At 63.5% G+C, this 57,671-nt stretch carries 46 protein-coding genes (2 of these 46 only partly in view); 27 read left to right on the top strand and 19 right to left on the bottom strand.

Translation table 11 applies throughout. The features are described from left to right. Positions 1–57: the 5' end (the start) of an SDR family NAD(P)-dependent oxidoreductase gene (locus tag C6V82_RS13700; RefSeq protein ID WP_102587439.1), read on the bottom strand. 747 nt of this gene lie to the left of the window's left edge; 57 of the gene's 804 nt are visible here — the first part of the coding sequence; it begins with the start codon at positions 55–57; its stop codon lies beyond the left edge, outside the window. Between the two features lie 691 nt (positions 58–748). On the opposite strand from C6V82_RS13700, the gene C6V82_RS13695 reads away from it, so the two are divergent. Continuing rightward, complete coding sequence (locus tag C6V82_RS13695; protein WP_146157042.1) at positions 749–11,587, top strand: immunoglobulin-like domain-containing protein; 10,839 nt, start codon at positions 749–751, stop codon at positions 11,585–11,587. A 126-nt stretch (positions 11,588–11,713) separates the two neighbouring features. On the opposite strand, the gene C6V82_RS13690 is transcribed toward C6V82_RS13695, so the two are convergent. The 4 genes from C6V82_RS13690 to C6V82_RS13675 form a co-directional block, all read right to left on the bottom strand. Then, positions 11,714–12,376 carry an HAD family hydrolase gene (locus C6V82_RS13690; RefSeq protein WP_229843211.1) on the bottom strand — a complete coding sequence of 221 codons (663 nt, stop codon included), beginning with the start codon at positions 12,374–12,376 and terminating at the stop codon, positions 11,714–11,716. 77 nt (positions 12,377–12,453) lie between these two features. After that, positions 12,454–13,956, bottom strand: a complete 1,503-nt coding sequence (locus tag C6V82_RS13685; RefSeq protein WP_102587869.1) for a tripartite tricarboxylate transporter permease — start codon at positions 13,954–13,956, stop codon at positions 12,454–12,456. A 15-nt stretch (positions 13,957–13,971) separates the two neighbouring features. After that, on the bottom strand, positions 13,972–14,448 hold the full coding sequence (locus C6V82_RS13680; protein WP_102587870.1) for a tripartite tricarboxylate transporter TctB family protein: 477 nt from the start codon (positions 14,446–14,448) through the stop codon (positions 13,972–13,974). Between the two features lie 52 nt (positions 14,449–14,500). After that, positions 14,501–15,508, bottom strand: coding sequence for a tripartite tricarboxylate transporter substrate binding protein (locus tag C6V82_RS13675; RefSeq protein WP_102587871.1), 1,008 nt, complete (start codon positions 15,506–15,508; stop codon positions 14,501–14,503). A gap of 620 nt (positions 15,509–16,128) precedes the next feature. On the opposite strand from C6V82_RS13675, the gene C6V82_RS13670 reads away from it, so the two are divergent. The 9 genes from C6V82_RS13670 (at position 16,129) to C6V82_RS13630 (ending at position 24,394) form a co-directional block, all read left to right on the top strand. Beyond that, positions 16,129–17,973, top strand: coding sequence for a bifunctional sugar phosphate isomerase/epimerase/4-hydroxyphenylpyruvate dioxygenase family protein (locus tag C6V82_RS13670; RefSeq protein WP_102587872.1), 1,845 nt, complete (start codon positions 16,129–16,131; stop codon positions 17,971–17,973). Positions 17,974–18,073: 100 nt separating this feature from the next. Next, positions 18,074–18,937 carry a shikimate dehydrogenase family protein gene (locus C6V82_RS13665; protein WP_102587873.1) on the top strand — a complete coding sequence of 288 codons (864 nt, stop codon included), beginning with the start codon at positions 18,074–18,076 and terminating at the stop codon, positions 18,935–18,937. Further along, positions 18,937–19,383, top strand: a complete 447-nt coding sequence (aroQ, locus tag C6V82_RS13660) for a type II 3-dehydroquinate dehydratase (protein WP_102587874.1) — start codon at positions 18,937–18,939, stop codon at positions 19,381–19,383. Before C6V82_RS13665 ends, aroQ begins: the two co-directional genes overlap by 1 nt. 195 nt (positions 19,384–19,578) lie before the next feature. Continuing rightward, positions 19,579–19,752 carry a periplasmic nitrate reductase, NapE protein gene (locus C6V82_RS13655; protein ID WP_102587875.1) on the top strand — a complete coding sequence of 58 codons (174 nt, stop codon included), beginning with the start codon at positions 19,579–19,581 and terminating at the stop codon, positions 19,750–19,752. 13 nt (positions 19,753–19,765) lie between these two features. Further along, positions 19,766–20,284, top strand: a complete 519-nt coding sequence (gene napF, locus C6V82_RS13650) for a ferredoxin-type protein NapF (RefSeq protein ID WP_102587876.1) — start codon at positions 19,766–19,768, stop codon at positions 20,282–20,284. Further along, positions 20,274–20,567, top strand: a complete 294-nt coding sequence (locus C6V82_RS13645; RefSeq protein ID WP_102587877.1) for a chaperone NapD — start codon at positions 20,274–20,276, stop codon at positions 20,565–20,567. Before napF ends, C6V82_RS13645 begins: the two co-directional genes overlap by 11 nt. Then, positions 20,564–23,068: a nitrate reductase catalytic subunit NapA gene (gene napA / locus C6V82_RS13640; RefSeq protein WP_102587878.1), complete on the top strand. Its 2,505-nt coding sequence runs from the start codon at positions 20,564–20,566 to the stop codon at positions 23,066–23,068. The genes C6V82_RS13645 and napA overlap by 4 nt, the downstream gene beginning before the upstream one ends. Before the next feature lie 184 nt (positions 23,069–23,252). Next, positions 23,253–23,738 (top strand): nitrate reductase cytochrome c-type subunit, encoded by a 486-nt coding sequence (locus tag C6V82_RS13635; protein WP_102587879.1) that lies wholly within the window; start codon positions 23,253–23,255, stop codon positions 23,736–23,738. After that, positions 23,735–24,394 carry a NapC/NirT family cytochrome c gene (locus C6V82_RS13630; protein ID WP_102587880.1) on the top strand — a complete coding sequence of 220 codons (660 nt, stop codon included), beginning with the start codon at positions 23,735–23,737 and terminating at the stop codon, positions 24,392–24,394. Before C6V82_RS13635 ends, C6V82_RS13630 begins: the two co-directional genes overlap by 4 nt. Positions 24,395–24,410: 16 nt before the next feature. Here C6V82_RS13630 and C6V82_RS13625 read toward each other — a convergent pair whose 3' ends face one another. The 3 genes from C6V82_RS13625 to C6V82_RS13615 all read right to left on the bottom strand — a co-directional run bounded on the left by C6V82_RS13625 (position 24,411) and on the right by C6V82_RS13615 (position 27,371). Beyond that, complete coding sequence (locus tag C6V82_RS13625; RefSeq protein ID WP_102587881.1) at positions 24,411–25,310, bottom strand: DMT family transporter; 900 nt, start codon at positions 25,308–25,310, stop codon at positions 24,411–24,413. A gap of 239 nt (positions 25,311–25,549) precedes the next feature. Further along, complete coding sequence (locus tag C6V82_RS13620; protein WP_102587882.1) at positions 25,550–26,566, bottom strand: Bug family tripartite tricarboxylate transporter substrate binding protein; 1,017 nt, start codon at positions 26,564–26,566, stop codon at positions 25,550–25,552. A 1-nt stretch (position 26,567) separates the two neighbouring features. Beyond that, entirely contained in the window at positions 26,568–27,371 is an 804-nt protein-coding gene (locus C6V82_RS13615) for a shikimate dehydrogenase family protein (protein ID WP_102587883.1), read from the bottom strand. Positions 27,372–27,544: 173 nt separating this feature from the next. On the opposite strand from C6V82_RS13615, the gene C6V82_RS13610 reads away from it, so the two are divergent. From C6V82_RS13610 to C6V82_RS13595, 4 genes are read left to right on the top strand one after another with little or no spacing between them, the layout of a single operon-like run. Next, positions 27,545–28,348: an IclR family transcriptional regulator gene (locus C6V82_RS13610; protein WP_102587884.1), complete on the top strand. Its 804-nt coding sequence runs from the start codon at positions 27,545–27,547 to the stop codon at positions 28,346–28,348. 28 nt (positions 28,349–28,376) lie between these two features. After that, complete coding sequence (locus C6V82_RS13605; RefSeq protein WP_102587885.1) at positions 28,377–30,152, top strand: FAD-dependent oxidoreductase; 1,776 nt, start codon at positions 28,377–28,379, stop codon at positions 30,150–30,152. Between the two features lie 15 nt (positions 30,153–30,167). Further along, positions 30,168–30,983 (top strand): sugar phosphate isomerase/epimerase family protein, encoded by an 816-nt coding sequence (locus C6V82_RS13600; protein ID WP_102587886.1) that lies wholly within the window; start codon positions 30,168–30,170, stop codon positions 30,981–30,983. A gap of 25 nt (positions 30,984–31,008) precedes the next feature. Further along, positions 31,009–31,797 (top strand): SDR family NAD(P)-dependent oxidoreductase, encoded by a 789-nt coding sequence (locus tag C6V82_RS13595; protein ID WP_102587887.1) that lies wholly within the window; start codon positions 31,009–31,011, stop codon positions 31,795–31,797. A gap of 105 nt (positions 31,798–31,902) precedes the next feature. On the opposite strand, the gene C6V82_RS13590 is transcribed toward C6V82_RS13595, so the two are convergent. From C6V82_RS13590 to C6V82_RS13580, 3 genes are all read right to left on the bottom strand, one after another. After that, a complete protein-coding gene (locus tag C6V82_RS13590; RefSeq protein ID WP_102587888.1) occupies positions 31,903–33,642 on the bottom strand; it encodes an FAD-dependent oxidoreductase in 1,740 nt (579 codons plus the stop codon). Between the two features lie 128 nt (positions 33,643–33,770). Continuing rightward, entirely contained in the window at positions 33,771–34,811 is a 1,041-nt protein-coding gene (locus C6V82_RS13585) for a Gfo/Idh/MocA family protein (RefSeq protein ID WP_102587889.1), read from the bottom strand. Positions 34,812–34,840: 29 nt separating this feature from the next. Then, entirely contained in the window at positions 34,841–35,695 is an 855-nt protein-coding gene (locus C6V82_RS13580) for a sugar phosphate isomerase/epimerase family protein (RefSeq protein ID WP_102587890.1), read from the bottom strand. Positions 35,696–35,912: 217 nt separating this feature from the next. Here C6V82_RS13580 and C6V82_RS13575 point away from each other — a divergent pair, with 217 nt between their 5' ends. After that, the gene (locus tag C6V82_RS13575; RefSeq protein WP_102587891.1) at positions 35,913–36,920 is read left to right on the top strand and encodes a tripartite tricarboxylate transporter substrate binding protein; all 1,008 of its coding nucleotides are present in this window, start codon (positions 35,913–35,915) and stop codon (positions 36,918–36,920) included. A 71-nt stretch (positions 36,921–36,991) separates the two neighbouring features. On the opposite strand, the gene C6V82_RS13570 is transcribed toward C6V82_RS13575, so the two are convergent. Next, a complete protein-coding gene (locus C6V82_RS13570; RefSeq protein ID WP_102587892.1) occupies positions 36,992–37,876 on the bottom strand; it encodes a helix-turn-helix domain-containing protein in 885 nt (294 codons plus the stop codon). Between the two features lie 186 nt (positions 37,877–38,062). On the opposite strand from C6V82_RS13570, the gene C6V82_RS13565 reads away from it, so the two are divergent. From C6V82_RS13565 to C6V82_RS13545, 5 genes are all read left to right on the top strand, one after another. Further along, the gene (locus C6V82_RS13565) at positions 38,063–38,884 is read left to right on the top strand and encodes an SDR family NAD(P)-dependent oxidoreductase (protein ID WP_102587893.1); all 822 of its coding nucleotides are present in this window, start codon (positions 38,063–38,065) and stop codon (positions 38,882–38,884) included. 36 nt (positions 38,885–38,920) lie between these two features. Then, positions 38,921–40,705, top strand: coding sequence for an FAD-dependent oxidoreductase (locus C6V82_RS13560; protein WP_102587894.1), 1,785 nt, complete (start codon positions 38,921–38,923; stop codon positions 40,703–40,705). After that, positions 40,683–41,018, top strand: a complete 336-nt coding sequence (locus C6V82_RS13555) for an NIPSNAP family protein (protein WP_102587895.1) — start codon at positions 40,683–40,685, stop codon at positions 41,016–41,018. Before C6V82_RS13560 ends, C6V82_RS13555 begins: the two co-directional genes overlap by 23 nt. Continuing rightward, positions 41,015–41,779 (top strand): SDR family NAD(P)-dependent oxidoreductase, encoded by a 765-nt coding sequence (locus tag C6V82_RS13550; protein ID WP_102587896.1) that lies wholly within the window; start codon positions 41,015–41,017, stop codon positions 41,777–41,779. The genes C6V82_RS13555 and C6V82_RS13550 overlap by 4 nt, the downstream gene beginning before the upstream one ends. A gap of 125 nt (positions 41,780–41,904) precedes the next feature. Continuing rightward, on the top strand, positions 41,905–42,906 hold the full coding sequence (locus C6V82_RS13545) for a tripartite tricarboxylate transporter substrate binding protein (protein WP_102587897.1): 1,002 nt from the start codon (positions 41,905–41,907) through the stop codon (positions 42,904–42,906). Positions 42,907–42,963: 57 nt separating this feature from the next. Here C6V82_RS13545 and C6V82_RS13540 read toward each other — a convergent pair whose 3' ends face one another. The 7 genes from C6V82_RS13540 to C6V82_RS13510 all read right to left on the bottom strand — a co-directional run bounded on the left by C6V82_RS13540 (position 42,964) and on the right by C6V82_RS13510 (position 50,154). Further along, positions 42,964–43,848 carry a DMT family transporter gene (locus tag C6V82_RS13540; RefSeq protein WP_102587898.1) on the bottom strand — a complete coding sequence of 295 codons (885 nt, stop codon included), beginning with the start codon at positions 43,846–43,848 and terminating at the stop codon, positions 42,964–42,966. 140 nt (positions 43,849–43,988) lie between these two features. After that, positions 43,989–44,813, bottom strand: coding sequence for a sugar phosphate isomerase/epimerase family protein (locus C6V82_RS13535; RefSeq protein ID WP_102587899.1), 825 nt, complete (start codon positions 44,811–44,813; stop codon positions 43,989–43,991). A 10-nt stretch (positions 44,814–44,823) separates the two neighbouring features. Further along, complete coding sequence (locus C6V82_RS13530) at positions 44,824–45,447, bottom strand: NIPSNAP family protein (RefSeq protein WP_102587900.1); 624 nt, start codon at positions 45,445–45,447, stop codon at positions 44,824–44,826. Then, entirely contained in the window at positions 45,444–47,219 is a 1,776-nt protein-coding gene (locus tag C6V82_RS13525; RefSeq protein ID WP_102587901.1) for an FAD-dependent oxidoreductase, read from the bottom strand. The genes C6V82_RS13530 and C6V82_RS13525 overlap by 4 nt, the downstream gene beginning before the upstream one ends. Positions 47,220–47,403: 184 nt before the next feature. Beyond that, positions 47,404–48,357 carry an AEC family transporter gene (locus C6V82_RS13520; RefSeq protein ID WP_102587902.1) on the bottom strand — a complete coding sequence of 318 codons (954 nt, stop codon included), beginning with the start codon at positions 48,355–48,357 and terminating at the stop codon, positions 47,404–47,406. A gap of 24 nt (positions 48,358–48,381) precedes the next feature. After that, on the bottom strand, positions 48,382–49,161 hold the full coding sequence (locus C6V82_RS13515) for an IclR family transcriptional regulator (protein WP_102587903.1): 780 nt from the start codon (positions 49,159–49,161) through the stop codon (positions 48,382–48,384). A 207-nt stretch (positions 49,162–49,368) separates the two neighbouring features. After that, positions 49,369–50,154 (bottom strand): IclR family transcriptional regulator domain-containing protein, encoded by a 786-nt coding sequence (locus C6V82_RS13510; RefSeq protein ID WP_102587904.1) that lies wholly within the window; start codon positions 50,152–50,154, stop codon positions 49,369–49,371. Between the two features lie 291 nt (positions 50,155–50,445). Here C6V82_RS13510 and C6V82_RS13505 point away from each other — a divergent pair, with 291 nt between their 5' ends. The 7 genes from C6V82_RS13505 to pcaQ all read left to right on the top strand — a co-directional run. Then, a complete protein-coding gene (locus C6V82_RS13505) occupies positions 50,446–51,789 on the top strand; it encodes a class-II fumarase/aspartase family protein (protein WP_102587905.1) in 1,344 nt (447 codons plus the stop codon). Positions 51,790–52,000: 211 nt separating this feature from the next. Next, positions 52,001–52,852, top strand: coding sequence for a CoA transferase subunit A (locus C6V82_RS13500; RefSeq protein ID WP_102587906.1), 852 nt, complete (start codon positions 52,001–52,003; stop codon positions 52,850–52,852). Further along, complete coding sequence (locus C6V82_RS13495) at positions 52,852–53,625, top strand: CoA-transferase subunit beta (RefSeq protein WP_102587907.1); 774 nt, start codon at positions 52,852–52,854, stop codon at positions 53,623–53,625. Before C6V82_RS13500 ends, C6V82_RS13495 begins: the two co-directional genes overlap by 1 nt. 75 nt (positions 53,626–53,700) lie before the next feature. After that, positions 53,701–54,903 carry a 3-oxoadipyl-CoA thiolase gene (pcaF, locus tag C6V82_RS13490; RefSeq protein WP_102587954.1) on the top strand — a complete coding sequence of 401 codons (1,203 nt, stop codon included), beginning with the start codon at positions 53,701–53,703 and terminating at the stop codon, positions 54,901–54,903. 36 nt (positions 54,904–54,939) lie between these two features. Further along, positions 54,940–56,124: a bifunctional 3-oxoadipate enol-lactonase/4-carboxymuconolactone decarboxylase PcaDC gene (pcaDC, locus tag C6V82_RS13485; protein ID WP_102587908.1), complete on the top strand. Its 1,185-nt coding sequence runs from the start codon at positions 54,940–54,942 to the stop codon at positions 56,122–56,124. A 152-nt stretch (positions 56,125–56,276) separates the two neighbouring features. After that, complete coding sequence (locus C6V82_RS13480) at positions 56,277–57,482, top strand: MFS transporter (protein WP_102587909.1); 1,206 nt, start codon at positions 56,277–56,279, stop codon at positions 57,480–57,482. Continuing rightward, positions 57,483–57,671, top strand: partial view of a pca operon transcription factor PcaQ gene (gene pcaQ / locus C6V82_RS13475; protein ID WP_102587910.1) — the 5' end (the start) only. The gene runs 741 nt beyond the window's last position; the window shows 189 of its 930 coding nt (coding positions 1–189); it begins with the start codon at positions 57,483–57,485; its stop codon lies off the right edge, out of view. It begins immediately after the preceding gene.

The raw sequence follows: 57,671 nt of genomic DNA, 5'->3' as shown, positions 1-57,671 counted from the left end.
GCCGCGTGCTGCACCGGTGATCAGGCAGTTTTTACCCTGGAGACGCGTGTTATCCATCTTTTCACCTCGTGAACTGGTTCGTTGATGTTGTTGTGGCGAGACGGGAGCTGTCGGCAGTGGGCTTGACGCGCTGCTTCACTCACCGTTGCTGAGGATCATTGTCGGCAGGTGGCACGTCGACTGACAGCGAGCCAAGGTGGCATTTTGACCAGATTGGATGTTTTCGAATCGCGCGGTGCCGCCGGGTGTCAGCCGCAGCAGCACATCTGTCAGCGCCATAGCAGCAAGTGCCACAGCGGAGGGAACCGTACGGAGAAACACTCACCGGTAGGAGCAGAGTTTTGTAAGAAATATCATGCATTGATGTAGTTTTTTTGACCGGATATATATAGCTATTTTCTTACAATTAGGCGGGGCACCTAGGGGGCTAAAACTTTGAGCTTGGCTGTGATTCAGCACAGTACGTATAAAGCCTAAAAGTAAACCAATGTGAACTTTTGCTTTGGGTAAAGTTAAATCACTGTTTATTATGTTTTTTTCATAGGGCTTTAGCAGACTGTGCAGGGTTGAAGTGTCATGGATTTGCATGCAAAGTAAATTAAAAGTTAATTCTCAGGGGCGTTCATTTTTTAGCGTAGGGATCTTTAGCGTAGGGATCGTGTCGTTTCGATTCCCGTAACGGTGTTCCTGAACCCAGGCTCCTCGGAATCAATCAGTGAGAGGGCAGGGCATTTTTATGAGGTGAAACATGAATGGATCGATGACGGTAGTGGCACTTTCCGGGCAGGCGTGGGTTCGCGACCAGAATGGTAACCTGCGTGCCCTTCAGGAGGGTGATGTCATCGAGCCGGGCGAGACGATTGTGACTGCCGATAATGCCGGCCTGATCCTCTTGGATACTGCTGGCGCGCGTCTGGAGGTACCGGCTGGCACCCAACTGACCCTACCCGATACGGAAACCGAGCCCACCGAGGACGCCCAGGAAGAATCTTCCGACAGCGATGACGAGGATCAGAACACTGCCGAACCCGCCCGCCCCGAAGCGAATGATGCACCGCCAGTTGATAGCCAGAGCGGCCCCCAATCTTCTGGTTTCGACGTACCCACGCATGACGGTAGTACCTTTGTAAGACTTGAGCGTGTCGAGCTGCCGCTGAAACCGCTGGCCTTCGACTATGGCTATGAGCGCAACGATGAAATCGACTGGCGAAGAGGCGGTGGGCGCGAGCGAGAATCAGGCGATTCCACTGATATCCAGTCCCCATCCGCCACCGTCGAGCTGATCGGCGCCGGCGACGACGGCACCTACAACCAGGACGAGATCGGTGAAGACGGCACCGTCACCGCCGTCATCACCCTGGAAGACGGTACCGAGGTCGGTGACACCCTCACGGTCACCGACAAGGACGGCAACATCCTCGACGAGCGCGAGCTCACTCAGTCAGACCTGGATAGCGGCGTCAGCGTCGAGGTGCCGGTGTCGCCGGGTGATACCGATGTCAGTGTGACCGCCACGGTCACCGATCCGGCGGGCAATACCGGCAGTGCCGAGGACCAGAAGCCGGTGGATAGCGTGTCGCCGGCGGTCTCCGTCGAGCTGATCGGCGCCGGCGACGACGGCACCTACAACCAGGAAGAGATTGGCGAGGATGGCACCGTCACCGCCGCCATCACCCTGGAAGACGGCACCGAGGTGGGTGACACCCTCACGGTCACCGACAAGGACGGCAATGAGCTGCTGAACCGCCCCGTCACCCAGTCTGATCTGGACAACGGCGTCAGCGTCGAGGTGCCGGTCGAGCCGGGCGATCCCGATGTCAGTGTGACCGCCACGGTCACCGACCCGGCGGGCAACAGTGACGAATCCAGCGATAGCCAAGCGATCGAGTTGGGTATCCAACTGGATGTCGAAGGGCCGGTTACCGAAGGCGAGCCCATCACGCTCACCGCCACCATGGACAATGTCTCGGATCAGGATGTCACGATCACGGTCAATGGGGATATCGACATCACCATTCCCGCGGGCCTGACCAGCGCCAGCGAGGAGCTGCCCAGCCGCCCCGATGATGACGTCGTGCAAGATGACGACACACGAAGCTACGCGATCACCTCGGTCTCCGACACCGGCTATGACAGTGTCGATACCGGCGAGCCTGTCGACGTGGTTATCGTGGATGACAATGACACCACCACGGTCTCACTCACCGCCACCGAGAATGTCGACGAAGGCGGCAGCATCACCTATACGGTGGCGCTTGCTGACGCCGACGGCAATGCCGTCACCACCAACAACCCCATCGAGGTGGCGCTGGCCAATGGCGAAATCCTTACCATTGGCGCCGGCAACAGCCAGGCAAGCCTCACCATCGATGCCCCTGATGACGACATCTATGTCGATGCTGAGGCCATAGCGAACCGCATTGTCAGTGCCAGCGAGGATGTCGCCGCCGGCACGCCGGGCAGCCTCGAAGACCTGGCCTTCGATGCCACCGAGGTCACCACCCAGGTGGCGGACACCCTCGACCCCGTGACGGTCTCGCTCACGGCCACCGAGAATGCCGTCGAAGGTGGCAGCATCACCTATACCGCCACGCTGACCGACGCCGACGGCAATCCGGTAACCGCCAATAATGATATCCGCGTCAGTCTGGACAATGGCGCCACGATCACCGTCGCGGCGAGCGGCAACGCCGGCCAGGTCACCCTGACCGATGCTGACATCGACGCATTGAGTGACGACCTCTTCGTCGAAGACGCCTCGGCCAGCGCCATCATCACGACGGCCCAGGAAGTCGATGGCAGCGGCGCCCTGGTGGCCGCCGGCACGCCGGGAAGCCTGGAAGACCTGCTGGTCGATGCCACGCCAGCGGTGACCGATATCACCGACACCCTAGACACGGCTACCGTCAAGCTCACGGCCAGTGCCAGCGTGGCGGAAGGTAGCGAGATTCTCTACACCGTCAGCCTGGTGGGTGCCGATGGCAACCCGGCGGCGACCAACAATGCCATCGCGGTGACGCTGGATAGCGGCGAGGTCATCACCATCGGCGCGGGCCAGGACAGTGGCACGCTTCCAGCGCCCGACGATGATGTCTACCTGGATGCCAGCCAGGTCACGCGCGCGATTGAAAGCGCCCAGGAGGTCGATGCCAATGGTGACCCCGTGGCCGCCGGCACACTGGGCAGCCTCGAGGATCTGCAGGTCGACGATACTCCCGTGACCACGGATATCACCGACACCATCGACACCACCACGGTGTCGCTCACGGCCACCGAGAATGCCGTAGAAGGTGGCAGCATCACCTATACGGTGGCGCTTGCTGACGCCGACGGCAATGCCGTCACCACCAACAACCCAATCGAGGTGGCGCTGGCCAATGGTGAAACCCTCACCATTGGTGCCGGCAACAGCCAGGCAAGCCTCACCATCGATGCCCCTGATGACGACATCTATGTCGATGCTGAGGCCATAGCGAACCGCATTGTCAGTGCCAGCGAGGATGTCGCCGCCGGCACGCCGGGCAGCCTCGAAGACCTGGCCTTCGATGCCACCGAGGTCACCACCCAGGTGGCGGACACCCTCGACCCCGTGACGGTCTCGCTCACGGCTACCGAGAATGCCGTCGAAGGTGGCAGCATCACCTATACCGCCACGCTGACGGATGCCGACGGCAATCCAGTGACCGCCAATAACGCGATCGAGGTGACGCTGGCCAATGGCGAAATCATCACCATTGGTGCCGGCAGCAGTGAAGAAAGCATCACGATCGATGCCCCCGGCGACGATATCTTCATCGATGCCGGTGACGTCACCAACAGCATCGTCGGTGCCAGCGAGGGCGTCACCATCGGTACGCCGGGCAGCCTCGAAGACCTAGCCTTTGATAACACCGAGGTCACCACCCAGGTGGCCGACACGATTGATACCGTGACGGTGTGGCTCACGGCCACCGAGAGTGTCGACGAAGGTGGCAGTATTACCTATACCGCCTCGCTGACGGACGCCGATGGCACCCCGGTGACGGCCAACAACGCCATTGCCGTCACCCTGGATACGGGTGAAACCATCACAATTTTGGCGGGTAGCAGTGACGGCACCCTGGATATCGCCGCACCCGAGGATAACGTCTATCTCGATGCCGGCGAGGTCGAGCGCAGTATCGACAGCGTCCAGGAGATCGATACCGATGGCGACCCTGTTTCTGCGGGGGCTGCCGGAAGCCTCGAAGATCTGCAATTCGATGCGACACCGGTGACCACGGATATCACCGATACCATCGATACCGTCACAGTCAACCTTAGCGCACCGACTGAGGCCGACGAGGGTGGCATTGCCACCGTCACGCTGAGTGTCAGCGATGCGCCCCAGGGCGGACCGCTGACCATCGAACTCAGCGATGGCACAAGCGTGGAGATTCCCGAGGACCAAACCTCTATCGAGGTCGACCTGGCGGTGCCCAACCAGAACCAGGACCTGGGGGCGGGTGAAGCGGGCGAGTCCACCTCCGGGTGGACCATCGGCATCGACAGCGTGTCGGGAGGCAACTATGAAAACGTCGTGCCAGGCGACGATGCCACCGTCACGGTCAACGAAGACGTGCCGGGGCTCCAGGTGCCGGACGCCAACGGAGCCGATAACGGCGATGTCAGTGTCTTCGAAGCGGGGCTGGATGACGGTTCCAATCCCGGTGACAGCAAGAGCGTCGATGGCACTTTCACTATTTCGGCAGGCAACGTCGATGAGCTGGAGAGCCTGACGATCGGCAGTGACTCCTTCTCGCTGGCCGATCTGCAAGGCGCAAGCGATGCCTCGCCGCTGACGGTGGGCATGACCTATGGTGGCCTTGACATCACCGGCTATGACGCGGGAACCGGTGAGGTCAGCTACACCTACACGCTGACCGCTAATGCTGATCACGCCTCAGGCGATGTGCTCGACAGTGTCGATATCACCGTCACCGACACGTCGGGGGACCGACGCGCCGATTCGCTTGACGTCAATATCGTCGACGACGTCCCCTCGGCCTCAGACGATACCCCTGTAACGGTGACCGAGGGCGACAGCGCCACCACCGGCAATGTCCTGGAGAACGACACTCAGGGTGCCGATGGTGCCTATGTCAGCCAGATCACCTATAGCGACCGTAATGGCGATGAAGCGCAGGCCGATATCACCGAGGGTGGCAGTGTCAGCGTGGAGACCCTGCACGGTGAACTGACGGTCGAAAGCGATGGCGACTGGTCCTACACACCTCTGGATAGTGCCGATCACTCCGCCAGTGGCGATGATGTGTCGGCAAGCGACAACTTCTCCTACGTGCTGACCGATGGCGACGGGGATGAATCCGAACCGGCTACCCAGCCCATCGAGGTGGAGGATACCGAGCCCGAGGTAGGCACGCCCCCCGATGCCAGCGTCAACGAGCGTAACCTTGCCAATGGTACCGACCCGGACCCGACGGCGCTGACCCAGACCGGCACATTGGCTGTGACCGCCGGTCAGGACAGCCTCGACACCACCCTCGATGAAGCCAATGTGGCAGCCCTGGAAAGCCTGGGGCTGACCTCCGGCGAACAAGAGCTGGATTTCACACTAAGTGCGGATGGCTATACCCTGACGGCGACGGCCGACAGCGAGACGGTCTTTACCCTTGTCATCACCGACCCGGGAAGCGACAACCCCGGGTATTCGTTCACCCTCGAATCCGCGCTGGACCATGTCACCGGGGTCACCAATGCGGCAGGCGATATCATCACGCTGCCGTTCGATTTCACGGTGACCGATAGCGATAACGACACGGCCAGCGGCAGCTTCAACGTTGATGTGGTCGATAACACACCGGTGGAAGCCTCGATCAACGCCACGGTCGACGAAGACACCAGCCTTGAGGTGCCCACGCCGGCCAATGCCACGCCGGACACCATCATCATCGATCCAGAGCCAGAGTACGGTTCGGTCACGATTGCACCGGATGGCACGCTGACCTTCACGCCCAACGAGAATTACAGCGGTCAAGACACCTTCACCTACTCCTACACGGAAGGCGGTGAAACCCGCAGCGTGACGGTCAACCTGACCATCAACCCCGTCGCCGATGCGCCGCAGCTACCTGAAAGCGCTGATGTGGAAACCCTGGAAGACGAGGCCGTGGCGCTGGGCCTGAACGCACCGAGTGTCACCGATAATGAGGATCAGAACGGTGCCGAACCCGGTGATAATCCCGAACTGCTGGGGGCGATCAGCCTGAGCGGGATTCCCGATGGGGCCGAACTGCTTGATGATAACGGTGACACTCTACTGGCCAGCGATGGCAGCCCGATCACCATCGCATTGAGTGATGGTTCGCACATCGCCGATGCCGAAGCGGATGCGGATCTGGTGATGACCACGGCGCAGTATCAGGCGCTGCAGATCCTGCCGGCACAACACGACGCCGACAACTTCACCATCGACGTCAGTGTCACCAGCTTTGAAGTCGACGACAGCGGCAATCCGCTGGATGGCGTGACGGGCGCCACCGCCAGCACCTCTGTGAATGTCGGCGTGCAGGCGGTGACCGATGATGTCGAGTTGCTGTTCGATACCGGTCAGACAAGCATCGATGGGGTGACGAGTGTTTCCTACGACAGTGGTACTCAGGCTTCGCTTACCATCGCCGAGGATTCCCGCTTCGATCTTCGAGATCTGCTGAGCGCGCAGTTCGAGGACCTGGATGGCTCCGAGGTGCGCTCGATTACCATCGAGAATCCTACCGGCAACGATGCGCTGGTGATCAACGACAGCCTGACCTTGGCCGGAGGAGGCAGCCTCACCATTGACGCTCTCGACGGCCAGGATGGCCAGACCGGGGGAATCGACAGCTTCCCCGAGATACGCTTCGGCGCGGCGCTGAACTTCAGTGGCGACCTGACCGGCATCACGATCACCCTCAATGCGCAGGATGTCGACGCGGATGGCTTTGGGGGTAACGACGGCCCACTGGATGGGGTTCCCGAGGCCGATACCAGCAATAACAGTGTGCAATTCGATCTCTTTGTCACGCCTGTCGCGGGTGATATTGGTTTCTCGGCCATTCCGCCAACCGAGGAAGACACGGCCGTCGACTTCCTGTCCGGGCTCAGTGTGATCGATACGCGTGCCAGCTCGGAAGTGATCGACTCCGTGGCCTTCGAGATACCGACGGGGTGGGACGTCAATCAAGCCACAGTGAATACCGCCGGCTGGAGCGTCTCGGGGGATGGCAGTGCCGGCGACCCCTACACCATCACCTTCGATGGTTCGCTGACTCAAACCGAGCGCGAAGAGGTGTTGAGTGACTTCACCATCACGCCGGCGCCACACAGCAGTGAAAACCAGGACATCGAACTGACCATCACCACCACGGATACCAATACGGTGGACGGTACTCAGCTCAGTGATACGCAACAAACGACCAGTACCTTGCCCGTGCGGGTCACGCCGGTCGCCGAAGTGGTTGGCGGCGACAGCGACGGCGATGGCAGCCCCGATCTCACCATCAATGGCGACCATACCTATGGCACCGAGGTGGACGGCGTCGAGGATCAATGGTTTGCGCTGAATGCCGACGGGTTCGATTTCAAGGGCCCCTGGAACAACCAGGATGGCATCGAGAATGGGGGCACCGAGCAGACCTTCGCGCTGTTGACACCGCAACTGGTCGATAGCCTAAGCGATGTCCTCAACAACAATGCCAATGGCGCCTCGTTCCGCTACTCCACGAATGGTGATACGAGCGAAGCTGGCGGTGATTGGGTCGTGAAGACGTTCAACGGCTCGCCGGTGGAAGTTCCCATTGAGTTTCTGGATACCGTGCAGTTCAGGGCCGCGCCGAATCAGAAGGGCCAGTTCGAGATCACGGTGCAGGCCAAGACGGTGGATACCGACCCCGATACGGCGGAAGAGGTATCGGCTATCTCGGGAAGTGCGACCCTCGACGGCATCTTTATCGACCAGCCGGTGGCTGACCTCGCCTCATTAAGCGTAACCACCCCCGCCGAGGGTAATGAGGACGAGGAAATCACCCTGGGCATTCGCCCCCAGAGCGAAGACCCCAACGAGAGCTTCCAGGTGACCATCGGCAATGTACCCGTCGGGGCGGTACTCCGCTATGACGGCAGCGAGGTGGTCGCCAATGGCGATGGTGACTATGTGATCGACGACTTCGACAGCAGTCGTGACTTGACGATCCAGCCGCCCCTAGACAGCAACGAGGATTTCACGCTGACGGCCAGCGTGGTGACCGTGGATGAGTACGATGGGGAGACCGATACGCTGGCCACCCCCATCGAGAAGAACATCAATGTGTTGGTTGATGGGGTCGCCGACGCACCCGATATCGTCATTGCCACGCCTGTATACAGTGAGGCGGACCTTGATGATGGCACCGATAGCGTGATGCTCAGCGATATTCTCACCACGGCGGAAAGCACCGATATCGATGGCTCGGAAACCCTGACTTATCGCATCACCGGCCTGGATGAGCAGTTCGATATCGAGGACGCGACGCTGATTCGCGGCGAAGGTGCAGAGCGTGAATGGGTGGCCAACAACCTGGCAACGACCCAGGTCACCGCGCCGGAGAACTTCAGTGGGCGTGTCGAGTTTGACGTGACCACGGTGGTCACCGAGAACGACGGTGATAGTCAGGAAACCACCAATTCGGTGGCCTTCGAGGTGACACCCTCGCCGGAGGCGGCGTTCAGCATCCAGTCGGATATCATCGAAGATACGCTGGGTCAGGTGGACCTGGCGCTGGATTTCCAGAACGGCGATACCGATGAAACGCTGGATACCGTCTGGATCTCGCCGCCCAGCCTGGCGGATGGCGACGAGTTCACGCTATTTTTCGGCAGCGACGGCGCCACCACACTGGCCGAGGCGGCGGCGGATGCCGGTAATGGCGATGTGACCCTGGTGGGTGACCAATATCAGTTGACCAACGGCGCCTGGGAGAATATCTACGCCAAGGGGTCGGCCAATTTCTCCGGAAATGCCGGGCAGCTCGAGGTGGGGTACACGGTCACGGATACCCCCAACGCGGGGTATGAGGGTGAAGGCGCCGATACGGTGGCTGATGTCACCTCGGAGAGACAGGACGCGACACACACCATCTTCATCGATGCGGTGACCGATGCGCCTTCGGTGACCATTACCGGCATTACCAGTGGGGATGGAAGTGCCGTGATTGCCGGGAACGACGTCACCGCCGATGGCGGGGATAGCCTCGAGGTGACCGTCGAGGTGACCCAGCAGAACGACACCGATGCCAACGGTGAAGCCGATACCGACGGTAGCGAGCAGTTGAAGTACTTTGTGATCGACAACGTGCCCGCCGGGGTGAGCGTCGCGGGTGGCGAGTTCGTCGGCCAGGTGGCGGGAGGTACGGGCAGCCAGTGGCGGGTGGAGATCGACCCCGACCGCGCGTTCGATACGCAAACCCTGACGGAAACCTTCACCTTCGTATTGTCCACCGATGCCCAGGTGAATGACATTCAGGCTCAGCAGATCACCATCACCGGCGTCACACAGGATGACAACGTCATCGGAGGCGTCAACGCCGGCGAGGAAGAGCGTGACAGCGATAGCTGGACACTCACTGGTACCGGTGGCGAAGGCGATGGTGGTGAACTGCCCGCGGAGATCAACACCTGGGAATACTCCGGCGCCGCCATGGACGAGGATGTCGGTCTGTCTCTGGCTGAGCTGGTCAACGCCGATATCGGCGAACCCGCGGCGGGTGGCGGGCGCAGTGCGGTGACCATTTCCAATCTGCCGGATGGCGCCGTGGTCAATGGCATGAGCCAGACCACCATCGATGGCGAAACCGTATGGTATGCCAGCATCGAGGACCCGAGCAGTGCGGCCCTGCAGACGCTGCTGGAAGGGATCGAGGTGATACCGCCGCCGGACACGAATGACAACACAGGCAGTTTCTCCTTCGACACTACCTTGACGACTCAGGCTCCCAACGGGCGGCAGAATGTCGAGCAGATCACCCTCACACCAACGGTCACCCCCGTCACCGATACACCGACAGTGACGGTCACGGCAGATGATGTGGCGAGCGGCGACGATGTCGATTTCAGCATCGACATCTCAAGCCCGGCGGATGCGCCCAATGTCACGCTGGAAAACGATCAGGTCGTGCTCACCCTGGACGAGAGCGACATGATCGCCGGCGATGGCGCCACAGTCGGCGGCATCTTGCTGGACAGCGAAGGCAACGCGATCACCCCGCAAGGCGATGGGACCTACCTGCTCGAGGGGGTGGCCATTGGAGATTCACTCAATGTGACCTATCGCCCGGCGGAGAATACCTGGGGCGATGTCTCGCTGAACGCCGAGGCGACCACCCAGGAAGCCGGCGCGGCCAACAGCGCAACCGGCAGTGGTTCCGCCACCCCCGAGATTGCGCCGCCGCTGCCGGAGGTCTCGCTGAGCAACTCCAGCGGGAATGAAGACGAGTTGATCGAGTTGCAAGGCCTGGAGGTCTCGCTGCCGGATAGCTCGCTCACCCTGAATGCCGTACTCATCGACAACGTGCCGGATGGCTGGCTGGTCAGGACCGGAACCGATGCGGATAACACGAGCCTGGCCGAGAATATCGGCGGTAATAGCTGGTCGATTCCTGTCGATAGCAACGGTGACATACCCGACTTCGTCGGCCTGCAGCCGCCCCGCAACTGGAGTGGCACCCTGGAGGGCGAAGATGGCATTCGCATCACGGCGCAGACCACCCGTGCCGGAGAGCGTAGCACCACTTCCGAGCCCGTCGATATCACGGTGGCCCCGGTGGCCGATGGCATCACTCTGGACCCGGAGCTGAGCTTCGGCAGGGAAGGCGAAAAGGTTCCGCTCAACCTGAGTGCGGCGATGACGGACCTGGACGGTTCGGAAACCGCGACCATCTCGTTGACTGGTATTGGCGCCAATGCCAGTTTCTTCACCGACGGCGGCGATACTCTGCTTCAGGAGGCCAGCGAGAGTTATGACCCTGACAACGACACCTACACCCTGGAGGGGCTGACGCCGACCCAGGTCAATGATCTCTATCTGGTACAGGCCGCCACCGATGGCGCGCAAACCGTTTCCTACGAGGCGTTTACCACGGATGTCGCCGGAGCGCTCAGCGACGAGCAGGCACCGCCCGATACTGGCAGTTTCAGCATCGACATCGAGGCCGTGGAGCCGACCACCGGCGACGATACCTTGCTGTATACCGGCGAGCCATTGGATGGGCTTGCGGGTGTCGACGTCGTGGAGCTGCGTTTCAACGAAGACCCGAATCCTGATGATCTCAGCAATATCGAAATCCTCGACCTGATGCCGGAAGGCGAGGACCACAGCGTCGCCCTTACTGCCGAAGACGTTCTGGACATGACCGATGATGACAATGTGCTCAGTATCCTCGGCGACGCCGGGGATAGCGTCGACCTTTCCGGGAGCTCCTGGACGGCGGGTGGCACGGAAAATGATGGCGGCGTCACCTATCAGCTCTACAACGCGACTGTGGGTGGCGAAGAGGCCACCCTCAGAGTCCAGCAGGATGTACCAGTGGATATCTAGCCTACGGTGAATGTCCATTGCCCATGACAAGCCGGCCCTTCGGGGCCGGTTTTTTGCTTCAGGGCGAGCGTGCATGGTGTGGCCACCGGGCCTGCGTGACTATCGCCTCTTAGGGTGATGCTCTAGTCACAGCCGACTCAGCGCATCTTCCAGGCCATGCAGATCGACGGTGGTGATCGTGTCGTCGGGGAAGGGTGAGGCGGTGGGGTCGGCGGTAATGCCGATGAAGCGCGTACCATTGGAGCTAGCGGCGCGAAAGTCGTTGTAGGAGTCGCCGATCATCACCGTATCTCGCGGTGAATGGGCATGTCGGGTCAGCAGGTTGCGAAGGCCGCTGGCCTTGTCGGGCGGTGAGCCGATCACCTCCAGGAAATAGCGCGAGAGGTCACGGCGCTCGGCGATGGCCTTGAGCTCATGTTCAGGGGTGGCGGAGAGCAGATACAGCGGGGCCCTTCCGGCCCAGCGGGCGAGGAACTCCAGCGCTCCGGGAATGGCCGGCGCTTGCAGCAGGCGTCTCTCCACGCTGGCCTTGAAGCGTTCGCAGAGCTCGCGGATGCGTGCCTCGCTGGCATCGCGGCCGAGGATGTGCCCCTCGATATGACGGAACTTGACGTCCCGGGGCTGTCCGCCGCGCCGGCTCAGGTAGGCGACTACCGCCCGATGACGTGCTTCCGGCTCGTCGATATAGAGGTCGGCGAAGGCTTGGCGCTTGAGCGTTGCCGAATCCAGCACCACGCCGTCGAAGTCGAAGACCAGCGCGTATTGCGTTGTCTGGGTGCGATCGTTCACGGGCCTGCTCATCTCCCTACCTGCCAATGACAACGCGGCCCGGGCGGGCCGCGTTGTGTTCAGCGCGAATCCTCGTTTCAGTCTCGCCTGAACCTTGCCAGTATCCAACCCTTGAGCGGTGTATTGCCAAGCAATACCAGGATGATCACCGAGCTAAGTACCAGCGACAGTGGGTTGGCGAACAGCCCACCCAGGAACGCCATGCTGTTATCCCCCACCGACGACATGGCCTGGCGATAGGATTCGTCGAGCAGCGGCCCGAGAATCACGCCGAGAATGATCGGGCCCATCTGGAAGCCGAATACCTTGAGCCAGTAGCCGAGGATGCCGAAACCGAGCATCCAGTAGACTTCCGTCATGTTGCTGTTCAGCGAGTAGGTGCCAACCACGCAGAGCACCAGAATCAGCGGAATCATGATGGCCTTGGGGACTTCGACGATCTTGGAGAAAATCTTGATGCCGGTGAGGCCGAAGATCAGTAGGAAGATATTGGCCAGCACCAGGTTACCCACCGTGAACCAGAAGATATGCGGGGTCTCGATCATCAGCATCGGCCCCGGGTTCAGGCCATGGATGACCAGCGCGCCGATGATCACGGCGGTCACCGCATCCCCCGGCATGCCAAGGGTCAGCATCGGTACATAGGCACCGCCGACCGCGGCATTGTTGGCTGTCTCGGGCGCGACCAGACCTTCGTAGGCGCCTTCGCCAAAGGGCACCTCGGGGTTCTTGACGGTACGCTTGGCATGGTCGTAGGCGAACAGCGAGGCGATGTCGCCACCGGTGCCCGGCAGCGCGCCGACAACCACCCCGATCACCGACGTACGAATCGATAGCGGAAGGAACTTCAATACCATGCTGAGCGGCGGCACGATCTTGTCGACCTTCTGCTTCACCGGCACCTTGGCCATGTTATGCAACTGGTAGAAGGCCTCGGCAACCCCAAACAGACCGATCATCACCACCACGTAGTGAATCCCGCCGAGCAGTTCCATGCTGCCCATGGTGAGGCGCGGCTGGGCGGTGACCATGTCCATGCCGACCAGGCCGATGGCGGCCCCCAGTGCCACGGAAAAGATGCCGCGTGCCAGCGATTTGCCGGACAGCGTGCTGACCAGCAGCAGGCCCATGATGGCGATCAGGAAGTAGTCGCGCGGGGCGAACTGCAGGGCCAGGTCGGCGAGGTGCGGCGCGGTACCGGCCAGCACGGCGACACCGATCATGCCACCGATCACCGACATCACGGTGCTCAGGCCGATGGCCCGGCCGGCCTCGCCTTTCTGGGCCAACGGGTAGCCGTCGAAGGCGGTGGTGACCGCCGAAGGAGCCCCGGGAATATTGAGCAGGATGGCGGTACGTGAGCCGCCGTAGACGCCACCGACGTAGATGCCGACCATCAGTGCCAGGGCGTTGTTGATATCCCACGAGAAGGTAAAGGAGATCAGGATCGACACGGCCATGGTGACGGAAAGGCCAGGTATGGCGCCGATGTAGATGCCGGCCAGCACGCCGAGGGCGGTCAGGCCGAACAGGCCAGGGTCTAGCCAGGCCATGAGCAGGTAGGAAATGGTATCACTCATCGGGTGCCTCGGGGATCAGGGGAGGTAGACACGAAAGACCATGGTGAACAGCACATAGATCACCGCGATGGCAGCCGCCGTGATGATCAGCGAACTGACGACCTTGCCTTGCCGGAAATAGATGAACATCGCCGCCAGGAAGACCGCAGTACTGATATAGAAGCTCGCCCAGTTGATGGCGGCCAGGTAGAGCACCGCAACCACCGTGAACACCACGATATGGATCTTGAAGTGTTCGCTGAGAAACACCTGGAACTCATGAAACGCACTACGAATACGCGGATCGCGCCGTTTGTAGCGGTGGCTTGCCAGTATCGCCGCCGATGCCGCGAGCATCACCAACGCCAGGCCCATCGGGAAAGACCCGGCGGAATTGGCAAGCAAACCACCATCGATGCGGTAGGCCTCGAACAGCAAGCCGATGCTGAACAGCAGCAGCAGCCAGTCGAAGACTTTTTCACCCGCCTGAACACGTTCGATTTTCTTGCTCATAGACAGACTCCAAGGGGGGCGTTATGCCCCCCTTAGCAGCAGTGGGTAGGAATCACGGGCGGGGGATGCCGAGCTCCTCTGGAGACACCTTGACCGTTTCCGCCTCGGCATCGTGCATGGCCCAGGCGGTTACCGACTGCCAGTTGTCCAGGTATTGCTGGGCTTCTTCGCCACTCAGGTTCAGTGGTGCACCACCGAAGTTGTCCAGGAATTCCCTGAACTCATCGCTATCCACGGCCTCGCTGTAGGCTGCTTCCAGGGTCGCCTTGATATCGTCGGGCGTATCCTCGTGGACGAAGACACCCCAGAACGGCCCCCACGGCAGGAAGGATTCGATATCCGGCAGCGCCTCGGTGATCGGTGGCACATCGGGCAGTGACTCGAGCTCCTCGGACGTGATGACCGCGAGCCCCTTGAGGCGTCCGCCGCGGATCTGCTCGGCAACGGCCGAGAGGCTCAGCGGCATGAAGTCGATGTGCTCACCCAGCAGGGCGGTCACACCCGGGCCGTCGCCACCGAAAGTGACGGTACGCACGTCCAGCTCACCCACGGCGTTGATCATGGCGTGAATGGTGCTTGGCAGGCCGCCGGCCCCGGTTCCGCCCATGCGCAGCTCGCCAGGGTTTTCGTTGGCGTGCTCGAGCAGCTCGGAGAAGTTGTCGAAGGGGCTGTCCGGGTGCGCCGCGATCACCACCAGGCCCTGGCCGATGATATTGACCGGATGCATGTCGTCATAGGTGAAATCGGCCAGGCCCATCAGCGGATAGAGCTGCGGGTTCTCGGCGCCGTACAGCAGGTTGTAACCGTCGGCACGCTGACGCATCACGTGGTTCATGCCGATCACGCCGGTGCCCCCCGCGCGGTTGGTCAGCACGATGGTGGTATCCAGTACCTCTTCGACATGGGGTGTCAGGCTGCGCGCGACGTTGTCCGTAGCGCCACCGGCGCCCCATTGGATGGTGCCCTGAATGTTGCGCTCTGGGTACTCGGCCATGGCACTGCCGGCCATGGCCAGGGTGCCGATAGCGATGGCAACACCGCTGAGAAGTGGTTTGAACATGCTGTTTCCTCCGGGTGGTTATTGTGTTGTCTGCCAGGTTCGGGCAGTGCCCCAGGGTGGTGGCGTGGCCACGGGTTTGGGGCGTTTATGGTAAATGTTCGCTTGTCGAACTTAAGTGCTGGTAGCGAACACTAGAACTCCCTTCCAATACTGTCAATGGTGAAGGTGAAAACTACGACGAAGGTTTAATATATGGCGAGCCGAAAGCGCTGCCTTCTCCAACACGTTCGACTTCCAGCTGCTTCAGGCGTTGTCTCCCTAGGTTCCTCCACATCCTTCACGTGTTGCTTCTATAGTACGTGTTGCCTCTATAGTAGTTGGTACTGGCTGGGGTGTCGGCAGTGCACAGTTTCATTCTGCTCTGCATGGGCGTGATGCCGCTGGATCAACGCGGTGACTGGAACCATGCTTGTCATCGCTCACTGCTGTTTTATGTAGGGTGGCAGTGAATGGACTTGAGTATGGATTCGTGTACTGTTTCGTGCATAATGCGAACTAAAGAACGCTATGCGAACAAATTTCTCGACATGGCGACAATCGAATCATGTCGGGTGTGGCGCCTTGCCTGTACCTAGCCGCCGGAATGGCGAGAGGGGTGGCTGCACCCGCTGGAGGACACGATGCGCGCGATTGCCACGGTCTGCCTGAGTGGCGACCTGAGAACCAAGCTGGAAGCCATAGCCCGTGCGGGTTACGACGGCGTGGAAATCTTCGAGAACGACCTGCTCTCCTTCGATGGGTCGCCCGAGGAAGTGCGCAAGCTTTGCGAACGCCTCGGCCTGACCATCGTGGCGTTCCAGCCGTTTCGTGACTTCGAGGCCATGCCGGAGCCCCAGCGCAGCCGCAATTTGCAGCGTGCCGAGCGCAAGTTCGACCTGATGGAGCAGCTGGGAACCGATTTCCTGCTGGTGTGCAGCAACGTCTCGCCCCAGACCGTGGATGATATGGAGCGGGTCGTCACCGACCTTCGCGAACTGGCAGAGCGCGCCGCCAGGCGGAATATTCGCGTTGGCTTCGAGGCCTTGGCCTGGGGGCGAAACATCTCCGATTACCGCGATGCCTGGGAGGCAGTGCGACGTGCCGACCATCCGAACCTCGGGGTGGTGCTCGACAGTTTCCATATCCTTTCCCGCAAGCATGATCTCTCTGCCATCGGCAAGATTCCCCGCGAGAAGATCTTCTTTGTGCAGGTGGCCGATGCGCCGCTACTGGACATGGACATCCTGCAGTGGAGCCGTCACTTCCGTTGCTTCCCGGGGCAGGGCCGACTGCCACTCAAGGCGTTCATGATCGAACTCGCCAAGACGGGGTATGACGGGCCGCTGTCGCTCGAGATCTTCAGCGACGCCTTCCGTGCCGCCCCCACCGAGATCACCGCACTCGATGGACTGCGGTCGCTGATTCTGCTCGAGAACCTGCTCGAGGATGGCCCCTGGGCCAGCCATATCCCCCCGGCACCGCAATATAACGGCATTCATTTTATCGAATTCACCCTCGATGAGGAGAGTGCGGCCCCCCTTGGGGAATTCATCGACGCACTGGGTTTTCGTCATGTCGGCCGGCATCGCTCCAAGAACGTCGAATTATGGAAGCAGGGCGACATTCATCTGGTGCTCAACTTCGAGACCGACAGCTTCGCGCATACCTTTCGCCTGCTGCATGGCACCTCGGTGTGCGCGGTGGGCTTTCGGGTGGATGATGTCGAGCGAGCACTGGACAGGGCGCGGGCCTTCAAGGCCCAGACCTTTCGCAGCCAGGTCGGCGAGGGCGAAATGGAGATACCGGCGCTGCGTGGCATCGAAGGCAGCCTGGTCTACCTGGTGGACGATCAGGCCGCCGACGATCTGCAGTGGCGTACCGATTTCGAACTGTTCGACCAGGCCAGCCGCAACGAAGCAGGACTGACTCGCGTGGACCACCTCTCCTACGTGTTGCCAGCCACGCAACTGCTCGGCTGGCAGCTGTTCCATCGCACCGTGTTCGGCTTCGAGGCGGCGGCCGAGCATGAAATGGTTGATCCGCGCGGGTTGATGATCAGCCAGGCGGTGATCAGCGAGGATCGCACTATCCGCATCCCGCTGACCGTTTCCCAGGCCCAGGAGACACAGCCTGGGCGCTTTCTCAGCGAATTTCGCGGCGGTGTGCAGCAGATCGCTTTCGCCAGCCAGGATATTTTCGCCACCGTCGACGAGCTGCTGGCACGAGGCCTGCCGCTGCTGAAGATTCCTCGCAACTACTACGACGACCTGGAAGCCCGTCATGGCCTGGATGAGTCGCTGCTCGAGGCGATGCGCGCGCGTAACATCCTGTTCGACCGCAACGACGAGGGTGACTTCTTCCACGCCTACACCGAGACCTTCTCGGGGCGCTTCTTCTTCGAGATCGTCGAGCGTCGCGGTGGTTACCAGCAATTCGGTGAAGCCAATGCGGGCATTCGCCTCGCCGCCCAGTCCGCCCAGCGCTGAGGCGCTTTCTTGAACGATCATTACACGGGCGGTCGCAAGGGCAACCACCAAGGACAACTTCATCGGGGCGGTTGAACCGTTCCCGGAAAGGGGAATCAGCATGAAACTTGGTCTGATCGGCAAGGCGATCATGAATTCGAGCTCTCCGGACCTGCACGTCAGGCTTGGCCAGCTGACCGGCATTCCTGCCACCTACGACCTGTTCGATGCCAACGTGCAAGCCATCGAATCACTCGAAAGCCAGGTCCAGAAGGTGATTGCCGAGGGCTACCGTGGGGTCAATGTCACCTACCCATGGAAGGAGCAGGCGGTGGCGCTGGCCACGCGGCCATCGGAAGGGGCTCGCATGGTCGGAGCCGCCAACACCTTGGTGTTCGAAAATGGCGAGATCATCGCCGAAAATACCGATTTCACCGGGTTCATGAGCGGCTTTCGCGCCACCCTGGGGGAGCGGAAGCCGGGGCGCGTACTGTTGATCGGCACCGGAGGAGTGGGCAAGGCGGTGGCCTTCGGCCTGGCCAAGCTTGGTGCCAGCGAGGTCATCCTGATGGACCTGGACGAGAGCAAGTCACGAAAGCTCGCCAGCGAACTCGAGGCCCAGGGATTTCCGGCCTCAAGCATCACCCAGGCCCAGCTCGCCGAGACAGTGCCGAGCTGTGATGGCCTGGTCAACTGCACGCCGATCGGCCACGAAAAGAGCCCCGGCTGCCCGCTGCCTGCCGAGCTGGTGGCCGCTCATCACTGGATTTTCGATGCCGTCTACGTGCCGGCGGTCACCGAGTTCATCAGTGCGGCTAAGGCCGCGGGCGCGGCGGTCGTCAGCGGGGTCAGCCTGTTCGTGTTCCAGGGCGTCGACGCCTTCAAGCTGTTCTGCGAGGATGCCGAGAAGCGCGCGGCCGCCGATGAGCAGGCCGCCACCCTTTTCGCCCACTATCGCCGCGAACTGATGAAGGAGACCGATTGATGAGCCAGGGCAAGGTGCTGGTACTGCATGGCCCCAATATCAACCTGCTGGGCACTCGCCAGCCGGAGATCTACGGGTACGAGACGCTGGATGACGTCAACAATGCCCTGCGCGAGAAGGCCGTGCTGGCCGGCTGGGAGCTCGATTGCCTGCAGAGCAACCACGAGGGCGTGCTGATCGAAGCCATCCATGCCGCACGTCTCGATGGCACCGTGGCCATCATCATCAACCCGGCGGCCTACACGCATACCTCGGTGGCGATCCTCGATGCCCTGAATGCCTTCGAGGGCACGGTGTACGAAGTGCACATCTCCAACGTGCACAAGCGTGAAAGCTTCCGCCACCACTCCTATGTGTCGCTGCGCGCCGATGGCGTGGTCGCAGGTCTCGGCACCCAGGGCTACCAGGCCGCACTCGAGGCGGTGATGAAAGCCGCCAGAACCTGATGCGGATCAGTCCCTTGCACGGCTGAAACCGCTTCACTTGATCCATGTCATGTAGCAGGCCTCCTTGCGGTGACAAGCTCTCCGTATCGTCTACCATGAGACACACTATGTGACGTTTTGCCGCACCAGGGGCCGTAAGAGCCGCCGGTGCAGACGGGCGAAATGCCAATCAGGGTGACGGTAAGGGGGCTTGCCATGGACGATCCGGATACCACCCCGCTGGATGTCCGCCGCACTCAGGAACTCAAGTTGTTCCTGTTCATCGTGGTGCTGTTGTTTCCGATCCTGGCATTTGCCGTGGTTGGCGGTTACGGCTTTGCGGTGTGGATGTTCCAGATATTTACCGGTCCCCCTGGTCCACCCGCATGACGCAGGGGGCCACATGCGCGATGACCGTGATACCTCGACCTCGCGTCGCCAGTTCTTCCGTTCGCTAGGTGGGCAGGGCGCGCTTCGCCGTCCGCCATGGAGCGTGGGCGACTTCACCGACCACTGCACGCGCTGCAACGCTTGTATAGAGCGTTGCCCCGAAGGCGTGCTGTTCAAGGGTGGCGGCGGCTTTCCGGAAATCCGCTTCGACGATGCTGGCTGTTCGCTATGCGGTGAGTGCGTCGAGGCCTGCGAGTCCCATGCCTTCGAGGTCAATGGCGACCCCTTCCCCTGGCGCGCCGAGGTGCAGCCTGGTTGTCTGGCGTTCGAGCGTATTCACTGCCAGGCCTGCCAGGATGCCTGTGAATGGCATGCCATCCGCTTCCCCCCGGAGCGGGGCCGACCGCCACGGCCACGGATCGATAGTGCTGCCTGCACCGGCTGTGGTGCCTGTCAGGCCATCTGCCCGAGTGATGCCATCGCGATGGTGGCTCGTGTCCCCCTTCCCGCGGAGGTGCGCCATGCGCGGTGAAACCCTCTCCACCAGCCTGCATATCACCAGCCTGCTGATCCATGTGAATCCGGGAGACTGCCGGGCCGTCGCGCTATGGCTGTCGCGTCAGCCTGGCTGCGAGGTCAGTGCCGAAGACCCCGCCGGCAAGCTGGTGCTGGTCATGGAATGCCTCGATGAGCGCCGCATCCTGGCCATGATCGACAGTATCCAACGCCGCCCTGGAGTGCTCGGGGCGGCGTTGGTCTACCACGAGCAGCTTGCCCCGGAGTCCGCCGATGACCCCCAGGAGACCTTGACATGAAACTGACGCGTCGTGAGTTCGCCAAGGCCAACGCGGTGGCGGTGGCCGCGGCCACCGCCGGCATGAGTATCCCCGCAAGTGCCAGTAACCTGATCACCAATTCCGAATTGACGAAGATTTCATGGAACAAGGCGCCTTGCCGCTTTTGCGGCGTGGGCTGCAGCGTGATGGTCGGCACCTACGATGACCGGATCGTTGCTACCCACGGCGACAACCAGTCGGAGGTCAACCGCGGCCTGAACTGCGTGAAGGGCTACTTCCTGTCGAAGATCCTGTACGGCGAGGACCGCCTCACCCAGCCGCTGCTGCGCAAGCGCAATGGGGTCTACGACAAGCAGGGCGATTTCGAGCCTGTCTCGTGGGACGAGGCGCTCGACCTGATGGCCGACAAGTTCAAGAGCGCGATTCGTGAGCACGGCCCCGAGAGCGTGGCGATGTTCGGTTCCGGCCAGTGGACGATCTGGGAAGGCTACGCGGCCAGCAAGCTGTTCAAGGCGGGTTTTCGTTCCAACAACATCGACCCCAACGCCCGCCACTGCATGGCCTCGGCGGTCTATGCCTTCATGCGCGCCTTCGGTTCCGACGAGCCGATGGGGGTCTACGACGACATCGAGCACGCCAACGCCTTCGTGCTGTGGGGCTCGAACATGGCGGAGATGCATCCGGTGCTGTGGACCCGGGTCACCGACCGGCGGCTTTCGCATCCCGACACGCGGGTCGCGGTGCTCTCGACCTACGAGCATCGCAGCTTCGACCTGGCCGACATACCGATGGTGATGACCCCCAACGCCGATGTGGTGATCCTCAACTACATCGCCAATCACATCATCCAGTCCGGTCGGGTCAACCAGGAGTTCGTCGACAGCCACGTGGGCTTCGCCCGCGCCGCCGACAATATCGGCTACGGATTGCGTGACGAGGACCCGCGCCAGCAGGCGGCCTCCAATGCCGGTGATGCCAACAGCTGGTCGCCGATGAGCTATGACGAATTCGCCGAGCATGTGGCCGAGTTCACTCTCGAGCGAGCCGCCCGCGAATCCGGTGTTTCGGAGACCCGCCTGGAGCAGGTCGCCGAGCTCTATGCCGACCCGGATATCAAGGTGATGACCTTCTGGACCATGGGGGTCAACCAGCATACGCGTGGCGTGTGGGTAAACAATTTGATCTACAACCTGCACCTGCTGACCGGCAAGATCGCCGAGCCGGGCAACAGCCCGTTCTCGCTCACCGGGCAGCCCTCGGCCTGTGGCACGGCGCGCGAGGTCGGCACCTTCGCCCACCGGCTGCCGGCGGATCGGGTCGTCACCAACCCCGAGCACCGCCAGTTCGCCGAGCAGGTGTGGAAGCTGCCGGAGGGCACCATCCCGGAGAAGGTCGGCTTCCACGCCGTGGAGCAGAGCCGCAAGCTCAAGGATGGCGACATCAAGGTCTACTGGACCCAGGTCACCAACAACATTCAGGCCGGCCCCAATACCATGCAGGAGACCCTGCCCGGCTGGCGCAATCCCGAGGCCTTCGTGATCGTCTCGGATATCTACCCCACTGTCTCCGCGCAATCGGCGGACCTGATCCTGCCCGCGGCGGGCTGGGTCGAGAAGGAGGGCGCCTTCGGCAACTCCGAGCGCCGCACGCAGTTCTTCCATCAGCTGGTCCCGGCGCCTGGAGAGTCGCGTTCGGACCTTTGGCAGACGGTGGCGCTGTCGCAGCGCATTCGCGTCGACGAGGTCTGGCCCCGGGAGCTGCTCGACAAGGCCCCCGAGTATCGCGACAAGACGCTGTTCGAGCTGCTCTACGCCAATGGCCAGGTCGATCAGTATCCGGTATCGGACATGGAGGAAGGCTTCGCCAATCACGAAGCCGAGGACTTCGGCTTCTACCTCCAGAAGGGCCTGTTCGAGGAGTACGCCCGCTTCGGACGTGGCAAGGGCAAGGATCTCGACGATTTCGACGTCTATCACCAGGTGCGCGGCAAGCGCTGGCCGGTGGTGGATGGCAAGGAGACCCTGTGGCGTTACCGCGAGGGGAGCGACCCCTATGTACAGCCCGGCACCGGGGTGCAGTTCTACGCCAAGCCCGACAACCGTGCGCTGATTTTTGCGGTGCCTGATGAACCCGCCCCCGAACGGCCGGACGACGAGTACCCGCTGTGGCTGTGTACCGGACGAGTGCTCGAACACTGGCATACCGGGTCGATGACCAGGCGCGTGCCGGAGTTGCACCGTGCGGTGCCCGAGGCGTTGCTCTACCTGCACCCCGAGGATGCCAGGGAACAGGGTATCCGGCGTGGCAGCGAGGTGAAGGTGGTCAGTCGGCGAGGCGAGCTGCATCTGCGTGCCGAGACGCGTGGGCGGGTGCGGCCGCCACGCGGCCTGGTGTTCGTGCCGTTCTTCGACGCCAACCGGCTGATCAACAAGGTCGTGCTGGATGCCACCGACCCCATCTCCAAGCAGACGGACTTCAAGAAATGCGCGGTGCGTCTGGAACTGATCAATCTTGCCTGAGAGGGTGTTTACAAATGTAACGAGCGATGGCCAGACAAGGCGAAATCAGCTGAAAAACGGACCGGGCTCGCGTGCGAGTTTACGAGCTTGTAAATGAGCATTTTGAAGGTGGTTTCAACACAGTATGGGCGAGCGCAGTAATTTGTAGACACCCTCTGAGGGCGTGCGGCAAGGAGAAACATTAATGAAATGGCTCGCAATCGTAAGCACGGTGGCCGCGATGGCCCTGCTCGGCATGGTGGTGGCGGACGAGGTTCAAGATGCCTCGGCGCCGGATGGCCTGCGCGATGGAGGAACGGTCAGCCAGACCCTGCCCGCACCGCCGATGGCCGAGCAGTCACGGGAATCGGGGCGTGCGGTGCTCAACTACCCCGAACAGCCGCCGGTGATACCGCATAACATTCGCGATTACCAGGTGGATATCCGCAGCAACCGCTGCCTGACCTGCCACAGCCGCGAGAACGCCGTGGATGCCGGGGCGCCGATGGTCAGCATCACCCACTTCATGGATCGCGACAAGCAAGTGCTGGCTGCCGTGTCCCCCGACCGCTACTTCTGCATCCAGTGCCATGTGCCACAGACCGATGCCGAGCCACTCGTCGACAGCACCTTCCGTACCGTGGACGAGGTGCTGACCGAGATGCTCGAGCGCGAGGGAGGTGAGCCATGAGGCGCTTTCTGGCCCGCTACTGGCGGATTCTCACGCGCCCCAGCGTGCACTTCAGCCTGGGTTTCCTGACGCTTGGGGGCTTCATCGCCGGGATCATCTTCTGGGGGGGCTTCAACACCGCCCTAGAGGTCACCAATACCCAGCAGTTCTGTGTCTCGTGCCACGAGATGGAGCGCAACCCTCTGCGCGAGATGCAGGACACCATCCACTACACCAACCGCTCTGGGGTCAGGGCGCAGTGCGCCGACTGCCACGTGCCCCATGACTGGACCCACAAGATGGCGCGCAAGATGGAAGCCTCCAAGGAAGTGTGGGGCTGGGTGTTCGGCTCGATTCGCACCGAGGAGAAGTTCGAGGCCAAGCGCCGCGAACTGGCCGAACGCGAGTGGGCGCGGCTCAAGGCCAACGACTCGCTGGAGTGCCGCAACTGTCACGAATTCGAACACATGGACTTCACCCAGCAGAGCTCGCGTGCTGCCCGCGCGCACTCCACCAACCTCGCCTCGGGCGAGGCGACCTGCATCGACTGTCACAAGGGCATCGCCCACGAACTGCCCGACATGAGCCCAAGCGAGCTCGAGACCAGTGGGCTTGGCCTGCCGGGCTTCGACTCCTGGGTGGCGCATCTTGAAAGGCAGGACGGATCACCCCACTGAGGCTCGCCGGTCGGCGCTAGTGCCGGCGTGTTGCCAGGAATATCCCCGCACCGATGATCAGTATGGCCCCCAGGTAGGTCTCCAGCAGCGGCACATCGCCGAACACCAGGTAGCCCGAGATCGTGGCCCAGACGATCTGCAGGTAGAGGAAGGGCGACATCAGCGAAGCTGGCGCACAGCGCATGGCCATGATCAGCCCCAGTTGGCTTGCCGCCCCCAGCGTGCCGATGGCAAGGAACAGCGGAATATCGCCCATGGCGATGGGCGTCCAGAAGAACGGCACGACCAGCGAACAGACCAGTGCGCCGGCAAGGCCGGTATAGAACAGCGATGCCAGCGGATGGGCATTGCGGCCGAAACGTCGGGTTGCCAGTTGGTATAGGGCGAAGCAGAAGGCCATGCCGAAGGGCAGCAGGGCCGCCGGCTGGGCGCGCCAGTCCACCGGGCCGATGGCGATCAGCACACCGATGAAACCGGTGACTACCGCCAGGCCCATCGCCAGGGTGACCCGCTCCTTGAGCAGGGGAATGGCCAGCAGGGTGACCAGCAGCGGGGCGCTGAAATTGATCACGTAGACCTGCAACAACGGCAGCTCCCGAAAGGCCAGGAAGGCGAAGCCGCTGGCCGCCAGCAGCAACAGGCCACGCAGGAACTGGCCGGACAATGACTCCACCGAGGCCATGATCGCCCGGCAGCGAGGCCACCCGATCATCAACAGGTAGACACCCAGCACCAGCATGTGGCCGGCATAACGCGCCCACAGCACCTGAATGGGTGGGTAGCTCTGGGTCAGCCACTTCACGCTGGTATCGAGCACGGTGAACAGCAACCCAGCACCGACCATGAACGCGATACCCAGCAACGGGCGGTCAGCCGGCACGGACAGTGGCAAGGCACGAATAGGCGGAGTGGCCATGTATCTCCTGAAGATCGAGAGTCGCGATATGATACTAGCAGGCTAATTGTTTTGTGCCAGTTTGTCCTGTGGTCAGCAAGCCGCGACGAGATCGCGGGCTTTCCGCAAGGTCGATATCATCGACCAGTGGCTTGCGTCCGTCCGGCTTCGTCCCCTGGTGGGCGCATCATGAGCGCGAGTGAAATGACAGGGGCATCTGGCGTGAGCATACCCCTGGGGTGCTGCGGCTTTCGGCTGTTTTAGGGCTGCGGGATGCCTAGTGTTTCCGGCGAGACCTTGGCCGAGCCGGCGTCTTCCATGGCCCAGGTGGTCACCGACTGCCAGCGGCTCAGGAAATCTCCCGCCTCTTCACCCTGCAGGTTGAGCGAGGTGGCCCCGTTGCGGGCCAAGAAGGCCTGGAACTCATCCTGAGCGATCGCCTCGGAATAGGCGTTCTCCAGAGTGGCCTTGATGTCGTCTGGAGTATCCTTGTGGACATAGGCACCCCAGAACGGCCCCCAGGGCAGGAAACTATCCATCTCCGGCAGGAAATCAGTGATTGGCGGCACCTCGGGCAGTTGTTCCACGGGCTCGGAGCTCAACACCGCCAGTGCCTTGAGGTTGCCAGCACGGATCTGTTCCTGGGCTGAGGCCAAGGCCATGGGCATGAAGTCGATATGGTTGCCAAGCAGGGCGGTGATGGCTGGGCCATCGCCGCCAAAGGTCACCGAACGCACGTCCAGCTCGTCCACGGCATTGAGCATCGCAAGCACGGTGCTTGGCAGGCCGCCGGGGCCGGCGTCACCCATCCGCAGTTCGCCCGGCTTGGCCTGGGCCTCGGCTAGCAGATCACTGAAGTCGTTCCACTTCTTGGAGGGCGGCGCGACAATCAGCACGATGCCCTGGCCGATCAGGCCAACCGGGTGCAGGTCGCCATAGTCGAAGTCCGCGAGCGCAAGTACTGGATAGAGTTGGGCGTTCTCGGCACCGTAGAGCAGGGAGTAGCCGTTGGCCGGGCGTGTGCGCACGACATTTGTGCCGATCACACCGGTGCCGCCGGGACGGTTGGTGATCACGATGTCGGTATCGAGGATCTCCTCCACGTGGGGGGTGAGGCTCCTGGCCATGTTGTCGGTGGAGCCGCCCGCGCCCCAGGGCACCACGGCATCGATGCGGCGTTCGGGATAGTCGGCGAGAACCTGGGGGGTAGCCGCCAGGGGAGCAGCCGTGACCAGCAGGGTAGTGGCAAGGCGCGACAGTCGCTTGTGTTTGTGCATTTCAGGTCTCCTTGTCTTCCAGTAGAAAATCGACCATCAGGTCGCGCACGGCGGCGAACATTTCGACACCGCGCAGTGTGTGGCAGCCACGCTCGCTGGCGGCCGCCAGCCAAGGGGTGATTTCGGGGGCGGTTATCACATCGCCAGCCAGGGTCTTGGGAGAGAGCCCCGCCAGCTCGAAGGGCAGTGGGTCGTCCTGTGCCATGCCGCATGGAGTGGCGTTGATCACCAGGTCGAAGCCGGTGGGGTTGCGACTACCGATGGTGACCTCGCCGAGTTCCAGGCCGGCGAGGCGCGTAATCAGGGCGTCGCGGCGCGCGGTATCCTCGTCATGGATGGACAGCCGGGCGACGCCAGCTTGGACCAGTGCCTCGGCGATGGCGGATCCTGCTCCGCCGGCCCCCGCCATCAGGGCACTGCATCCACGGGGCTCAAAGCCCTTCTTCATCAGGGCCGCCACATAGGCGAGCCCATCCACCTGATCTCCATACCAGCACCCGTTGGCGTCCCGGCGCATCACGTTAACGGCTCCCAGGAAATTGGCCCGTTCGGTTGCTGCGGCACAGTGGCCGTGGGCGGCAAACTTGTGAGGGACGGTGACAATCAAGCCGTCCAGGTTGCGCGCCAGGGAAGCACCGCTGATGAAGGCATCAAGGGCATCGGAGGCGATATGCAGCGGCGCCAGTAAGGCGTTGCGACCTTCTTTTTGCATCGACTGGGTCACCCCCAGGGGAGATTTCACCTGGGCGATGGGGTCTCCGAGGACCAGGTAGAGGCGCGTGGCGCCGTCGAGTTGTTCGATCATGGCAAGACTCTTGCGATGTATGTATGCGGAACATAGTAGAACATATTTAAAAAATGGAATAGCATTCAATTAATGCATATTGTTCTGTAGTGGTCACTCTTCGCTATGATCATCACAGGGCGGCCCAAACATGGCACTCTATGGGCCTCGACTGCTTTCGAAAGGAAACGCCCATGGCTGGTGTGATGGAAAGAACGCTGGGAATACTGGAGCTGTTGGGGCGTGAGGCCGAGGGATTGCCTCTGGCCGAGATCGCCGAACGGCTCGGCATGCCGCGCAGCGCGGCACATCGTCTGCTGACCGACCTGGTCCGCTACGGTTATGTGCGCCAGGTACGCGACCAGGGGGACTACATGCTGACCACCAAGCTGGTCTCCTTGGGGCTCGGCTTCCTCGGCGAGATGGGTATCCTCGACGCTGCCCAGCCGCTGCTCGACCGCCTGGCGGAGCGCAGCGGTGAACTGGTGCGACTGGCGGTGGTCGACGGCCGCCGTCTGACCTGGGTGGCCAAGGCTCAGGGCGCCACCCGTGGTCTGCGCTACGACCCGGACATGGGCGCCGTGGCCAAACTTTCCTGCAGCTCTTCGGGACTCGCCTGGCTTTCAACCCTGAGCGACGAGACGGCTCTGGAGCTTGTTGCGGAGCAGGGGTTTGGCAATGTCGAGGAGTACGGTCCTAATGCGCCGACTACTGTCGCCGCCTTGCTCGAGTCACTGCGTGAGACGCGTATGCGAGGCTTTAGTCTCACCATGGAAACTTTCGCTCCTGGTATGAACGCCATTGCCGTGCCGGTGCGGCGCGGCGACCAGCCCGCCATTGGGACTCTCAGCATCGCCGGGCCCAGTATCCGTTTCACCGAGGAGCGCATGCTGGTGATGGGCGAGGCGCTTCTCAACGTAGCCGATGAACTGGCCGCTTCCACCTCGGCTTCCAGCTTGCTCCGTGCAGGCCGCCCCTCCACCGCCTCGCAGCTGTAGCTTGGCCCGATGACCCAGGAGTGATCCCATGCCCCCCGAGTCCCTTCCCTGCTCCGCCACCGACCTGGCGTGCGACCTGCTGGTGATCGGCTCCGGAGCCGGGGGGCTTGCCACGGCGGTCACCGCGGCCCACCTGGGGCTCAAGGTGATTGTCGTTGAGAAGGCCCCCGTACTGGGTGGCACCACCGCATGGTCGGGTGGCTGGATGTGGATCCCCCGCAACCCCCTGGCGCGGGAGGCGGGTATCGATGAGCCTCCGGAGGCGCCGCGGGCTTATCTGCGCGAGGAGTTGGGGGAAGGCTTTGCGCCGGAACGGCTCGAAATGTTCCTGTCCCAGGGGCCGGCCATGGTCGACTTCTTTCGTCGCCACACGGCGCTGGACTTCGTTGATGGCAACCGGGTGGCCGACTTCCACGGCCACCAACCCCATGCGTCCACGGGCGGCCGTTCGTTGTGCGCGGCGCCCTTTGACGGGCGCCAGCTTGGCCGAGCGATTCGTCTGCTGCGCCCGCCGCTGGACTTGCACTCCCTGTGGGGCATGGGCATCGCCGCTGGGGCCGACCTGGGCCACTTCCTCAAGGCGACGCGCTCGCTCACCTCCTTCACGCATGTCACCCGCCGGGTGTTGCGGCATGTTCGCGACCTGGCGATCTACCGGCGTGGTATGCAACTGGTCGGTGGCAACGCGCTGGTCGCGGCGTTATTGAAGAGCGCCCTCGATCAGGGGGTGACGCTGCTGCCGTCGAGTCCGGCGCGCAGGCTACTGCATGAAGGTGGCCGGGTCACGGGCGCAGTGATTGATATGCCGAGCGGCGAACAACGTGTGTGGGCCCGTCGCGGCGTAGTGCTGGCGGCCGGGGGCTTTCCCCACGATACCCGCCGCCATTCCGCATTGCTGCCCCATGTGGTCGCTGGCACCCCGCACTATTCTGCGGCGCCGCTTACCAACACCGGCGATGGCCTGAGCCTGGCCGAGGCGGTAGGCGCACGGGTGCGAGCCTTCGACTTCTCCAATGCCGCCTGGGCGCCGGTGTCGTTGGTGCCGCGCCGCGACGGAAGTATCGGGCGTTTCCCGCACCTGATCGACCGCGCCAAGCCAGGGCTGATCGCAGTGACCCGCGATGGCAGTCGATTCGTCAATGAGGCCGGCTCCTATCACGATTTCATGCGGGCGCTGTTCGCCGCCGTGCCAGAGGGTGAGCCGTTGGAAGCCTGGCTGGTCTGCGACCACCGTTTCCAGCGCCGCTATGGGTTCGGCATATCACGGCCGGCGCCTCTGCCGCTCTCGCCCTGGCAGCGCAACGGCTACCTCAGGAGCGGTGCGACGCCAGAGATGCTTGCCGAAGCCTGCGGTATCGACCCTGCAGGCCTCGCCGCCACGCTTGCGACCTACAACCGCCATGCAGCACTCGGCGAAGATCCCGCCTTCGGTCGCGGGGATACTCCCTACCAATGTGGCATGGGCGATTCGGAGTGCACGCCCAATCCCTGCGTGGCGCCTATAGAGCGCGGCCCTTTCCATGCCATCAAGGTGTTGCCTGGTAGCCTCGGTACCTTCGCGGGCCTGGCAGCGGACGAGAATGGCTGCGTGCTGGCCGAGGGCGAGCGCCCCATCCCTGGCCTCTATGCTGCCGGCAACGACATGGCCAGCGTGATGGCCGGCCGCTACCCCAGCGGCGGTATCACCCTGGGGCCGGCCATGACATTCGGCTATGTGACCGCCCACCATGCCGCCGGACACGCGCTCAGGACAGCCGTTTTATCGTCCTCATTCTCGCCGGTCGGCGAGCCATCCGTGGGCTAGCAGAGGAGCGTTGCCATGGCCCGAGATTATTCACTTTCACACCTGACCACCGAGGGGCTGCGCCCACCCGAGATGCTCGAGGTGGCGGCTCGCACCGGCTATCACCATGCCGGTCTTCGACTGCTGCCGGCCGCACCGGGCGGTCTGGCCTTCCCATTAATGGAGGAACCAGCCCTGCGTCGCGACACCCTGGCGGCCATGGCCGATACGGGGGTGACAATCTTCGACCTGGAAATGATCCGCTTGGATGCCCGCTTCCAGGTCGATGATTATCTGGCCTTTTTCGAGGTGGGTGCCGAACTGGGCGCCCGGGTGATCCTGGTCGCAGCCGACGATCCGGATCCGGGCCGCCTTGTCGCCTCTTATGCGGCCCTGTGCGAGGCGGCACGGCCCTTCGGGCTCACCTGCGATCTGGAGTTCATGCCCTGGACCCGAGTCCCCGATCTGGCCACGGCGCAGCACATCGTCGCGCAGGCCAAGCAGCCCAACAGCGGCATCATCGTCGATGCCCTGCACTTCGACCGTTCCGGTGGCCGGCCCGTGCAACTCGCCGAGTTGCCCCGCGATTGGCTGCACTATGCCCAGCTCTGCGATGGCCCGGCCCAGCGTCCGGTGGAAGAGGCCGAGCTGATCCACGCGGCGCGTACCGAGCGTTGGCTGCCCGGCGAGGGAGGCATCGACCTGGCCGGCTTCTGGCGCGAGCTACCGGCCGACCTGCCGGTCAGCGTCGAGGTGCCGAACCAGCGGCGCATCGCCGAGCTTGGCCACGAGCGCTGGGCCCGGGAGGCACTGTTGGCCAGCCAGCGTCTGATCGAGAGCCTGGAACCATGATGACCCCGAGAGCAGGAGAGATCGTATGCGAGTCTTGATCACCGGCGCGAGCCGCGGTATCGGTGCAGGCATTGCCCGAAAGCTGGCTCATGACGCCCTGGCCAGAGGCGAGACCCCGCACCTGGCCCTGACCGCCAGTCGTCAAAGTGAGGAGCTCGCCGCCATCGTGGCCGAGCTAGAAGGCCTGGGCGCCCGAGCCACGGCGCTGGTCGGCGACATGGCAGACCCGGCGAGTCCGGCACGGCTGGTGGAGGAGGCATTGGCCTTCTGCCAGGGCCTGGACGGAGTGGTGTCCAATGTCGGTATCATGGCTCCCGGGCGGCTGGCGGAATTGGACCAGGCCGACTGGGATCGGCTCTTCGACGTCAACGTGCGGGGTACCTGGTTGTTGGCCAAGGCTGTCTACCCGGCACTTAAGGCCAGCCGCGGCAGCCTGGTCAACATCGCCTCCATGGTGGGCGTCCAGCCCCATCCGGGCAGCGGTGCCTATTCCAGCAGCAAGGCGGCGGTCATCATGCTCAGCCAGCAGTTGGCCCAGGAGTGGGCGGCCGATGGGGTGCGGGTCAATAGCATCTCGCCGGGCATGATCCACACCTCGGCCACCGACAAGCTCTACCAGCATCCTGAAGTGGCTGCGAGGCGCGAGAAGGTGATTCCTCTTCACGAGATCGGCCAGCCGGCTCATATCGCTGGCGTCGTCGCCTTCCTGCTCAGCGAAAACGCCGCCTACGTAACCGGCCAGAACCTTCTCGCCGACGGCGGTTTCGCCGGCTCCATTATGGGCCATATCCCTGGCCTGCCGTCCAAGGGGTAGCCCCCCAGATTTAGATGACCACCCCAGACGACAAGGCCCCCGGTAGAAGCCGGGGGCCTTGTCGGTGGCAGGGAGAGCCTATTTGATCCGAAGCCTGCTTCGGTATTACGCGGAGCGTTTCTCCGTTTGCGAGTTCGCCTGGTCCGCCGCGGCATTCTGGACGACTCGCCACGCCATCACCATGGCCGGCCCCAGGGTGGTGCCGGGGCCGGGATAGGTACCGCGGAACATCGAACCCAGGTCGTTGCCGCAGGCGTAGAGCCCACGGATTGGCCGTGCGTTCGCATCCAGCACCCGGCCGTCCTCATCGCCCTGGAGGCCGACGCTACTGGCCAGGTCAGCCGGCCATACCGCCAGGGCGTAGTAGGGTCCGGGTCCGAGCGGGCGCACGCAAGGGTTGGGGGTCTGCTCGGGGTCGCCGTTAAAGCGGTTCATGGCGCTCGTGCCGCGGCCAAAGGCGGGGTCTTCGCCGCGTTCGGCATCGCGATTGTAGTCGGCCAGGGTCTGCTCCAGGGTGGCCGGGTCGACGCCAATCTTGTCGGCCAGCGCCTGGGGCGATGCCCCTTCGATCAGGTAGCCGGCCTTCAGAAACGGCTTGAGGCGACGGCTCCCGTGGAACACCATGCCGAGGATGTACTTGTCGAGGAAAGCCCGGTCACAGATCAGGTGGGCGGGCTTGTCCGGCGCCTGTTCGGGTGAGCGCAGCATGCCCATCACGAAGTCGTGGTAGGAGTCCGACTCGTTGACAAAGCGCCGCCCGGCGCTGTTCACCGCGATCAGCCCCGGCTTGGCACGGTCGAGGATAATGTGCGGCCACATCAGCTCCGTACCGTCCTTGCGCTTGAGGATCGAGCAGGGCATCCACAGGCCGGGGCTGTCGAGCCCCTCGGCCAGGGCCGCGCCGCCGGCCAGCGCCGTCTCGACGCCGTCACCGGTGTTGGTCTCCGGAGCCAGGCTGTAGCGTCGAGTGGCCTCGGGATAGAGTTGATCACGTAGCCTCGGGTTACGGGCGATACCACCAGTGGCCAGGACTACGCCGCGGCGCGCGCGAATCCGGCGATGCCCATCCGGGCCTGCCATGATGGCACCTGCCACCGCATCCCCCTCCTTGACCAACTCGACCAGTCGCGTCTCGAAGCGTAGCGGGACATCGTGCTGGCGAAGGCTGTAGAGCAGTTGGGCGACCAGGGCATTACCCATGACCAGGCGGGTACCACGCGAGTAGCGCAGGCGGTCGAAGGCGTAGCGCAGCACCGTGGTCGCGGCCAGGCGGAAGTTGGCCAGTGAGGCCAAGGGGTGAAGCAGGGCGTCGATCTCGTTGCGTGCCGTCATCATGCCGCCCAAGGCCAGGAACTCGCGCCGCGGCGGTCGGACCCGGGCGAAGTCGCTCTTGCCTAGCCTGCGGCCATCGAAGGGGAGCGGGGCCAGGGCGCGTCCGCCGTAGGCCTCACCAGGCTGGTTGCCAATATAGTCAGGATGGGCCTTGGCGGCGACCAGATTGACAGCGGTCTTTTCTTGAAGTAACTCAACCACTTTCGGGCCGGCCTCGAGGAAGGCGGCGCGCTGGGCGTCGCCACCGCGTTCGCCAACCACGGCCTCGAGGAAGCTAGCAGCGGCCTCGGTGGTGTCGGGTACCCCGGCTTCAACGCTCAGGTGGGTGCCGGGTATCCAGATGGTCCCGCCGGAGGTGGAGGTGATGCCGCCCACCATTTCGGTCTTCTCGCACAGCAGCACCTCGAGCCCCTTGAGGGTGCCGGCCAGGGCTGCGGTCATGCCACCGGCCCCGGCTCCTACAATCAGAAGGTCGACCTCCTCGTCCCAGCTTGGCCTCGTCTTGTCCGGCATACACCACCTCACAGCATTATCGGGCCGCCGAGCAGCGGCTTTTCAGAAGTTATTTCAATATCTGAATAGTGTTCCATTTTCAGTGTTTCGACAAGCCCCGTCCGCACCCGCGGTTAACCTGGCCGCTTTCAAGGGGTGAGTGGTACCTGCCGCTGGCCGGTCCGTGCGGCCTCCTGGATGGCATCTATCACCGCCAGGGTGCGAGCGGCATCGGCCACGCTGACCAGCGGCTCGGCCAGGCCACGGGCCACCTTGAGGAAGTGCGCGAGCTGGCGCTGCTGGGCGCTGTCTTGGGGATAGCGGTGCGATTCGCAGACCAGCTGATGCTGCCAGCCGCGTGTATCGCCATAGCGCCATAGGGTGAGCTGCGGTATGGACAGCGCGCCCTCGCTACCTGCCAGGAAGTAGCAGCTTTGCTCAAGGTGCTTGGCAAAGATCGGCACCTCGTTGACGTTCTGGTCCCAGCCCCAGGGGGAGACTACAGCGTCCGATCCGGTAAGGCTGCCGAGGGCACCATTGGCGAACTCAAGTTGGATGACGGCGCTGTCCTCCACCTCGAAGCCACGCAGGGAGTTTTGGGTCATGGCCTGCACGGAGGCGATCTCGCCGCACAAGTGGCGCAGCAGGTCCAGGTCGTGGACCAGGTTGATCAGGATCACCCCAGCCCCGGGTCGACGGCGCCACTCCATCGAGAAATAGTCGTCGGGCTTGCAGGTCTGCCACATGCCGGTGACGGTGGCCAAGCGGCCGAGCCGGCCCTCGTCGATGATCGCCTTGGCGCGTTCCGCCACAGGATTGTGGCGGCGATGGTGACCGACCAGAATCGGTACACTGTGACGCTGCTGGGCGGCAATCAACTGGCTCGCCTCTTCCCGCGAGCAGGCCACCGGCTTCTCCAGCAGGTTAGGGATCCCACGCTCCAGGCAATCGATGGCGGTGGTGACATGAAGATCGTTGGGGTTGGCGATGATCACGGCATCAGGTCGCACTTGGTCGAGCATCTCGCAATGGCCGGCGAAGTGCTTGATGCCGATTTCATCGGCCAGTGCCGAGCTGAAGGGGTCGGCGATGGCCACCAGGCTGGCGGCTGATTCCTTGGCGATATAACCGGCATGCTGACGCCCCATGGCGCCGGCGCCGATCAGGGCGATCTTCAAGGGTGTCGTCATGATTGCGGGTCTCCGATGGGAATGGGGCGTCACAGCTTGGCCAGGGTTCGACGTAGGGTGTCGAGGCTTGCAGCGATGGCGCTCGCCTCGTCGCCATGGTCGGGGTGCAGGTAGTCGATCTCCAGGGCGAGAAGGCCCTGGTAGTCATACTGTTTCAGCAGCCGCAAGGTAGCCGGGATGTCGATCAGGCCCTGCCCCAGGGGCACGCTGGGCCAGAAACCGAATGTCTTGGGGTCGCCACGGTAGGCAGTGATGTCCTTGAGGTGGGTGGCACGGGCATAGGGGGCGAGGGTCTCGATCGCCACCATCGGATCCTCGAGCATCCGCAGGTTGTTGGCGGTATCGAGGCAGACACCAAGGGCCGGGCTATCGACCGCTTCGATGAGTTCCGCCAGCTCGCCGGCCAGCAGGTCCACATGGTTCTCCACGGCCAGCACTACCCCCCGTGCCTCGGCACGCTCGGCGGCATGCTTCAGCAGCGGCAGCAGGTTGCGCCGGTGATCAACCCAGTTGACTGGCCGGGTCCGCCGTCCCCCGGCGCAAATGCGCATCACCCCTGCACCCAGCGCACAGGCCACATCGATATTGGCGAAGAGATCCTTGATAGCCTCGGGTCGGCTGCCCGAGCCGAGGCCATCCGGATGCCCCCAGGCCCAGACACGGGCGAGGCCGGCTTCGTCGAGCTTCTTGCGTAGCGCGACAAGTCGCACCGGGGAGGTGTCATCGAGCATAAAGGACTCCAACGACACGCCCTCGACGCCGAAGGCGATGGCCCGGTCGATGACCTCATCGAGGGTCATTGCCCGGTTTGGCGGGCTCTCAAGGCCCGGATATACCTCGCCGAAATAGCGGTGATAGCAGTAGGAATCGATGGCAATCTGCATGTTATTCCCCCAGGTGATAGGAGTGCGTGGCCGGCAATCAGATGCCTGAAGTCGGAGTCTTGTTCTTTAGTGGAACTATGTTCAAGTTTTTGTTGTGCGCCTATCAGGGCATGGTCTAGAGTGTTCGTCAAGAGGGCGTTGTGTTCGGATCGCGAACACGACGACCTTCCACACCAGCGATGAAGATTACAGCGATAACAATCTGGAGCCTGTCACCATGAAGAAGCCGCTTGCGACGCTTGCGCTGGCCGCCACCCTGCTGCCATTGGCCGGAACGGCCCATGCCGATTACCCAGAGCGAGACATTCATGCCACCATCCCGTGGGGTGCGGGTGGCCTGACCGACCTGGTGGCTAGAACACTGCTTCCACTTGCCGAGGAAGAGCTGGACGTATCGATCGTTCCGCATAACCGGCCCGGCGGTGGCGCGGTCATCGGGGTCAATTACGTGCGCCAGCAACGGCCTGATGGCTATAACCTGCTGGTCGGCACCCAAGACACCACTCTCTACCCGGTGCTGGATGTCGCCGACTTTGCCTATGAAGATTTCACTCCTATCAATGTGATCGGCCAGGGACTGGTGGTGATTGCCGTGCATCCCGATAGCCCCCACGAGACCCTAGGTGACCTGCTGGCCGCCATCGAGGCCGAGCCGGGTACCCTGCGCATGGGCGATGTTGGCACTGGGGCGACGCCGCATATCACCCACACCATCCTCGACGCCGTGACCGACTACGATCTCGACGTACGCAAGGTGACCTTTGGCGGTGACGGCCCCGGCATCACCGCCTTGATGGGCGAGCACATCGATTTCATGCCGCTCAGCCTGCCGCCGGCGGTGGAATACCTGAAGTCCGGGAAGCTCAAGGGGCTCGCGATCCTGTCGGAGGAGCGCATCGATCTGCTGCCGGACATTCCCGCGCTCACCGAGGACTTGCCCGAGGCGGAGGAATACCTGCCCTGGGGGTCTTTCCAGGGCATCTACGTCCACAAGGACACGCCCGAAGAGGCCAAAGCCACGCTGGCCGACGCCTTCGAGGCGGCGGTGGGCAGCGACGCCTTCACGGAACGCTACAACACCGACTTCGGCGGCGTGACGCTGAACTTGCGCGGTGAGGAAGCCCAGGAGTACATCGATAGCTGGCAGGCACTGACCAGCTGGCTACTCGAGGATGCTGGCGCCGCCAAGGTTTCTCCCGAGTCACTGGGCATCCCCCGGCCCTGAACCACTCGGTTCCCGTTTTCCTCCGCTGGAACTTGCGCCCCCGTGCTGATGCCGGGGGCGCTTTTTTGTGCTCACGCCTGGCGCTGACGGAAGGCCTTTGGCGAGAGCCCAGTGTGGCGCTTGAAGAAACGGGTGAAGTAGGCAGGCTCCGTGAAACCCAGGGCATCGGCCACTTGGCTGACGGTCATGCGGGTATAGGTGAGCAGCCGCTTGGCTTCGAGCATCACCCGCTCGTGGAGCAACTGCTGGGCGCTGGCGCCGGCCAGGCGTTGGCAGAGGGTGTTGAGGTAGGTGCCGGTGATGCCCAGCCGGGCGGCCAGCGAGGCGATCGAAGGCTGCTCCCGGTAGTGCTGTTCCACCAGCGCCTGGTAGCGCACCAGGTGGGTGTGGCCCTTGTCATGGTGGGGCAGTTGGTGGATCCGGCGCCGTTCAGCACGGCGTGCCACCAGCACTGCCAGCGCCTGGATCAAGGCGTGCAGTATCGGCTCTCGCCCCGCGGCCGGTTGGCGGTATTCGGCATGCAGCTGGGTGACCAGACTATCAATGGTGGCGGCTTCGGGCTGATCGGATAGGGGGAAATGGGCCGGCTGGAAGAAGGCCTGTCCCTGGGCGTCGAGGCGCTCGCTTAGCTCACCGATCAGCGGCCGGGAGAGGGTGATGGCATAGCCGTCGGTGTCCCGCTCGAAGTCGAAGCCATGGATCACCATGGTCGGTACCACCAGCACATTGGGCCCGGCGATGGGGTGCCCGACGCCTTCCAGGTGCAGTTCGCCCTCGCCGCGGCGGATATACAGCAGATGCATCAAGTCCGCATGGCGGTGGGGCGGGATATGCCAGTTGTGGGGACCGCTGCGCTCGCGGATCAGCTCGCAGTGCAGCAGGTCCGGCGTCGGCCAGTGCTGGGTTTCGCCATATAGCTTGAAGATCGGCACGGCCCGTTCCAGGGGATCGCTCATCGCCATTTCCTCTTATCCAGCATCCTCCCTCCCGAGCTTAGACCAAAGAGTGAAGAAACTTAGAAATTGTCCAATTTTTGTTGGTCAATGTGCCTTATTTAGCCTCTCCCTCCAATGAAAAATACAAGCTATATACGGCCATCGGGCGACTAGGCCCGGTAGCCGACACATCAGAGGAGGCATCAGATGGCAGCACAGACGACGCCAGCGGGCGATTGGCTTGGCCTGGCCGGCACCGTCCAGGTGGTCACCGGCGCGGCCAGCGGTATCGGCGCCGGCATCACCCGCGCCCTGGCCGCCGCCGGCGCCGATGTGGCCCTGCTGGACCGCAACCTGGCGGACTGCGAGGCCCTGGCGCGGGAGCTGGAGGATCTTTCCGGACAGCGCATCGCCCTGGCCTGCGATATCGCTGATGAGGCGCAGGTGCGCCAGGCGGCGGCAGCGGTCGAAGAGGCCCTGGGCCCCTGTCAGGGATTGGTCAATGGTGCAGGTATCCTGCGCCCCGGCGGGCTCGCCGAGGTGTCGCTGGACGACTGGAATGCGGTGCTTTCTGTGAACCTCACCGGCTACTTGCTCTGCGCTCGGGCCTTCGGGCAGCCAATGCGCGACCGCGAGCGCGGCAGCATCGTGCACATCGCTTCCATCTCCGCCAGCCAGCCCCAAACCTGGAGCGGTGCTTACAGTGCGAGCAAAGCGGCGGTGGCGATCCTCTCCCGCCAACTGGCCGCCGAGTGGGGCCCTCAAGGGGTGCGCAGCAATTGTGTCTCTCCGGGCATGATTCGCACCGAGCTCTCGGCGGCATTCTATGCCCAGCCCGGCGTCACCGTGGCGCGCGAAGCTTTCACGGCGAGTCGTCGCATCGGCGAGCCCGAGGACATCGCCAACGCCGTGCTCTTCCTGCTCAGCGAGCGGGCCGGCTATGTCAACGGTGCCGAGCTCGGTGTCGATGGTGGCCTGCCCTGCATGCTGATGGACAAGGTGCCGCGCCCCGGCTTCTCCGCTGACTGATCTCTATCTGACACGCCAACTCCAGGAGGGCTACACATGACACACGAAATACAAGTTACCCGCGCGGATCTCCGCTGCGATGTGCTGGTGATCGGCGCCGGTGCCGGTGGCCTCGCTACCGCTATCACTGCCGCCAAGCAGGGGCTCGAGGTCATCGTCCTCGAGAAGGCCGAGGTCTTCGGTGGCACCACTGCTTTCTCCGGTGGTGTGCTATGGATTCCCGGCAATCACCACGGCCGAGCGCAGAATCCCGATGACACACGGGACGCGGCCCGTGAGTACTTGCGCACCGAGGCTAGCGACTTCTTCGACACCGAGTCGGTCGAGGCCTTCCTCGGCAAGGGCCCGGAGATGGTGGACTTCTTCGAGCGAGAGACTGCCGTACGGTTCGTGCCGACGCTCTATCCCGATTACCACCCGACCCGCCCGGGCGGCGTCGATATCGGTCGCTCGATCCTGGCGGCGCCCTTCGACCTGCGCGGGCTCGGCAAAGAGATGCGGCGTATGCGTCCGCCGCTCGAGACCATCACCTTCATTGGCATGATGTTCAACTCCTCCAATGCCGATCTGAAACACTTTTTCAATGCCACCCGGTCGCTCACCTCATTCGGCTATGTGGTCAAGCGCCTAGCCATCCATCTCAAGGAAATGGCGCTCTACCGTCGTGGCATCAACGTGACCAGCGGCAATGCTCTGGCCGCCAGTTTGGCCAAGAGTGCCTTCGATCTGGGCATCCCGATCCACACCGGCGCGCCTGCCCGCGAACTGCTGTACGCCGAGGGCCGTATCCATGGCGCCCGGGCAGTGATTGAGGGGCGCGAGGTGACGGTCGCGGCGCGCCGAGGGGTGGTGCTGGCCTGTGGCGGTTTCGCCCAGGATCTCGAGCGCATACGCCGGGCCTATCCGCACCTCGAGCGAGGCGGTGAACACTACTCGCCTGTACCGGAGAGCAACACTGGCGACGGCCTGGCCATGGTGGAGGCGCTTGGCGTGACGGTGAACTGTGAGTTCACCCAGACCTCTGCCTGGATGCCCACCTCCCTGGTGCCGCGCAAAGGCGGCGGGTTTGGCAAGTTTCCCCATCTGCTTGACCGCTACAAGCCGGGGGTGATCGGCGTTGGTCCGGACGGGCGGCGCTTTTGCAACGAGTCCGAGTCCTACCACGACGTCGGTGCGGCCATGATCGCCCACGGGCAGGGTGAGCGGACTCATATGTGGCTTATCTGCGACCAGGTCTGCCTGAGCAAATATGGCCTGGGTTACGTCAAGCCGTCACCGATGCCGGTCGGGGGGCTGATTCGCAAGGGGTACTTGAAACGTGGCAGGACACTGGCCGAGCTGGCCCGTCAGCTCGAGGTCGACCCGCAGCAGCTGGTTGACACCGTCACTGAATACAACGGGGGCGCGCTGGTCGGTGAGGATCGCCAGTTCGGCCGTGGTACCACCAGCTTCAACCGCTATCTCGCCGATCCCCGGCACCGGCCCAACCCCTGTGTGGCGCCACTCCAGCAGGGCCCTTTCTACGCAGTCAAGGTCTTCATGGGCGACCTCGGTACCTTTGATGGCATCAGGACCGACGTCTACGGCCAAGTGCTGGACAGCGTCGGCACTCCGCTTGAGGGGCTCTACGCGGTGGGCAATGACCGGCGCAGCATCATGGGTGGCAGCTATCCCGCCGCCGGGATCACCTTGGGGCCGATCATGACCTTCGGCTACATCACCGGTCGTCACCTGGCAGGCATCGACGACGACCTGGCGTGCAAGGCGCCCACAGCACAACACGAGGAGGAGCCTACCCATGGGCATCAAGCCATTGATTGACCACCGTATCTACACCATCACGCCGCGTCGGATGGGCGAGTTCATTGACATCTTCCAACGCCTGGCGATGCCAATCCTAAAGGAGACCCTGGGCTCCCCGCTGGGTTTCTACACCAGCCTGGTGGGCCCCCAGAACCAGTTCGTGCACTTGTGGGGCTACGACTCGCTGGCCGATTACGAGCGTCGCTGCGCAGCCCGCGACTCGCACCCCGCCTTCGCGGAGTACCTGGCCGCCTCCGGACACCTGATCGTGGCCCAGGAGACCCGTTTGATTCGCAGCATCAATGGGTTCGACGACTGGGTGGCGTCATGAGCGCGGTGGCTCTGGTCACCGGCGGTGCCCAAGGCATCGGCTGGGCCACCGCCCAACGGCTCGCCCGTGACATCCCCCATGTGGTGATCGTCGACCTCGACGACCGGGCCGCCGGGGCGCGGGCCGAGGAGCTCGGCCCGGGACACCTGGGCCTGGGCGTGGATATCACCGACGAGGGCCAGGTTGGCACGATGGTCGAGCGTGTGCTGGCGGTATTCGGGCGCATCGATGTGCTGATCAACAACGCCGGTATCGCCGACCAGCCCGGCGCCACCCTGGAGCAGCGTGTCGATGCCTTCGAGCGGGTATTGCGGGTGAATCTGAACGGCACATTCCTGGTCACCCAGGCGGTCGTCGGCGAGATGCTGGCAAGGGGGGAGGGTGCCATCGTCAACCTGAGCTCCATCGCGGCGCTGGGGGGGATCCCGACCCGCAACGCCTACTCCGCGGCCAAGGCCGGGATTCTTGGCATGACTCGCTCGATGGCCTGCGAGTGGGCCCGGCGCGGGGTCCGCGTGAATGCCATCGCCCCCGGCTATGTGCGTACCGCCCTGATCGAGGAGCTGGAGCGGCGTGGAACCATCGACACCGCTGCCCTCGAGGCCAGGACCCCGATGGGACGGCTGGCCGACCCAACCGAGATCGCCGAGGCGATCGCCTTCCTGGCATCTCCCCGGGCCAGCTTCATCACCGGCAGCGTGCTGGTCGCCGATGGCGGCTGGAGTGCATTGGGGTCCCCGGAGGCGAGCCTGCAGGTCTGATTGACCCGACACCATCGATCATGGAAGGCGGTGGTACTTCACCACACGACATGGATGCCCAGGCACAGCGTTATCGAGCACGGATGCGCTGTACCCCATCACAAACACAACATGAGATTTGGATCATGAAAATGCCTACGACTGCCCGTCTCGTCATCTCTGCCGCAGCTTTGCTGACGACGGGTGCCGCCCTGGCCGACTACCCCGAACGTAATCTCCAGGGGACCATTCAGTGGGGCGCCGGTGGTTCCACCGATGTGATCGCCCGCGGTCTCACGCCCCATGTCGAAAACATCCTCGACACCACCATCGTGCTCACCAACCGCCCCGGCGGTACTGGTGTGATCGGCACCAACCATGTGCTCAACCAGCGTGCCGATGGCTACCATATCCTCTACGGTGCCGAGAACCCGCAGCTGTTCCCGCTGCTGGGGCTGGCCGACTTCGACTACAGCGACCTGCACCCTGTAAATCTGACCAGCGTCGATATCGTGGTCTTCGTGGTGCCGGCCGACAGCCCCTTCCAGACCATGGAGGAGCTGATCGCGCATATCCAGGAGAATCCCGGTGAGATGCGCATGGGCAACCAGGGCGCGGCGAGCCTGGCCGCCACCACCCATGCGCTGGTAAGCAGTCTGATCGACTTCGATGTGCGCCATGTCACCTTCGCAGGCGAAGGGCCTGGGATCACCGCCCTGCAGGGTGGCCATATCGACTTCATGCCCTCGAGTCTCTCCTCGACCCGTGAGTACATCAATTCCGGGCGTCTGCGTGCCCTGGCGGTACTCGATGCCAATCGCCTCGATGCCTATCCGGACATGCCGGCCCTCACCGAACAGATCCCCGGGCTGGAACCCTACATGCCCTATGGCTCCTTCAAGGGCGCCTACGTCCACCGAGACACGCCAGACCACATCAAGGCGATCCTCGAGTCAGCCTATGCCGAGGCCGTGGAGAGCGGGGAGTTCCAGGCCTTCCTGGACAATGTCGGAGCCACCCCGCTGAACCTCTCCGGCGAGGAGGCCCGTGAGTATCTGCAGCGGTGGCAGTCGATCACCGCCTGGGCGATGTACGAGGCGGGATCGCTGGACCAGTCGCCGGAAGTGCTAGGCATCCGGCGTCCTTGATAGCCTGCGTGCTTCCATCCCTGCGCCCCGCCATGATTGGCGGGGCTTCGTCGTGGATTAGCCCCGCCGCCTGGCCAGAAAGATTCCCGCGGCGATGATCAGGGTCGCGCCCAGGTAGGTCGTGAGGGGCGGCAGGTCGCCGAACAGCACGAAGCCGAACAACGAAGCCCAGACGATCTGCAGGTAGAGAAACGGCGAGACCAGCGAGGCGGGGGCGTGGCGCATGGCCAGGATCAGCGCGAGCTGGCTGGTGGCGCCGAGCAAGCCAATGCCCAGGAAGTACGGCAGTTCGGCGAGGCCAATGGGTGTCCAGAAGAAGGGCAGCGCTATCGAGCTTGCCAAGGCGCCGGCCAGGCCGGCGTACCAGAGCGAGGCCAGCGGATGGTCGTGGCGACCAAAACGTCGAGTGGTCAGTTGATAGAGGGCGAAGCACAGCGCCATGCCGAAGGGTAGCAAGGCCACGGGTTGGGCGCGCCAATCCACTGGTCCCATTGCCACCAGAACCCCGACAAAGCCCAACATCACCGCCAAGCCTCGGGCCCTGTCCACTCGCTCGCCCAGCAGTGGTACCGCCAGCAGGGTGACCAGCAGCGGTGCCCCGAAATGGAAGACATAGACCTGCAGCAGGGGCAGCTCACGAAGAGATAGGTAGGCCAACAGGCTGGCCAGCCCCAGCAGCAGACCGCGCAGGCATTGGCCGCCGAGGGATTCGGTGACGAGCAAGGGGCGGCTGTTCGCTAGTCCCAGCCACAGCAGATAACCGGCCAGGATTACCATATGGCCAGCGTAACGTGCCCACAGTACCTGCACCGGTGAGTGGGTCTGGGTCAGCCATTTGGCGGTGCTGTCCAGCATCACGAACAGCAGACCGGCGATCAGCATGTAGCCGATGCCAAGCAATGGACGATCGCCAGGGATGACCTTGGCGGGAGATGTAGGCATGGAACTCCGACAAAATATGAAGGCAGGTCAAGTAACAGAACCGAGTTCTAATAATATCAGGTGGCAAGCTAGCCTGCTAATAATATAACCGCCCGGCAGAATGCTGCGGGGCGGCGAGTGGTGCCGAGACGAAGGTGCCGTCAGTCGCCGACCAGCAGGCGGGCTTTCTCCAGGGCCGTGCGGGCTCGTTCCAGAGCACTGATGCCCTGCTGGCGAAGGGCATCAGTGGGGATTTCCAGGCTCAGCAACACCTCTGGAGGAATGACGTTCAGCAATCCCCGGAGGTCTGCTTCGCCGTCGCCAGGAAAGCGCCTCTCGCAGCGCGCTTCGCGCAGAATCTCATCCATGCTCTCGGGGATTGGCCCAGGCACGTCGCATATCTGCACATAGCGCATCCAATCGGCAGGTACCTCGGCCAGGTCTTGCAGGTGGCTTCGCGAGCGGTCGAAGTGGAAGGCGTCGACCAGCAGGCAGGCATTGGCATGGCCAGCTTTGCGCACCGCGCCGATGATGCGACGCGCCTGGTTGAGGTCCTTTACTCCGGTCCAGGGCATGAACTCCAGGTGGGGATGCAGGCCGTGGGGAGCGGCCAGTTCGCAGAGGGCGGCGAAGTTGTCGATCAGGCGCGTGTGGTCATCGTCGTTACCGGCGACCAGGATGTCGCTGGCGCCCAGTTCCGCGCCCACTTCCACGAAGTGAGCGAAGTCGTCCTGGACCCGGGTGTCGGGTTTGAGGCGCAGTATCTCGATATCGGCCACTTTGACGCCGGTGTCCTGGATGCGGCGCCGGGTTGCGCGCAGCAGGGCGGGATCGCTGAGCAGTGGGAAGCTTGGTTCATCGGGGGTGGCCGGTATTGGCCGTAGGCCCACGAAATCGTATCCGGCGCGGGCCGCTGTCTCGACCATCTCCGGCGGGGACAACTCCAGCACAGTGAGAGCGGCGAGAGAGTAAGGGTGTCGGCTCATGGTCGATAACTCATTTCAGCGGCGAGAATTCGGCTGGCAGATAGATGGTGGACTGCATGTCGAGCAACTGGGCGGGACCACCTTTGGGCGGCCAGACGCCGTCAGTGACAGTGCGGGTGCGGATCTCCAGGCGTTCCTCCAGGGTCCGGTAGGGCCAGAGGTGCATGATGCGCGGTGTCTTGCCGTTGGTGGCATAGAACGCGGCGGTGAGCGGCGAGTAGGCGTCGGTGGTGCGCGGCGGCACAGCGTCGGCCCAGCCATCGAGGGTGGACTTGAGCCCCGAAGGACGCACGTCGTAGACACGTAGCTCGTAGAAAGGGCCGAAGTCACCCGGGGTGATGCCATCGAGGAAGGGGAAGAGGCTGTAGTCTTCGACTCGCATATCGGTCATGAATCCCTCAACCCCCAGCGGGTCCCCGGCCAGCAGCAGACGCTCACGCTCCACCTGGCGCGCCTCTACGCTGTCGAAACCTCGCAGTACTGCCACCTGGTTGAGCGACCCCAGCTCGGAATACCAGCAGCCGAACAGCTGTCCGCCGACCTCGTCGGCATGCAGGGCTTCCTGGATGCATGCCATGGCCTTGCCATGCGTGGCCACGCGAACGGTGAAAGTGATCAATTCGAAGTGCTTCATGCAGTCTCTCCTGGGGCCGGGGAACCGGAATCGTTCGGTGTGGATGCTGTCTCTTGGCGTTTCCCCGCAGCGTGCAGGCCGGCGATATGACCAAAGGTCATGGCCGGGCCGAGGTTGATGCCGCCGGCCGGGTAGAAGCCGCCCATGATGCTGGCCATGTCGGTGCCGGCGGCATACAGGCCATCGATCGGCCGGTTCTGGCCGTCGAGTACCTGGGCGTGTTCGTTGGTCTTGAGCCCGGCGAAGGTACCGAAGCAGCCGGGCACTACCTTGACGGCATAGAAGGGGCCCGGGTCGAGCGGCGCCACGCAGGGATTGGGCTGATGGGTCGGGTCGCCGTTCTTGCGATTGTAGGGCGTTGAGCCGCGACCGAATTCCGGGTCTTCGCCAAGGCGTGCATGTTCGTTATAGGTGGCTATGGTCCGTTCGAGACCCGCCGGGTCGATACCGCATGCCTGTGCCAGCTCGGTGAGTGTCCTGCCGCGCTTGAGATAGCCCTTGTGGACCCAGTGCTTGAAAGGCAGCGGCGCAGGGCGGGTAATGCCGATGCCATAGCGCCGCTGGAAGCGCTGGTTGCAGATCAGCCAGGAGCAGACCTCCTCGCCTTCTGGCACCGCCTTGATCATGGCATCCACGTAGTCGTAGTAGCCGCCTGCCTCGTTGACGAAGCGCTGGCCGTTTCTCAGCACGCCGATCAGCCCGGGCTTGCCGCGATCGATGATATGCGGGAAGTGGCCGACATGGCCGTCCTGGTAGGGCACTACCGAGACCGGCGCCCAGGCCACCGGCGAATAGAGGCTGTCATCCACCACGCCACCCGCGGCCTCACCGAGGCGCAGGCCGTCGCCACTGGCCGAAGGCGGCGGCAATGGCCAGTGTTCCTCACCGCTTGGCGTGCGCGGAAACAGCTCGCGGCGGCGTGCCACATCCCAGGGGAAGCCGCCAGCGGCCAGTACCACGCCGCGACGTGCGTTCAAGGTGACTTCGCCTTCCGGGGTATCCACCACCACGCCGATGACACGCTGGCCATCCCGCACAAGGCGTGTTGCCGGCGAGGATACCCAGGTGTCGACGCCCAGGTCGTCGGCGGACTTGGCCAGTCGACCGGTCAGGGCCACGCCGTTGACCAGTTGCATGGTCCGGCCGTACAGCGCCAGGTCGAACAGGTGCCGGGTGAAGCGCTTCGCGACGTGGACGAAGGACTTGAACGAACGTGTGACGGTCAGGAAGGCCATCAAATCTGGCCCAGCCTGGATCGGCATGCCGAGGAACGCGGTTTCCGGCATGGTCTTGCGCAGCTTGTTCAGGGTACGGCGGTTGAGCTTGCGGCCATCGAAGGGGGCGGCGATCACCGAGCGGCCTCCAGTGCCCGCGCCGGGGGTGTCGGCATGAATATCGGCGATGGCGTTGCCGTCGGCGAACTGCAGGCTGGTCTTGTCGTGGAAGAACGCGACCATGCTCGGGGTGGCGGCAAGGAAGGCATCGATCTTCACCGGGTCGAAGCGCTCGCCCAGCTCATGGCGCAGGTAAGTGCGTACGGTTTCCGGGTCTTCCTCGATGCCGGCGGCACGGGCCAGCGGGTTGAGGGGCGCCCACATCCAGCCCCCGGACCAGGCGGTAGCGCCTCCCAGGCCCTCGGCTTTTTCGACCACCACCACCGAGAGGCCATGATAGGCGGCGGTGACGGCGGCGGAGAGGCCGGCGGCACCAGAACCCACCACCACCAGGTCGAATGCCTGGTTCCTGGTGGGAATGGGGGGTATATCGGCCATATGGAAGCCTCACTGGAATGCGGTTCCAGTATAATCTAGAACATTGTTCCAGTTTTTTCAATGGCCAGACGCAAATCCCCTGGCGCAAATCCTCTGGCGCATAGGTTCAGGTGGATACTGAGAGCGATGTCGCTGACGTGGACGCGCCGGACAGGGCGTTGGTGAAGGTTGGAATTCGCGAGCGCTACCCGGTGGGCAGCAGGCCATTGAGGGTCATCAGCCAGATGGCCAGGCTCAATGTGAAGAAGGCGCCGAGGGTGCCGACCATCAGCGCGGCGGCGTTGACGCCTGCCATGCCATAGCGGTGGCCGAGCAGCGGGTAGACACTGATCATCGGTGCGCAGGCGAACAACAGCGCCCCGGTCAGCAGCATGGGGTCGTGATCCGGGATCAGCAGGAAGATTCCCAATACCGCCAGCGGATGTAGCACCAGCTTGCCCACGACCACCTGGCTGACATCCAGGGCCATACCGCGCACTTGCAGGCCATAAAGTGTGCCGCCGATCACGAACAGCGCCGCCGGGCCTGATGCGTTGGCCAGCATGTCGATGGAGCGGGCCAGGGGCGAGGGCAGGGAGGTGTCGGTAACCGCCAGCAACAGGCCGACCACCAGGCCGATAAGGATCGGGTTGCGCGCCAGGCGCAACATGGTCTTGCGCAAGGTGGTGGCGAAGCCGGCGCCACTCTGGCGACCCATCTCGGCAAGGATCAATGCGGCGGGAATGATCAGCAGGTTCTCGATCAGCATGTTCAATGCCAGAAACACCGCCGCGGGCGAGCCGATCACCATCGCCGCCACCGGATAGCCGACGAAGCCGCTGTTGGAAGCCGACACGCCAAGTGCCTGGATGGCCCCTTCGCTGAGTGACTTGCGCTGAAAACGCATGCCAAGCAGCAGGGCGCACCCAAACACCACAAGCGAGCCCAGCCCGTAGGCGAGCAGGTACTGTGGCTGGAAGACCTCATCCAGGGGGTTCTGGGTCAGGGCGCGGATCACCAGCGCCGGCAGCGCGAAATAGAGCACGAAGGTGGCGATGCCCTGCACCTGTTCGCGGTTGATCAACCGGCTGGCCATGGCCAGGTAGCCCATGCCGATGAGCAGGAAGATCGGCGTGGTGATGGCGAGAATCTCGAGCAAGGCTGACCTCCAGGCCGGCGGTGATCAGATGAACAGGCGAGAGGTCGGTGTGGCCTGGGAGAGCTCTTCGGCGGCGGTGATCAGCGCGGGTGCCAGTTCCGCCACCCGCGCGTCATCCAGCCTCACGCTGGGCCCGGCGATGCTCAGTACCCCCTGCGGGTGCCTGTCTAGCGGGTGGCGCACCAGTGCCGCCATGGCCGCGGTGCCAGGGCCCATGCTGTCGCGGGTCCAGCTGTAGCCGCGCTGGCGGGCCTGGTGGAGGTGCTCGATCAGCGCCTCCTTGGTGCGCGGTGCGTTGGGCCCCAGGGGGTGGTCGGTGTCCATGCCCCGGGCATCGACCAGTGCGAGGGCCTGCTCGTCGCTCATGTCGGCAAGCCAGGCATGGCCACTGGCGGTGCAGTGAAGGGGCGCTTCGCGTCCCATGTCGGGGTCGTAGCGCAGGCCACTGCGAGCGCCCTGGGCCTTGGCGATCCAGGTCAGGCGATGGCCCTCGATGATCGACAGGCGCACCAGCTCGCCACTGTGCTGGGCGAGGCGGTCGAGAATCGGCTGAATGATGTCGCTGGCCCCGGTACTCGCCAGGTAGCGAAAACTCATCGCCACCAGGCGCGTGGTCAACTGGTAGCGTTGGCTGTGCGGATCCTGGCGGACGTGTTCCAGGCGAATCAGCTCGTTGCAGATGCGGTGGGCCGCGCTCTTGGGAATCTCCAGTCGTTCGGCCAGCACCAGCAGCGGCAGGCCTTCGGCATCTTCGGAAAGGGCTTCCAGCACTCCCAGCGTGCGTTCGATCAGGCTGCCTGCCATGGTGACGTCCTCTGGTGATATGAGTCTGGTGGCGTGATAAGGGTTGCGGGGATAAGGGGCATGCAAGGTGCTGATGCCCGTGGCGTTGGCACCTTGGTGATTCTAGAATTTCGTTCAGAAAAATGCACGCTGCGAGCTATCAACTTCACCTGTCTATTAATTTCACCTGGCTATCAACTTCACCAGGTTATCAACCGTGACTGGCTATCAACTGATCGTGGTGCGGATCTGGCGTGCCTTGTCCTGAAGTAGCGGTAGGTAGCGCTTGAGCAGGGTGTCGAAGTCGACGCGTGCGGCATTGGTGCTGATATTGATTGCCCCGAGCAGCTTGCCGTTGGCGTCAAAGGCGGGCACCGCCAGCGAGCGCAGGCCGGAGTCCAGCTCCTGGTCGGCAATGGCATAGCCCTGCTGGCCGGCCTTCCGGATGCACTTCCTGAGCTCGCCCTTGTCGGTGATGGTCTTGTCGGTATAGCGCTCGAGCACCACCCGCTCGAGATAGGCATCGAGCTGATCCTCCGGCAACTGGGCCAGCAGCACTCGCCCCATGGAAGTGTGTGCGGCGGGCAGGCGGGTACCCACCGAGAGGGTGATCGCCATCAATCGGTGTCGCGAGGAGGAGCGTGCCACGTAGGTGATGTCGTCACCATCCAGCACACCCAGCGACGAGGATTCGCCACACTCGGAGGTAATGTCCTCCAGTACCTGCTGGATCACGCTACGATAGTTGTTGGCGGAGAGAAACGCGTAGCCGAGCTGCAGCACCCGTGGGGCCAGCTCGAAGTAGCGTTGCTGCTTGCGCACATAGCCAAGGGCATGCAGGGTCAGCAAGAAACGGCGGGCGCGGGCGCGGTTCATGCCGGTGCGTGCCGCCACTTCGCTCAGCGTCATGCGCGGATGGGCCTCGTCGAAGGCCAGGATCACTTCGATGCCGCTGGCCAGTGCGGTGACGAAATCCCGATTATCGGGTGTCAGGAGGTCTTCCTCGGATGCCATTGTCTTGTTGTCTCGCGTGTTGTTCGATATGTCGCCTCAATTCCGGCTCCGGCCGAAAACTGGCTGCACTCGGTCATACGGCGTTAAATATCGACTCAAAGTACTCATTTACACCCCGTAAACTCCGTCTTTACGCCGATTTTTGCCTTGTCTGCCCCTCGCTCGCCGACTTTTCAGACGAAGCCTAGCATAGTGTTCGAAACGCGAACACTTGTGCGACTATTCGTTCAGCATCCTTTACCGAGCGCCGATAGCTATCGGCCCTACATGTCGATTTCGGGAGAGTCCGCCATGCCCGCTGCCTTGCTTCAGCACCCCTTCATGAGCCAGACGGCTCTCGCCCAGTGCAATGGCACAGCAATGATCGAGGCGATGCTGGCCTTCGAGCTGGCGCTGGCCGAGGCCCAGGAGGCTCATGGGGCCTTGCCGGAGGGCTCGAGCCGCGCCATGCGAGACACCCTGGCCGCCCACCCTTTCGATATCGCGGCGATTGCCGAGGGTATCGGCAGTGGTGGCAATGCCGCGATACCCTTCGTCAAGCAGGGCCGCGCCGCCTTGCCCGAGTCATTGAAGCGCTGCTGGCACCAAGGGGCCACCAGCCAGGATGTGGTCGACAGCGCGCTGATGCTGCTGATGGTCCCACGCCTGAAGGCACTGGATGCGCTGCTTTCGCGCTGCTGCCGGGCTGGCATCGAACTGATGCGCGCCCATCAGGATACCCCGATGGTGGGGCGTACCTTGATGCAGCAGGCATTGCCGATCACCTTCGGGGTCAAGGTGGCCCATTGGGCCATCGGCCTGGAGCAGGGGCGCCGCCGCCTGGCCGAGGTCGAGCTGCCGGTGCAGTTTGGTGGTGCCGTGGGGGTACACTCTGGTTTAGGAGGGCCGGGTTGGGACGACCTGGGGCTCACGTTGATGGATGAAGTGGCGGCACGGCTTGGGCTTGCCGCACCTGTACTGCCCTGGCATACCGATCGCCAGCCGATCCATGCCCTGGGCACCGCCCTGGATGCCGTGGCCGGGGCCGCCGAGAAGCTCGCCCTGGATGTCGCGCTGTTGGCCCAGACCGAGTTGGGTGAGGTTGCCGAGCCTGCCGCCCCAGGGATGGGGGAGTCCTCATCGATGCCGCACAAGCGCAATCCGGTACGTTGTGCGCTGATTCGTGGTGCTGCGCGCCAGGTGCATGGCCATGTCTCGGTACTGCTCAACGCCTCGGCACAGCCACTGGAGCGTGGGCTTGGCGAGTGGCATGCCGAGTGGGCGCCGCTGATCGACAGCGCCCTGCTGCTGGAAGGCGCCCTGGAACAGGCCGCCACTCTGCTGGAGGGGCTTGAGGTCAATCCCGAGGCGATGCGCCGCAACCTCGCGGTGACCGGCGGAGGCATCATGGCCGAGCCGGTGGCGAAATTGCTGGTGCCAAGCGTCGGCCAGGACGCCGCCAAGCGAATCAGCGCCGAGGCCGCCGAGACCGCTCGTCTGTCGGGTCAGGCCTATGCCGCGGTGCTCGATGCGCATCCCGAGTTGCAGGGAAAGCTCGATGCCGAGGCGATCCGCAAGGCCAGCGACCCTGCGTTATACCTTGGTAGCAGCAAGCACCAGGTGGCACGCGCCATCGCCTGGTTGTGTGCCAGCTAATAATTTGAATTGCCGACAATTTATCTGGCGGGACATGAAGGGGAGACGCGGTCTCCCCTTTTTCGTGGCCGCTTGGGGGGTTTGACGATGTGCTGGTAAAGGATTATTTTTGTTCGCACATCAAATCAATGTTCGTAATGCGAACTTATCTCGAGGCGAGCCCATTCAACAGGCGAATTCGTCGAGAGAGCACCCGCCAGGAGGACATCCAATGGCCGAGTTTCTCAGCCTGCATGATGCGGTCGCGCGCTACGTGAAGGACGGCGCGACACTTGCCATGGAAGGCTTCACTCATCTGATTCCGTTCGCCGCGGGTCACGAAGTGATTCGCCAGCGCAAGCGCGACCTGACGCTGATCCGCATGACCCCTGACCTGATCTACGACCAGCTGATCGGGGCGGGTTGTGCCAAGAAGGTGATCTTCTCCTGGGGCGGCAACCCCGGCGTGGGGTCGCTGCACCGCCTGCGTGATGCCGTAGAGAAGGGCTGGCCACGCAAGATCGAGATCCTCGAGCACAGCCATGCCGCCATGGCCTGTGCCTTTGAAGCGGGTGCCGCCGGCCTGCCGCTGGCGGTGCTGCGCGGTTACGTGGGTAGTGAACTACCCAACGTCAATGACCAGATCAAGTTCATCGAGTGTCCGTTTACCGGCGAGCGGCTGGCCGCGGTTCCCGCCGTGCGCCCGGATGTGTCCATCGTGCATGCCCAGCGCGCGGATCGCGCCGGCAACGTGCTGGTGGAAGGCATCGTGGGCGTGCAGAAGGAGGCCGTGCTGGCGGCCAGGCACAGCATCGTCACCGTCGAGGAGATCGTCGACGACCTCGGTGCCCACCCCAATGCCTGTGTGATTCCGGGCTGGGCCATCGACGCCATCGCGGTGGCCGAGAAGGGCGCGCTGCCCTCGTATGCTCACGGCTATTACCCGCGCAACAACCGCTTCTACAAGGAGTGGGACGCCATTGCTCGCGACCGCGATGCCTTCTCGGCATGGCTCGATGACAATGTGTACCGCCAAGACAATGTGTACCGCCAAGATGACAAGCCGGCAGGAGGAGTGTCCTGATGAGCCTTCCCTATACCTCTGCGGAGATGATGAGCGTGACCGCCGCCCGCGCGCTCGAGAATGGCATGACCTGCTTCGTCGGCATCGGCCTGCCTTCCGAGGCCGCCAACCTGGCGCGCCTCACCCATGCCCCCGATGTGGTGCTGATCTACGAATCCGGTACCCTGCAGACCAAGCCCGAGGTGTTGCCGTTGTCGATCGGTGACGGTGAGCTCGCCGAGTCGGCGCTGACCACCGTGGCGGTGCCCGAGATGTTTCGCTACTGGCTGCAGGGCGGCAAGATCGATGTGGGCTTTCTTGGCACCGCGCAGATCGATCGCTTCGCCAACCTAAACACCACGCTGATCGGCGACTACCATGATCCCAAGGTGCGCCTGCCGGGTGGTGGGGGAGCCCCCGAGATCGCCACCAATGCCGGCGAGGTCTTCATCACGCTCAAGCACTCCAAGCGTGCCTTCGTGAAGGATGTCGACTTTGTCACGACGCTGGGTTTTGGCCGCGACGGCAAGGGCCGTGATGGCGTGCCCAACATTGGCCGTGGCCCGACCCGGGTGATCACGGATTTGTGCGTGATGAAGCCCGACCCGCAGTCCAAGGAGCTGGTGGTGGCCTCACTGCACCCGGGGGTGACCCGCAACGATGTGATCGAAGCCACCGGCTGGGACGTGCGCTTCGCTGATTCGCTCGACAGCACCCCCGAGCCTTCGGCACATGAACTCGAGATCCTGCGTGAGTTGAAGGACAGAACCGAACGCCAGCACGCAGGCGAATGATGTTCCCCTGAACCGGCCTTGGCGCATGGCCGGTTCACCGCGAATTCCAGGAGATTCCTTTCAATGACCGACGCAATGACCGACGTATTTCTGTGTCACCCGAGGCGTACCGCCATCGGCCGCTTCGGTGGCACGCTAGCCAGCGTGCGCCCCGACGACTTCGCCGCGAGCATTTTCAAGGCGGTGCTGGCCGAGGCCCCGGACCTCGATCCCGCCGCCATTGAAGAAGTCTTCATGGGTTGCGCCAACCAGGCCGGTGAGGACAACCGCAACGTGGCGCGCATGTCGACGCTGCTGGCGGGTCTGCCGGTGTCGATTCCCGGCACCACCATGAACCGCCTGTGCGGCTCCGGCATGGACGCGGTGGGCACCGCCTTTCGCGCCATCAAGGCCGGTGAGATGGAACTGGCCCTGGCGGGCGGCGTGGAATCGATGTCCCGGGCACCCTTCGTGATGGGCAAGGCCGACAGCGCCTTCTCGCGGAGCCAGAAGATCGAGGACACCACCATCGGCTGGCGCCTCATCAATCCGTTGATGAAGAAGGCCTACGGGGTCGAATCCATGCCCGAGACCGCCGAGAACGTGGCCGAGCGCTTCGCCATCTCCCGCGAGGATCAGGACGCCTTCGCCCTGCGCTCCCAGCAGAAGGCCGCCACGGCCCAGCAGGCCGGCCGCTTCGCCCTCGAGATCACCGCTATCGAGATTCCCCGGCGCAAGCAGGAGCCGCTGGTCTTCGACCATGACGAACACCTGCGCCAGACCACCCTCGAGAAACTGGCCGGCCTGCCCACGCCATTCCGCGAGGGTGGCAGCATCACCGCTGGTAACGCCTCCGGGGTCAACGACGGCGCGGCGGCCATGCTGGTGGCAAGCCAGGCGGCTGTCGACAAGCACGGCCTCAAGCCGATGGCCAGGATTCTCGGCATGGCCACCGCCGGGGTCGAACCCGGCATCATGGGCTATGGCCCGGTGCCGGCGGTCAACAAGTTGCTTGAACGCACCGGGGTGTCGCTGGGCGAGATCGACGTGATCGAGCTCAACGAGGCCTTCGCCGCCCAGGCATTGGCCTGCATGCGCGACCTGGGCATCAAAGACGACGACCCGCGGGTCAATCCCAACGGCGGTGCCATCGCCCTTGGCCATCCGCTGGGCATGTCCGGCGCACGCCTGCTGCTGACCGCCGCCCATGAACTGCAACAGAGCGGCAAGCGCTATGCCCTGTGCACCATGTGCGTAGGCGTGGGGCAGGGCATCGCCACACTCATCGAGCGGGTATAAATCGATCGGGTATAAATTGCGAGGGGAGAGATTCCAATGGCATTTCTGACGATCAACGGGCGTAGCGTCGCGTATCGCCTGCTGGGTGCCGAGGCCCTGCCGCTGGTGGTGCTGGCCCATCCGCTGGGCATGAGCCAGGCGGTGTGGGACGACGTGCTGCCGGCGTTGTTGCCACGCTATCGGGTGCTGACCTGGGACTTGCCCGGGCATGGCGCGAGCGACGCCTGGCCCGCGGATGGCGGGGCGATCACCCCGGCCGCCCTGGCCGCCGACGCCCTGGCGCTGGTCGAACATGCCGGGGTCAGTCGCTTCCACTTCGCGGGTACCTCGATCGGTGGAGTGGTGGGTCAGCAACTGCTTGCCGAGCAAGCCGAGCGGTTGCTGTCCCTGACCCTGACCAACACCGGCGCGGTGATCGGCACGGCGGAGCTCTGGAACACCCGCGCCGAACGGGTGCGCAACGAAGGCCTGGCGGCGATGTCCGCCGAGATCGTGCCGCGCTGGTTCGCGCCTGCCTGCTTCGAGGCCGAGCCGGCGCTCAAGAGCGGCTGGATGACCCAGATGGGGCGGGGCGACGATGAATCCTATGCGCGGATGTGCGAGATGCTCGGCAGCACGGATTTCACCGGCAAGCTCGGCGCAACATCGCTAAAGGTGCTGCTGCTGGCCGGTGACGAAGATCTCGCCACGCCGCCGGCAACTCTCGAGGCGCTGGCCGCCGAGTGCCAGGGGGCAACGCTCGAGGTGCTCGAAGGGGTCGGACACGTGCCCTCCGTCGAGGTGCCCGCGCGGTTCGCCGAGACGCTGCTGGCCTTCATGGCGGTGGATCTCGGCGACGTCGGTGCCCATGGCGTCGACTACGCCACTGGCATCGAGACCAGAAAGCAGGTGCTTGGTGAAGAGCATGTGGCGCGCTCCACCGCTAACGCCACCAGCCTGGATGCCCCCTTTCAGCAGATGATCACCCGCCTGGCCTGGGGGGAGTTGTGGAGCAACGACGACCTGACCCGGCGCGAGCGCAGCATGATCACCACCGGCATCCTCGCCGCGCTGGGCCGCGAGGAACTCGAACTCCACCTCAAGACCGCCAAGCGCATCGGCCTCACCGAAGCCGAGTTGCGCCAGGTGTTGATGCATGTGGCGATCTATGGCGGCGTCCCGGCGGCCAACCATGCCTTTGCCCTTGCCAAACGGCTGGGCTGGGGTGTGGAGCAGTCCTAGACTTTTGTTAGGGTGCTAAGAAGACGTGCCCCATGGCATGATGCCGAGCCGGCCCCAGGGCCGGTTTCGGCTTTCTGGGCACTAGGTCATTAGGATTTTAGGGTATTAGGACATAAGGGTATTAGGACATAAGGGCATTGGGAGATAAGGACATGAACCAGCACGCGTCGGCGATGGCATCTCCGGATCGGCTGCGCCAGTCGCTGCTGGCCTATGGGTTGCTGTGGTGTCTGGGACTCTATCTGCGCCTGACGGTGCTGGTGGTGCCGCCATTGATCCCCCAGCTCAAGTCTGTGCTGGGCTTCACCAGTGGCGAGGTGGCCATCGCCACCAGCCTGCCGCTGGTGACCCTGGCGGTGGGTGGCCTGGCGACTGGCTGGCTGCTGGCCCGGCTCGGGGTGCGCGCCTGCCTGTTGGGTGGCCTGGCGGTCATGGCCCTGGGCAGTGCCCTGCGTAGCCTGCCGGAGGGCTTCCTGCCCTTTATGTTGGCCACCCTGCTGATGGGCGGCGGCATCGCCCTGATGCAGGCGGCGATGCCGGTGCTGGCTAAACTCTGGGCTCCCGCGCGTATCGGTCGCGCCTCGGCGGTCTACACCAATGGCCTGCTGGTGGGTGAGCTGCTGGCTGCCGGTGCCACCGGGCCCCTGGCCGCTGCCTGGCTTGGTGCTCACTGGCAGTGGGCCTTCGCCCTCTGGGTGCTGCCGGTGCCGCTGCTGATGCTGGCTCTGGTGGTGGGTGGCAGACGTCTGCCGGCCATGATGGGCGGTTCCCGCGCTGCGGGTCTGACCCTGCCCGATCTCCGCGACGGGCGCATGTGGCGCCTGGTGGCGCTGCTCGGCGCGGCGGCGGCGCTCTACTTCACCGGCAATGTCTTCCTCCCGCCGCTGCTCGAGGAAAGCGACCGCCTGGCCCTGCTTGCCCCAAGCCTGACGGCGCTCAATGGCGCCCAGATGCTCTCCTCGGCGCTGTTGATCTTCTACGCCGACCGTCTGATGGGGCGCCCGCGCCCCCTGGTCGCCATCACTGCCCTGGCACTGCTGGCGCTGCCGCTGATGCTATGGCTGCCCGGTATGGGGGTGGTATGGGCGGCCGGGATATTCGGCTTCTTCACCAGCGCACTGTTTATCTTCGTTCTGGCATTGCCTGCCTGGCTGGTGCGCCTGGAGGCGCTGCCGCGGCTGATGGCCGGCATGCTCTGCTTCGGTTATCTTCTGGTCTTCGCCATCACCGTGGTGGGCGGCTGGCTCAACGATCTATCGGGGACCGTGGCGCTGGCTTTCCTGCCGACCCTGTTGATCAGCCTGACCGCCATGGCGTGCACTCGCCGGCTGCTCGACGCCCGCCAGCAGGAGGCCTGAATGCTCAACGCCCGCATCAAGTTGCGCCACCTGCAGGCCTTCCTGGAAGTGGCGCGCCAGCACAGCTTCGCCCGAGCCGCCGAGCATCTGGCGATTACCCAACCGGGTATGTCCAAGACGATTCGCGAACTCGAGGAGACGCTTGGCACCGTGCTGTTCGAACGGACCCCGCGAGGCGTGGCGCTGACC

Origin of the sequence: Halomonas urumqiensis (assembly GCF_003028575.1) — a bacterium.
In the GTDB taxonomy this organism is placed as follows: domain Bacteria; phylum Pseudomonadota; class Gammaproteobacteria; order Pseudomonadales; family Halomonadaceae; genus Halomonas; species Halomonas urumqiensis.
This window is presented reverse-complemented; position numbering and strand designations above follow the sequence as displayed.

Bases quoted from the DNA above. Each gene is read 5' to 3' on its own strand.
- pcaDC (WP_102587908.1), top strand. From the start codon at position 54,940: ATGGCATTTCTGACGATCAACGGGCGTAGCGTCGCGTATCGCCTGCTG.
- pcaF (WP_102587954.1), top strand. From the start codon at position 53,701: ATGACCGACGTATTTCTGTGTCACCCGAGGCGTACCGCCATCGGCCGC.
- C6V82_RS13680 (WP_102587870.1), bottom strand. From the start codon at position 14,448: ATGAGCAAGAAAATCGAACGTGTTCAGGCGGGTGAAAAAGTCTTCGAC.
- aroQ (WP_102587874.1), top strand. From the start codon at position 18,937: ATGAGCCAGGGCAAGGTGCTGGTACTGCATGGCCCCAATATCAACCTG.
- C6V82_RS13560 (WP_102587894.1), top strand. From the start codon at position 38,921: ATGACACACGAAATACAAGTTACCCGCGCGGATCTCCGCTGCGATGTG.
- C6V82_RS13575 (WP_102587891.1), top strand. From the start codon at position 35,913: ATGAAGAAGCCGCTTGCGACGCTTGCGCTGGCCGCCACCCTGCTGCCA.
- C6V82_RS13500 (WP_102587906.1), top strand. From the start codon at position 52,001: ATGGCCGAGTTTCTCAGCCTGCATGATGCGGTCGCGCGCTACGTGAAG.
- C6V82_RS13505 (WP_102587905.1), top strand. From the start codon at position 50,446: ATGCCCGCTGCCTTGCTTCAGCACCCCTTCATGAGCCAGACGGCTCTC.
- C6V82_RS13545 (WP_102587897.1), top strand. From the start codon at position 41,905: ATGAAAATGCCTACGACTGCCCGTCTCGTCATCTCTGCCGCAGCTTTG.
- C6V82_RS13670 (WP_102587872.1), top strand. From the start codon at position 16,129: ATGCGCGCGATTGCCACGGTCTGCCTGAGTGGCGACCTGAGAACCAAG.
- C6V82_RS13685 (WP_102587869.1), bottom strand. From the start codon at position 13,956: ATGAGTGATACCATTTCCTACCTGCTCATGGCCTGGCTAGACCCTGGC.
- C6V82_RS13625 (WP_102587881.1), bottom strand. From the start codon at position 25,310: ATGGCCACTCCGCCTATTCGTGCCTTGCCACTGTCCGTGCCGGCTGAC.
- C6V82_RS13515 (WP_102587903.1), bottom strand. From the start codon at position 49,161: ATGGCAGGCAGCCTGATCGAACGCACGCTGGGAGTGCTGGAAGCCCTT.
- C6V82_RS13570 (WP_102587892.1), bottom strand. From the start codon at position 37,876: ATGAGCGATCCCCTGGAACGGGCCGTGCCGATCTTCAAGCTATATGGC.
- C6V82_RS13590 (WP_102587888.1), bottom strand. From the start codon at position 33,642: ATGCCGGACAAGACGAGGCCAAGCTGGGACGAGGAGGTCGACCTTCTG.
- C6V82_RS13530 (WP_102587900.1), bottom strand. From the start codon at position 45,447: ATGAAGCACTTCGAATTGATCACTTTCACCGTTCGCGTGGCCACGCAT.
- C6V82_RS13580 (WP_102587890.1), bottom strand. From the start codon at position 35,695: ATGCAGATTGCCATCGATTCCTACTGCTATCACCGCTATTTCGGCGAG.
- C6V82_RS13535 (WP_102587899.1), bottom strand. From the start codon at position 44,813: ATGAGCCGACACCCTTACTCTCTCGCCGCTCTCACTGTGCTGGAGTTG.
- C6V82_RS13555 (WP_102587895.1), top strand. From the start codon at position 40,683: ATGGGCATCAAGCCATTGATTGACCACCGTATCTACACCATCACGCCG.
- C6V82_RS13600 (WP_102587886.1), top strand. From the start codon at position 30,168: ATGGCCCGAGATTATTCACTTTCACACCTGACCACCGAGGGGCTGCGC.
- C6V82_RS13620 (WP_102587882.1), bottom strand. From the start codon at position 26,566: ATGCACAAACACAAGCGACTGTCGCGCCTTGCCACTACCCTGCTGGTC.
- C6V82_RS13510 (WP_102587904.1), bottom strand. From the start codon at position 50,154: ATGGCATCCGAGGAAGACCTCCTGACACCCGATAATCGGGATTTCGTC.
- C6V82_RS13495 (WP_102587907.1), top strand. From the start codon at position 52,852: ATGAGCCTTCCCTATACCTCTGCGGAGATGATGAGCGTGACCGCCGCC.
- C6V82_RS13585 (WP_102587889.1), bottom strand. From the start codon at position 34,811: ATGACGACACCCTTGAAGATCGCCCTGATCGGCGCCGGCGCCATGGGG.
- C6V82_RS13655 (WP_102587875.1), top strand. From the start codon at position 19,579: ATGGACGATCCGGATACCACCCCGCTGGATGTCCGCCGCACTCAGGAA.
- C6V82_RS13525 (WP_102587901.1), bottom strand. From the start codon at position 47,219: ATGGCCGATATACCCCCCATTCCCACCAGGAACCAGGCATTCGACCTG.
- C6V82_RS13540 (WP_102587898.1), bottom strand. From the start codon at position 43,848: ATGCCTACATCTCCCGCCAAGGTCATCCCTGGCGATCGTCCATTGCTT.
- napA (WP_102587878.1), top strand. From the start codon at position 20,564: ATGAAACTGACGCGTCGTGAGTTCGCCAAGGCCAACGCGGTGGCGGTG.
- C6V82_RS13595 (WP_102587887.1), top strand. From the start codon at position 31,009: ATGCGAGTCTTGATCACCGGCGCGAGCCGCGGTATCGGTGCAGGCATT.
- C6V82_RS13605 (WP_102587885.1), top strand. From the start codon at position 28,377: ATGCCCCCCGAGTCCCTTCCCTGCTCCGCCACCGACCTGGCGTGCGAC.
- C6V82_RS13480 (WP_102587909.1), top strand. From the start codon at position 56,277: ATGAACCAGCACGCGTCGGCGATGGCATCTCCGGATCGGCTGCGCCAG.
- napF (WP_102587876.1), top strand. From the start codon at position 19,766: ATGCGCGATGACCGTGATACCTCGACCTCGCGTCGCCAGTTCTTCCGT.
- C6V82_RS13665 (WP_102587873.1), top strand. From the start codon at position 18,074: ATGAAACTTGGTCTGATCGGCAAGGCGATCATGAATTCGAGCTCTCCG.
- C6V82_RS13630 (WP_102587880.1), top strand. From the start codon at position 23,735: ATGAGGCGCTTTCTGGCCCGCTACTGGCGGATTCTCACGCGCCCCAGC.
- C6V82_RS13675 (WP_102587871.1), bottom strand. From the start codon at position 15,508: ATGTTCAAACCACTTCTCAGCGGTGTTGCCATCGCTATCGGCACCCTG.
- C6V82_RS13635 (WP_102587879.1), top strand. From the start codon at position 23,253: ATGAAATGGCTCGCAATCGTAAGCACGGTGGCCGCGATGGCCCTGCTC.
- C6V82_RS13565 (WP_102587893.1), top strand. From the start codon at position 38,063: ATGGCAGCACAGACGACGCCAGCGGGCGATTGGCTTGGCCTGGCCGGC.
- C6V82_RS13645 (WP_102587877.1), top strand. From the start codon at position 20,274: ATGCGCGGTGAAACCCTCTCCACCAGCCTGCATATCACCAGCCTGCTG.
- C6V82_RS13550 (WP_102587896.1), top strand. From the start codon at position 41,015: ATGAGCGCGGTGGCTCTGGTCACCGGCGGTGCCCAAGGCATCGGCTGG.
- C6V82_RS13615 (WP_102587883.1), bottom strand. From the start codon at position 27,371: ATGATCGAACAACTCGACGGCGCCACGCGCCTCTACCTGGTCCTCGGA.
- C6V82_RS13610 (WP_102587884.1), top strand. From the start codon at position 27,545: ATGGCTGGTGTGATGGAAAGAACGCTGGGAATACTGGAGCTGTTGGGG.
- C6V82_RS13695 (WP_146157042.1), top strand. From the start codon at position 749: ATGAATGGATCGATGACGGTAGTGGCACTTTCCGGGCAGGCGTGGGTT.